This window comes from Rhizobium hidalgonense, assembly GCF_005862185.2.
GTDB lineage: Bacteria > Pseudomonadota > Alphaproteobacteria > Rhizobiales > Rhizobiaceae > Rhizobium > Rhizobium hidalgonense.
Genome location: NZ_CP054027.1, coordinates 1,182,702 through 1,238,776, shown reverse-complemented (window position 1 = coordinate 1,238,776; position 56,075 = coordinate 1,182,702). Strand labels below are relative to the sequence as shown.

Sequence of the window (56,075 nt, the reverse complement as noted above, 5' to 3'; positions counted from 1 at the left end):
CGTCTATCTGTTTTTCCTCGGTATCGGCTATCTCGTCACCGGCGAACCGTATTGGTTCGCCTGTCTGGCTGTGTTTCTCTTCGGCCTGGAGCGGCTCTTCATCTGGCTGTTCGTCGACCCGGACTATGGAAAGCGCCGCGATCGTGTGACCCGGCACTCCGGCAAGCTGTCCCCCGATCAGAACAACCCTTCGATATAACCTTGGTCATTCAGGAAAATCCGTTCCGCCGAGGGCGATTTCGGCAGGCCGGGCATTGTCATGATCTCGCCGGTGATGGCGACGACGAAGCCGGCGCCGGCTGAAAGCCGCACCTCCCGCACAGAGACGATATGCCCTTCCGGGGCGCCGCGCAGGTTCGGGTCGGTGGAGAAAGAATATTGCGTCTTCGCCATGCAGACCGGCAGCTTGCCGTAACCTTGCTCCTCCCATGTCTGCAGCTGGTCGCGCACAGCCTTGTCGGCCGTCACCTCGCCGGCATGGTAGATCTTCGAGGCGACGATCTCGATCTTCTCGAACAACGAAATGTCGTCGCCATAGAGCGGCTGGAATTTCGCCTGTCCTGACTCGGCCAGTTCCACCACCTTGTGCGCCAGTTCCTCGATACCGGCCGAACCCAGCGCCCAATGGCGGCAAAGGATCGCCTCGGCGCCGAGCCGCGAGACGAATTCCTTGACGGCCGCGACCTCGGCCTCGGTATCCGAGACGAAATGATTGATCGCCACGACGACCGGCACGCCGAAACGACGGACATTCGCCACATGCCGGCCGAGATTGGCGCAGCCCTTCTTCAGTGCGACGACATCCTCCGTGCCGAGATCCTCCTTTTTCACCCCGCCGTTCATCTTCAGCGCCCTGACGGTCGCGACGATGACCGCCGCGTCCGGCTTCAGTCCGGCCTTGCGGCATTTGATGTCAAAAAATTTCTCGGCGCCGAGATCGGCCCCGAAGCCCGCTTCCGTCACCACATAGTCGCCGAGCTTCAGCGCCGTCTTCGTCGCCGTCACCGAATTGCAGCCATGGGCGATATTGGCGAAGGGCCCGCCATGCACGAAGGCGGGATTGTTCTCCAGCGTCTGCACCAGGTTCGGCTGCATCGCATCTTTGAGCAGCACCGCCATGGCGCCGTCGGCTTTCAGGTCGCGCGCATGCACCGGCGTCCTGTCGAAGCGATAGCCGATGATGATGTCGCCGAGCCGCCGCTCCAGGTCCTTGAGGTCGGTGGCGAGGCAAAGGATCGCCATCACTTCGGAGGCAACTGTGATGTCGAACCCGCCTTGGCGCGGAAAGCCGTTGGCGACGCCGCCGAGCGAGGAGACCATGCTTCTGAGCGCCCGGTCATTCATGTCCATCACCCGCCGCCAGGTGATGCGGCGGATATCGATATTCTCTTCGTTGCCCCAGTAAATGTGATTGTCGATTATCGCCGCCAGCAGATTGTGCGCTGAGGTGATCGCATGGAAATCGCCGGTGAAATGCAGGTTGATGTCTTCCATCGGCACGACCTGTGCATAACCACCGCCGGCCGCTCCGCCCTTGACGCCGAAGCAGGGGCCGAGCGAAGCCTCGCGGATGCAGACGATGGCTTTCTTGCCGATCCGATTCAGCCCGTCACCGAGGCCTACGGTCGTCGTCGTCTTGCCCTCGCCGGCCGGCGTTGGATTGATCGCGGTGACGAGGATCAGCTTGCCGTCCTTCTTGCCCGCTTGCCCGGCGATGAATTCGGCGCTGACCTTTGCCTTGTCGTGACCGTAGGGGACGAGCTGCTCGACCGGAATGCCGAGCTTCGCCCCGATTTCGAAGATCGGCATTTTGGCCGCAGCGCGCGCGATTTCGATATCGGATTTGATCGATGGCATGGATGTTCCCCGTCCCGGCCTTCCGCAGGGCGCGGAGGCGTTGCTCTGTCTTCATCGGGATAGCGAAATATCGGCGGGGTGTGAATAGCGCTGCGCCTTGCGGTCGCCACGCCGGATGTTTATGTGGCGATCAACGATCGCGGTTTTACAGGATGAAGACATGAAAGCACTGGAACTGATCATCGAGCGCATCATCCTGTCGAGCCGCTGGATCCTCGTCGCCTTCTATATCGGCCTGGTCGCGGCACTCGCCGTCTATGCCGTTTCCTTCGGCTACAAGCTCCTGAAGATCGCTTCCGACGTCTTCGCCCTCGACGAGGCGGAGATGATCCTTGCCATGCTTAGCCTGATCGATGCGGCCCTCGTCGCAAGCCTGATCGTCATGGTGATGATCTCGGGTTACGAGAATTTCGTCAGCCGCTTCGATGAGGCCAGTCAAGCCGACAACGAAGTCTCCTTTCTCGGCAAGCTCGATTCAGGCAGCCTGAAGATCAAGGTCGCCTCCTCGATCGTTGCCATCTCCTCCATCCACCTGCTGCAGGTCTTCCTCAACGCCGACAAATACGCGGACGGCAAGATCATGTGGCTGACACTGATGCACCTCGCCTTCGTCGCCTCCGCCGTCATGCTCGGCTTCCTGGAGAAGCTAATGAGCGCGACGTCGAAGAATGATTTGAAGGATAAGGCATAGAGGGACGACCAATTGGTTGTCACGTCGGTGAGTGGGCAGACCGGCTTTTAAGGCGTTCTTTCCGCATCAATTCGAGGCCGCAGCAGCAGGAACGATCGCTCCCTCAATCTTTCTCGGGCATCGAAGACTTTCCTTGGCATCGGGTCCACATAGGCGATCACCGGGTTCATCGCCATAAGGGATGATGCCATTGATGATGCCAAGATCGAGCGCCTGGGAACGAAGTATGGTCTTTCGCTCGATCGATGTCGCGAGCATCATCGTCTCGAATGTCTCGGCACTGGCGCCCATCTCGTCGAAATAGGCGAAGAACTTCGTATATTCAGCCGTGGTGGGCCTGACCAGGCCGATAGTGGAATATCCGATCATCCGGGGCGTTCCGCTCATCAAGACAAGAGTACAGGTCGAAAGGCAGTATCCACCCCCCGCAAAAACCTCGCCCTCGGTCGGTCCGCTTTTGGCGATGCTCGCCTTGCAACGCGGATCCAGCTTTGGACAATTCGGCAATTGGGTTCTGCCGATTGAGGTCTCCAGACCTGCAGCACGGATCATACGCCCCATAGCGAATGCCGCATCCATGTCTCCGCCGTTAGACTGAAGGACGACCGGCAGCTTTCGTTCGCCGAGCGTCTTCAAGAGCGCCTCGAGCCGAGCCGGTGTCTCCGGCGTGATGTCTCCATCGGCAGAAATCCACTGCGTGCATTCCTCCTGGCAATTGCCGTGGTACATCAGGAGAAAGTCCATCGGACCGGTTTTCGGCAGAGTCTCGCTTGTAACCATGGCCGATTTCTGCGGCGGCGCCGTGGATAAAGGCGTCGCCGCCGCCACGGGCGCTTCGGCCACCGGATGGCCGTGACAGACAGCCTCGGCCGCTGCATCCGGCGCGCAGAGCGGCATGCCGGGCCATTCATTGTAGGAAAGCATGTCGGTGATGAGACCTGTCCGAAGCGCCTCTGCGGACGATACGATGTTGATGTTGTCAGGCGTGGCGCTCATCATCAGGCCGATGACATCCTGGCTGACGCCCATTTCCTTCAGATAGGCCGTCAAGGCAGTGCTGGCCCTCTTTCCAAGTTTGGTGGAACTGCTCTGCCCCGCTGACTTGCGTCCAACCTCCTTGCGGGAGATTTCCTTCTTCTTGCCGTTCACGATCTTGTATTCGATGCGGTAGGAGACACGCACCTTGTTATAGATCGTCGTGATCTGGTGGACGCCGATCGCGGCCCATTGTGACGAAACACGCGACGTGCCGCCCGCCAACGCCAATGGACAGGCGGAAAAACAATATCCACCGGCCGAATAAGTGTCGCCGACCGAAGGGCCGTCCTTTGCAATAGCGGCTTCGCAGCGCGTATCCTCAACTGGGCACCCCTTCAGCAGCGTACCGCCCACTGCCGTCTCCAGCCCGGCCTTGCGGATCATCCTGCCCATCGCATAGGCAGCGTCGACGTCACCACCCTCCGAACGGAAAACGACAGGCAATTTACGGCCGCCGATCTTCTTGAGGACTTTTTTCAACTGAGCGGGCGTATCGGATGTTATGCGCCCCTCCGCCGATATCCATTCCGCACAGTTTTCCTCACAGAGGAAACTGCGCACGAGGATGAACTTCATGGGGGGCTGCGCTGCTTGTTTCTGTTCGGCAGCCTGCGCGATTGCCGTTCCCAATGGAAAGGTCAAAAGCAGAAAAACAAGTAATAAGCTGGAACATAAACACTTGATCAAAAAGGAAATTCCAAAGCGCACGATTAAATTGCCCCAACTTTATATGATATTACGCTTAGCAATTGAATTGAACGGCAGCAAGCCGGATTTCCAACTGTTGCCGCGCTCTTGTCTTGTTCGTCCATCACTACATGCGACCGGCTGCCGCAGTGCTTGCGCGTCGACTCCAGCATAAAGCTGGGCGCGAGTTCTCCTCGAACTCTACCCAAAGTGATTCTCTTGCTCGACTGTGCAAGGGCCATCGCTATGCGGCATGGGGGAAGTCAAAGATACCGTAACGCTATATCCGCAAGTCAAAACTCAACTAAAGCGCGATCACCTGTCAATTATTTTACACAATTCGAGTAAATCAGCTGACGCTAAGTCAATTGGGGCTAGCATCCGGCCGGCTTTCTGTGTTTGATAGCGTTAACATTGGGGCAGCCGGAGGCGTACAGATGTCTTATATGACCACCTCTGAAAGACAGTCATTGCTCTCGGCAGAGCTTGCCACTGCTCGAACGCGCAGCCTGTTTGCGCAAGCGCTCGGCCGGGTTTCCGCCGCTTTCGGATTGTCGCATGCGACCCTGATGCACGCTCCGTCCCCGGAAGACCTGCTGTTGAAGCCCCTGCTGATCGAAAGCTCGCTTCCGGCCGCCTACATCAAGGAGTTCGACCGCGCCCACATGATGCGCGGCTGTCCGTTCGGCTTACGGCTAAGGGAGTCCGCCGTCCCGCCGGCCTGGCACCTCAACGACGCCGCCAATGGTCAGGCCTTTCCCGCCGAACTGCGCGCCCTGATGCTGCGCCATGCCATTCCGGCAGGCGTTGCCATGCCGACCATTGCGGCCAATGGCCAGCGCCTGGTCTTCTGGTTCTGCGGCGAGCGCGCCGCACTGAGCCAGAGCGAGGTCAACGAACTGGCCATGATCATCCTGCATGCACTCGATGCATATAATGCAGTCAAACGGAATGAGGAATGCGCGCACAACGCGCTGTCGACCAGAGAACTAGAAGTTGTGCGCTGGACTGCCCAGGGCAAGACTTCGATCGAAATCGGCCAGATCCTGGCGCTCTCGGATCATACGGTGAACGCCTACATGACCAACGCGATCAAAAAGCTCGATTGCGTCAACCGCACCCAGTTGGTAGCCAAGGCAATTCGATTGAAGCTGATCAACTGAGGAATCGGAAGAGAGATGGCACGTCGTGCCGTGATCTGAGGGAATCGTTTCACCGCGTCGACAACCGGCTTGGCGGCTACAAGCTGGTGCGCAGCGTTGGCCGCTTTCGTGACGATGAAAGCGGCGGCGGCATCGTCGGCGTCACCTATGAGTTCGAGAAGCTGCGCGTCGTCGGCTTCGAGGACGATACGAGACCGCGCTGACTCCCGGAAATTTTAGCGGTCGAGCACAGAGCGGATCTCGACGAGGTTCGAGCGCACCCTGAGAATATAGAAGCCCATGGTGGCGAGATGGCTCGGCATGATCCAGCCGTCCTCACGCCCGTTAGAGATGATCGCCGGTTGGATTCGCAGCGCCGCTTGGAACTGCCGCATTGTGCTGCCCCAGACCGCTCCGAGATTGCGCTCCTGCACCACCTGCGAGAAATCCGCCTGCGCCGCGGCAAGGATGGCGTAATAGGCGTAGAGCTGGCCGTAGGCGAACCAGAACCGGTCGTCGGCGCGCGTATCGAACCAGCCGCGATTGTGGTTTTCCGAACGCTCGGCGAGCATGTCGGACGTGCCGCCGAGATCGTTGGCGATGCGGTCGATGAACTGCATCAGGTTATCGGCGCGGCCGTCGAAAATCACGTTACAGGCGGCAAGATCGGTGTTGAACTTGCGCAGACTGCCGATCGCCGAGCGGTAATAGGAGGGCGTTGGCGTTTTCGGCCCGAAGGGATTAAGGCCGAAATACCAGCTGTATTCATCGAACTGCAAGTTGCCGCGCGCGCTTTGCAGATCATTGTTGATACCCGAGGTGCCGCGCACGCGCCCGAGCGTATCGACAAGCTCCGCCGACGTCCGCCGGACCGCCTGATTGATGCCGCGCTGGAACGACGCCTTGTTGTCGAGGAAGGGCGTGTGATCCCAGTCGACGCCGAAGAAGCCCATCTTGTAGAGCAGCATGGAGGAAATCCATGCGTTCTGATTGACATTGAAATCGGTCAGATCGGCCGTGACGTCGACGATGGCCGAGCGCTGGCAAGTCTTGGCAGCCGTAGCGCTGCTGCCCGCGGCGACCGGCACTTCCTGGCCGGCGGCAACCTTGCGTTCGGAGAGCCTGTATTGATCGACGAAGGCGGTGTTGAAATTCGACCAGACCTGCGTCTGCCAGAAGAAATAGCCGTAGAGCACGACGAAGAGCGCCACGAACGCGATAACCGGCAACCGGATCATCCAGCTCCGACGCTGATACCAGCCGTGCGCGGCAAGGAAGGGCCAGAAGGCCCAGGCGAAAAACAGTCGGGCCGAGCGGCCGATCGTCTGGCCGATCAGCCTGAAAAAACCGGCAATCCGGTCAAGCATCGTCGTCTCCTGTCAGGCGAGGCGAACATCGGGACGTCGCCGCCCCGTTGCATCCACATATGCGCTCGGTAGGCCGAGCACAACATGAGCCTCGCGATTTTTACGACTGAAAGCAGCGCGAACCGGCGCCTGGCGGATCAGGACCGCAGGAACGGCAGGCTGAAGCGGAAGGCCCTGCGCGCCGTGTCGATCAGCGGCGCTCCCGATGCCTCCGGCAGCGGTTCGGCATAGGCCGGAAACCTGCCGGTGAATTCCAGATCGGCGCGGTTCTTGCGCCGCTCCAGATCCTGGGCGACCAGCATGCCCTTCTCGAACAGCCTGATCGGCGCGGCGATATCGGGAAAGAATTCCGGCTTGATCCGCATCTTCATGCCCGGCCGGTCGGTATCGACCTGCGCCTGGTAGATGATCAGCCGCTCCTCGACGTCGATCATTAGCTTGCGCAGCAGCACGTTGCAGGCGGCGATCCGGGCGTTCAGCGAATCGACAAAGGCCTGGAACAGGCCGATGAAGCGCTCGCGCCGCTGGCTGTCGTCGCGCATCTCGTGCTCCCCGGCGGAAATCCGCTCGGCCTCCGCCTTCAGCGCCCGCCGCTCAGTCTCCATCTGCTCCCAATGTGCCTTATTGCCGTAGACACCGATACGCCCCTGCGTCGTCAGCGCCTTGGCGTTGAGCTCCTTCATCTTGAGGCGGGCGAGATCGATGGAATCGACCAGCCGGCGCCGTTGCTCGACGATGTCGACGAGACCGCGTTCGGCAGCCCTGTGGCGTTCGATGATCGAAGCGCGCTGGCCGGCGATCAGCCTGGCAAGCGCATCCGATTTGGACAGAAGCTCGAGCAACCGTTCGATGACCGGGGCCTCGCGCACGCGTTCGGTATGCATGCGCCACATCCGCTGGCGCGACGTCCAGCCGGCCATCTTCTCGCGCAGCGTCAGCCCCCGGAAGCTGTCGAGATCGGCGGAAACCTCGGCCGTCAGCCGGTCGAGGGAAAAGACCAACTCGGCCTGCAGGGCGTCGAGTGCGGCAGCCTCGGCGATATACGCCTGGAAGCGAGCATTCTGCTCGAGGAAAACTTCGTCGGCCGACAGTGCTTCATCGCCGCTGAAGGCACTGATCGCCGCCACGCAATAGGCTCCGTCGGCCGCAACCCTCTCGGCAAGGCTGTCTGCAGTTTCGTACTGGCTGTCGAATGGCGGCGGTTTGCGCACCCGGCCTCTCCAGGGAATCTCGTGCTTCTCACGTTAAATCAATTTCAGCAAAAGTGCGAAGCGGTTTTCCGTCCGCGATTGCGTAAAATGGATCAGGTCGCCTGCGGCACCAAAGAAACAGGCGGTAGCGGCCTCCTCAGACCGGCTCGGCGATCCAGGCTCCGTTCATCGCTTCGTCCCAATGCCTGCGGCAGAGCGAGACATATTTCTCATTGCCGCCAACCTCGATCTGCGCGCCTTCGTGCAGCACTTTCCCTTCCGCGTCGAGTCGCACCACCATGGTCGCTTTGCGCCCGCAATGGCAGATCGTGCGCACCTCGCGCATTTCGTCGGCGATCGCCAACAGTTCCTGCGAAGCCGGAAATAATTTGCCCTGGAAATCGGTTCTCAGCCCATAGACCATCACGGGAATGCCGAGCCTGTCGACGACGCGGGCAAGCTGCCAGACATGGACAGGCGTCATGAAATGCGCCTCGTCGACGAAGACACAGGCAATCGGCGCCCCTTCCCCGCTCAGCGTCGAAATCAGCCGGAACAGGTCCTCATGTGGCTCGAAGGGAATGGCGCTCGCCTCCAGCCCGATCCGCGAGCCGATGATGCCGCGGCCGGTGCGCTCGTCGAAAGCGGCGATCAATTGCACCGTGCGCATGCCGCGCTCCTGGTAATTGTAGGAGGCCTGCAGCAGCATCGTCGACTTGCCGGCGTTCATCGTCGAGTAGTTGAAATAGAGTTTTGCCATCCGATCTCTCCTAGATCGGTTTATTGAAAGCTCACAACGGCAAAGGAAAGCCCCTGAAGGCGATAATCACAGGAATCCCAGCCCGACAATCGCGGGCGGCCTGAAAACAGGGTGCCGCAAAAAATCCGCCGACGTCGCAATCGCATGGGTCGATACGACGCAAACGCACTGAGGTCGCTTGTCAAACTCGGCTATTGGTGGTTGGCTTGGGAACTTAAAGACTGGGAGTCTAAAATGAAAACAACAAGCACGTTCAAACTCGTCACTGCAACTGCCGTCGCCGCCCTCTCCGTTGCGACCGCCGCCTTCGCCGCCGACCCCGACAGCTGCTCCACCGTCCATTTTTCCGATGTCGGCTGGACTGACATTACCGCCACCACCGCCACCGCATCCGTCGTCCTGAAGAGCATCGGCTATCAGACCGACGTCAAGGTTCTCTCGGTGCCGGTCACCTACACCTCGCTGAAGAACAAGGACATCGACATCTTCCTCGGCAACTGGATGCCGACGCAGGAAAAGGACGTCCGCCCATATATTGAGGACAAGTCGGTCGAATCCTTCGGCCCCAACCTGGTCGGCGCCAAGTATACGCTCGCCACCAACGCCAAGGGCGCCGAACTCGGGATCAAGGACTTCAAGGACATCGCCGCCCACAAGGACGATCTCGACGGCAAGATCTACGGCATCGAGCCGGGCAATGACGGCAACCGTCTCGTCATGGACCTGATCGAAAAGAACACCTTCGGCCTGAAGGAAATGGAAGTCGTCGAATCCTCAGAACAGGGCATGCTCGCTCAGGTCGCCCGCGCTGAGAAAGCCGGCAAGCCGGTTGTCTTCCTCGGCTGGGAACCGCACCCGATGAACACCAATTTCAAGCTGACCTACCTCACAGGTGGTGACGATGTCTTCGGTCCTGACTTCGGCGGCGCCAAAGTCTATACCAACGTTCGCGCTGGTTATCTCGACGAATGCCCGAATGTCGGCATGATGCTGAAGAACCTGAAGTTCTCCCTCGAGATGGAAAACCAGATCATGGGCAAGATCCTCGACGACGGCAAGGAGCCGGAAGCTGCCGCGACCGAATGGCTGAAGGCGAACCCTTCTGCGCTCGAGCCCTGGCTCGCCGGCGTCAAGACCCGCGACGGCAAGGGCGACGCGCTGGCGGCCTCCAAGACCGGCTTCGGCCTTTGATGGTCTGAACGGGGCGGCTCGCCGCCCCGTTTCATTTTTGTCCGATTGTTGATTTTTTCTGGATAGGCGCTCCCTTGAATTGGATCACCGAATTTAAAATTCCCATCGGCTCCTGGGCCAAAGCCTTCGTGGACTGGCTCACCTCGAACGGCGCGTGGTTCTTCGACCAGCTCGCCTCGCTGCTGTCGCACGTGATTGACGGGCTGCTCTTCGTGCTGCAGAAGCCTCACCCGCTGATCGTCATCGCCGCCATCGCCGCCATCGCCTTCTGGCTGCGCCGATCGATCGCGATCACCCTCTTCACCTGTCTGGGGCTGCTGCTCATCGTCAACCAGGGCTACTGGAAGGAAACGACGGAGACGCTCGCTCTCGTGCTCGCCTCCACTTTCGTCAGCATGGTGATCGGCATTCCGCTCGGGATTGCAGCGGCCCGCCGCGCCTGGGTCTATGCCGCCATGCGCCCGGCGCTCGATCTCATGCAGACCATCCCGACATTCGTCTATTTGATCCCGGCGCTGATCCTGTTCGGCCTCGGCATGGTGCCGGGCCTGATCGCAACCGTCATCTTCGCGATCCCTGCCCCCATCCGGCTGACGCGCCTCGGCATCATCTCGACGCCGCCATCCCTCGTCGAGGCCGCCGTGGCCTTCGGCGCTAGGCCGATGCAGGTGCTGCGCAAGGTCGAGCTTCCCTTTGCCATGCCACAGATTATGGCGGGCCTCACCCAGACCATCATGCTGTCGCTGTCGATGGTGGTCATCGCCGCCCTCGTCGGCGCCGACGGTCTCGGCGTGCCTGTCGTGCGCGCACTGAACACCGTCAATGTCGCGAAAGGCTTCGAAGCCGGTCTTTGTATCGTCATTCTGGCGATCATCCTCGACCGCATGTTCCGCACGGCGGGTGAAGGAGACGGTGCATGACCGCGGTAAGCTTCAAGGACGTCAGCATTATCTTCGGCAACAAGCCCGAAACCGCGCTTGCCATGGCCGACCAGGGCAAAACGCGCGACGAGATCGGTGCTGCGACCGGCCTGGTGCTCGGCGTCGCCAATGCCTCGCTGACGATCGAGGAGGGCGAGATCCTCGTGCTGATGGGGCTTTCCGGCTCCGGCAAGTCGACGCTGCTGCGCGCCGTCAACGCGCTCGCTCCTGTCGTGCGCGGCGATGTCGCGGTCTCGACCTCCACCGGGCCCGTCAACCCTTATAAATGCAATGCCAGGGCGCTGCGCGACCTGCGCACCCACACCGTCTCCATGGTGTTCCAGCAGTTCGCCCTGCTGCCGTGGCGCACCGTCGCCGAGAATGTCGGCTTCGGCCTCGAGCTCGCCGGCATGCCGGAGGCCGAACGCAAGGTGCGCATCGGCGAGCAGCTCGAACTCGTCAACCTGACGAAATGGGCCGACCGCAAGGTCAACGAACTCTCAGGCGGCATGCAGCAGCGCGTCGGGCTTGCCCGCGCCTTTGCCACCGGCGCCCCGATCCTGTTGATGGACGAGCCGTTCTCGGCACTCGATCCGTTGATCCGCACCCGCCTGCAGGACGAGCTCCTGGAATTCCAGCGGCGGCTGAAGAAGACCATCCTCTTCGTCAGCCACGATCTCGACGAAGCCTTCCGTATCGGCAACCGCATTGCCATCATGGAGGGCGGCCGCATCATCCAGTGCGGAACGCCGCATGACATCGTCAAGAATCCTGCCGACCAGTATGTCGCCGATTTCGTGCAGCATCTCAACCCGATCAGCATGCTGACGGCGGCCGACGTGATGCAGCCCGGCCTCGGTCAGACGGCCGCCGGCATGAGCGTCAGCGCCACGGCCCGCGCCGCGACCCCGCTCGTCGATATCCTCGACGTGCTTGCCCGCCAGCCGGGCAGCATCGGCATCGTGGAAAACGGCGCGGTGATCGGCACCATCACGGCCCAGGATATCGTCGCCGGCCTCACCCGCCATCGCCGCAGGCAGGACGCTTGATGTTTTCAATCCGCTTTGTCACAAAGCGGATATGAAGGATCAGCCCTCGCCCATACGTGAAACCGACGACGATGCCCGCAAACTCGCCCGCGTGCTTCTGCGCTCCGCGCGGCACGCGGCGATTGCTGTTCTCGACCCCGAGACCGGCTTTCCCTTCGCCAGCCGCGTGCTCGTCGCCACCGATATTGACGGCACCCCCGTCATTCTCGTTTCGAAGCTCTCTGCCCATACCAAAGCGCTCGCCGGAGACGCGCGCGCCTCGCTCCTGACCGGCGAGCCCGGCAAGGGCGATCCGCTCGCCCACCCTCGCCTGACGACCCAATGCCTGGCAGAACCCGTCGAGCGTGGCAGCGCCGTCCACGAGCGTATCCGCACGCGTTTTCTCGCTCGCCACACCAAGGCAAAGCTTTATATCGACTTTCCCGATTTCCTCTTCTTCCGTCTCAAACCGGAGCAGGCCAGCCTCAATGGCGGCTTCGGCCGCGCCTACCAGCTCGATGGGAGCGATCTCATCATTCAGTCGGCAGCCAATGAGGAGATCGCCGCCCGCGCGGCAGAAACAGTGCGAGATTTAGTAGAACGCCACCCTGATGTGGCCGAGGCCCTCGCTACCCGATTAAACGCGCCGGAATCGGCTTCCTGGCGCATTTGTGGTATCGATTCCTCAGGTTTTGACCTCGTTTCCGGCGATTTTCTGCTGCGATACGAATTCGAAACCCTCGCCGGGGATGCCGATCACATTTGTTCAAACATATCTAAAATAGCATACTCGATACCTTAAATTTAGGTATATACAATCTTCGACCCTAGTTGCTAGTTTCTGAGCGTGGGGAAAAATCGCGATTGACGGCCTGTGCCAGCACGCATGATGTACGTTTCGCATTAGGAAGATGATAATATGGAAACCACTAATTTGGCCGATCACACCAATGTGGCGGCAGCGTTATTGTCGGCAATGGCAAACCCCAAGAGATTGCTGATCCTGTGCAGCCTGGTGAAGGGTGAAGTGGCCGTCGGCGTACTTGCAACGCAGGTCGGCCTCAGCCAGTCCGCACTCTCTCAGCACCTGTCGAAACTGCGGGCGCAGAAGCTGGTGAAGACCCGGCGTGACGCACAGACCATTTACTATTCCAGCACCTCCGAGCCGGTGATGAAGATCCTGGCAACGCTCGAAGACATTTACTTGGTGGCGAACAGGAACAGATCCGCCGCTTGATGATAGCGCTGACATGAATGTCGGCCGATGCCACGCCGCAAGGGGATGTTCCCGGAGGCGCGGCAACGAAATTTCAGCACCTGAACCTTATGGCACGACCGGCAAACCTTGTGATTGCCGGTCGTGCCCTTTTTGCTGGACCTGCCGGTCCCGGAATTTCCCCCAGGCTTCCTGTCGCGAGCGGCACCCCCGGGCGTTTTACCGTTGACGCTTCGAGCAGCCCTGATAATTTGACCAGGCAGTCAAAATATGGGCGTGAAGCCCCGGGAACCGGCCATCAGAGGCCAGGAGAACAGCATGTCCAACCGCCTCAACGCACCGAACGATCTTCGCGCCTTCTGGATGCCGTTCACGGCAAATCGCCAGTTCAAGAAGGAGCCACGCTTGTTCGTCGGCGCCAAGGACATGTACTACACGACCCATGACGGCCGTCAGGTGCTGGACGGCACGGCAGGCCTCTGGTGCGTCAATGCGGGCCATTGCCGCCCGAAGATCACCGAGGCGATCCGCGAGCAGGCCGGCGAGCTCGACTATGCGCCGGCCTTCCAGCTCGGCCATCCCAAAGCCTTCGAACTGGCGAACCGCCTGGTCGACATCGCCCCGGAAGGCCTGAACCACGTCCTCTACACCAATTCCGGATCCGAATCCGTCGAGACGGCGCTCAAGGTGGCGCTCGCCTATCACCGCGTGAAGGGCAATGGTTCACGCTTCCGCCTGATCGGCCGCGAGCGCGGCTATCACGGCGTCAATTTCGGCGGCATCTCCGTCGGCGGCATCGTCACCAACCGCAAGATGTTCGGCACGCTTTTGACTGGCGTCGACCACATGCCGCACACCCACCAGCCCGGCAAGAACAATTTTACCCGCGGCGAGCCGGAACACGGCGGCGACATCGCCTCCGAACTGGAGCGGATCGTCACCCTGCATGACGCTTCCACCGTCGCCGCCGTCATCGTCGAGCCGGTGGCCGGCTCCACCGGCGTGTTGATCCCGCCAAAAGGCTACCTGCAGAAACTGCGCGAGATCTGCACCAAGCACGGCATCCTGCTGATCTTCGACGAGGTCATCACCGGTTTCGGCCGCCTCGGCGCTCCCTTCGCCGCGCAATATTACGACGTCAAGCCCGACATGATCACCGCCGCCAAGGGACTGACCAACGGCGTCATTCCGATGGGCGCCGTCTTCGTCACCTCCGAGATCCATGATGCCTTCATGAACGGCCCGGAGCACATGATCGAGTTCTTCCACGGCTACACCTATTCCGGCAATCCGATCGCCTCCGCCGCAGCGCTTGCCACGCTCGACACCTACAAGGAAGAAGGGCTGCTGACACGCGCCGCCGAGCTTTCCGACTACTGGGCCGACGCGCTGCATTCGCTGAAAGACTGCCCCAATGTCATCGACATCAGGAACACCGGCCTGATCGGCGCGATCGAGCTCGATCCGATCGCCGGCGAGCCCACCAAGCGCGCCTTCACCGCCTTCCTGAAAGCCTATGAAAGCGGTCTGTTGATCCGCACCACCGGCGATATCATCGCGCTCTCCCCGCCGCTGATCATCGAGAAGCACCATATCGACGAACTCTTCGGCAAGCTACGCACCATCCTGCAGAACAACATCTGAGAGATCTCACGCTTTTCGCATCATGGCCTGCGGCGGGTGCAAGCCCACGCAGGCTTTTTGCCGCCGTGACGGGTTGACCTCAGGTCACCGAGGCGACGGAAAGGCAGAGGGCGAATTTTTTCAGGAGCCGGCGATCGAAGTGCCCTTCATTCCCGAGCATCCATTTCAGTGCGTCGCTCGCGCTCCAAGCCGCCTTGTATGACCGCACCGAGGTGATGGCGTCATAGACATCGCAGATTGTCGCAATTCGCGTGTAGAGGCTCACCTCTTTGCCGGACAGCCTGCGCGGGTAGCCCTTGCCGTCGATGCGCTCATGGTGATTGAGGCAGACATCGAGAATGATCTCCGACATGCCCTCCTGCCGCGACAGGAAAGCGTGCCCCTTCTCCGGATGGCCGCGGATCAAGCTGATCTCGTCCTGTTCCAGAGGCCCGGCCTTGTTGAGCACCTCAAGCGGAATTTCAAGCTTGCCGACATCATGCAGCAACCCCGCGGTACCGAGCATTTGGACCGTATGCTCGTCGAGTGCGAGATGGCGGCTGAACAGGATCATCAGCGCGCTCACCGAAATGGAATGGAGGAAGGTCACTTCGTCTTTTGATTTCAAACGCGTGACGTTCAGGAAAACCGAGGGATGTTCCTCCATCGACTTGGAGACGGATGAAATCACCGGCGCCACATGCGCGACACTGATTGCATCGCCATTCCGCAGCCTCGCGAAAGCCTCTTCCAGCACCTGCACGGATTTCTGGACGGTTTCGCGCGCGGCCTGGATATCGATCTCGATGTCGCGGGCCGGCAAGCCGTTGGTATCGAGCCCCTTGCTGGTGTTGATGACGACCCTGGCAGTGCCGCATTTGCGAATTTTCGCGGCATCGATCTCGCGCCGCAGAGAAAATCTGCGCTTGGACAAAAGCGGATCCTGCCACAGGCCCTCAACGGCCTCCACAAACATTCCGATACACACTTGGCTGGCGTCGATACGCTTGAGCATCCAGTCTCTGTTTCCCGATGTCTTTATCTAATTATTTGTAAGAGTCTCTTTTTCAATGCTGCGGTATTTTGGGTATCGGGGATACTACCGCCACGGGCCAAACTAACGGTTAATGGGAAAGATAAAGAACCATTACAGAGGTGGTTTCGTCTGGGCGGAGGCGCCGCCCTCTGCAACTTCCTTATGGGAAATCGCCGAAAAACGAAGAAAATGATCGCCTTCGAACGCGTTTCCGCCCGGATCGATCCGATTTCCCTTCCGTTTTGTTATGAACTTGCGCAAACCCGCCAAAATTCTTAGAAATCTCGCCATGAGCCTTCCCGAGTCAAATATGGCCGGCAGGCTCACGGATCGCGCCCTTGTCGATCGTCCTTGGCACGGCTCAAAGGGCCGTTGAATGATCGGAAAAACCGGCGCGACACCTCATCGCGGGTCGAAGGACCCCACCCAAGGAGACAGATAATGACCCTCAAGACACTGACGGCGACGCTCGTTGCGTCGCTTGCCTTCGCGCCGCTTGCCCATGCCGATATCACCATCGGCCTGATTGCGCCGCTGACCGGCCCCGTCGCCGCCTATGGCGACCAGGTGAAGAACGGCGCTCAGACCGCCGTCGACGAGATCAACAAGAAGGGCGGCATTCTCGGCGAGAAAGTGGTTCTCGAACTGGCCGACGATGCCGGCGAACCGAAGCAGGGCGTTTCCGCTGCCAACAAGGTTGTCGGCGACGGCATCCGCTTCGTCGTCGGCCCGGTGACCTCGGGTGTTGCCATTCCGGTTTCGGACGTGCTGGCAGAAAATGGCGTGCTGATGGTCACCCCGACCGCGACAGCGCCTGACCTTACCAAGCGCGGTCTCACCAACGTGCTGCGCACCTGCGGCCGCGACGACCAGCAGGCCGAAGTTGCCGCCAAATACGTGCTGAAGAATTTCAAGGATAAGCGCATCGCCATCGTCAACGACAAGGGCGCCTACGGCAAGGGTCTCGCCGACGCCTTCAAGGCGACGCTGAACGCCGGCGGCGTCACCGAAGTCGTCAATGACGCGATCACGCCCGGCGACAAGGATTTCAGCGCGCTAACCACCCGCGTCAAATCAGAGAAGGTCGATGTGGTCTATTTCGGCGGCTACCACCCGGAAGGCGGTCTGCTCGCCCGCCAGCTGCATGACCTCGCCGCCAACGCGACGATCATCGGCGGCGACGGCCTCTCCAACACCGAATTCTGGGCGATCGGCACGGATGCGGCGGCAGGCACGCTGTTCACCAATGCCTCCGACGCCACCAAGAACCCGGATTCCAAGGCCGCCGCCGATGCGCTCGCTGCCAAGAACATCCCGGCAGAAGCCTTCACGCTCAACGCTTATGCCGCCGTCGAAGTGCTGAAAGCCGGCATTGAGAAGGCCGGCAGCGCCGAGGATGCGGAAGCCGTCGCGGCCGCACTGAAAGACGGCAAGGAAATCCAGACCGCCATCGGCAAGGTCACCTACGGCGAAACCGGCGACCTGACTTCGCAGAGCTTCTCGCTCTACAAGTGGGAAGGCGGTAAGATCGTCGCTGCCGAATAAGCGCGACGCTGAGACACGATCGGGCGCCATCGGCGCCCGATTTCGTTGGCGGGCATCGCATGTCGGCGCAGATCGGTTATAACGTTGGAATCGTCCAATGTGAGCAATGCCATGACCGCAAGTCTCGAACGTCTGATCGACCAGGGCGTCGGCCGCGAGCCGGCCGATATCGTGCTGAAGGGCGGCAGCTTCTTCGATCTCGTCACCGGCGAAATCGTCCGCTCCGATATCGCCATCGGCGCCGATCGCATCGTCGGCACCTCAGGCGATTATGAGGGCGAGACCGAGATCGATATCGCCGGCAGGATCGTCGTTCCGGGCTTCATCGACACGCATCTGCACATCGAATCCTCGCTGGTGACGCCGCATGAATTTGATCGCTGCGTCCTGCCCTATGGTGTCACCACCGCGATCTGCGATCCGCACGAGATCGCCAATGTGCTCGGCGCCGCCGGTATCGAATTCTTTCTCCAATCTGCGCTCGAGACGATCATGGACATCCGTGTCCAGCTCTCCTCCTGTGTCCCGGCTACTCATCTCGAAACATCAGGCGCCGACCTGCCGATCGAGAGCCTCCTGCCCTTCCGCCATCATCCGAAAGTCATCGGCCTTGCCGAGTTCATGAATTTCCCCGGTGTGATCCATAAGGATCCCGTCTGCATGGCCAAGCTCGACGCCTTCCAGGGCGGCCATATCGACGGCCATGCGCCGCTGCTTTCCGGCAACGACCTGAACGGCTACCTCGCAGCCGGCATCCGCACCGAGCACGAGTGCACGACTGCTAGGGAAGCGCTGGAAAAGATCCGCAAGGGCATGCATATCCTGGTGCGCGAAGGCTCGGTCTCCAAGGACCTCGCGGCGCTGATCCCCATCATCACCGAGCGGCTTTCTCCCTATCTCGCGCTCTGCACCGACGACCGCAATCCGCTCGATATCGCCGAACAGGGCCATCTCGATCACATGATCCGCACGGCGATCGCCGCGGGTGTCGAGCCCTTGGCGATCTACCGCGCCGCTTCGATCTCGGCCGCCCGCGCCTTCGGTCTGCGGGACCGTGGCCTGGTGGCGCCCGGCTGGCGCGCCGATCTCGTGGTTCTCGACAGCCTGGAAAGCTGCCGCGCCGAAATGGTCTTCTCAGCCGGCCGCCGCGTCACCGACGCGCTCTTTTCCAAGCGCAGGCCGGTTGCCCCGATCGGCCTCGACAGCGTCAAGGCCCGGACGGTCAATGCCGCCCATTTCGGCGTACCGGCCAGAGAGGGTGAAACATCGGTCATCGGCGTCATGCCGGGCAAGATCATCACCGAGCATCGCCGCTACCGCCTGCCGGTCAGGGGCAACGAGACATCAGTCGATCTTGCCAACGACATCATCAAGGTCGCCGTCATCGAGCGCCATGGCAAGAATGGCAACCACGCCAACGGCTTCGTCCAGGGTTTCGGCCTGAAGAAGGGTGCCATCGCCTCCACCGTCGGCCATGACAGCCACAATATCTGCGTCGTCGGCGTCGACGAGGACGACATGGCGCACGCCGCAAACCGCCTCGGCGAGATCAAGGGCGGCTTCGTCGTGGTGGAGGACGGCAAGGTCACCGGCGAAATCGCCCTGCCCATCGCCGGCCTGATGAGCCTCGAACCCTACGAGACAGTCCGCGATACGCTGCATCATCTGCGCAAGGCCGCCTTCGCACTCGGCGCCACGCTGGAAGAACCCTTCCTCCAGCTCGCCTTCCTGCCGCTGCCGGTCATCCCGCACCTGAAGATATCCGATCGCGGCATGGTCGATGTGGACAAGTTCGCGCTGATCGGGTGATGAGCCCTCGCAGAATGAGCGGCAGGTCGAGGCTTCGACACCTATCGCCATCCTTCCGGCAATTCATCGCCTTCGACCGGCTCCGCATCGGATACTTTGTCGAGCAGCTTCGCTAGACCGTCGCCACTGGCGCCGCCTGCCGAAACCCGTGCACAAAACCCATCCAGCGCCGCAAGCTTCACCGACCCTGAGCCCGCCACCGCCTCAAACCCGGGAATGGCGAACGCCTCCCCGAGCGCCATGCCGTCAGGCAGGCGGAATTCGGCCGGTTTGCGTGTCAGGTTGAAAACGAAGAGCAGCCTTTCGCCGCCCTTTTCGCGCGTGAAGGCCAATAGATCCTGGTTGGTGCCGATGAAGGTCATCTCGCCATCGATCAGCGCCGGGTGCTGCTTTCGGAATGCGAGCGTCTTGCGGTAGTGATTGAGCACCGAGCTGTCACTCCCCTCCTGCGTATCCACGGAAAGTGCTGCCTGCTCGTAAGGCACTGGCAGCCAGCTCTTCTCGGCCGAGGTGAAGCCCGCATGCGCCTTGCCCGCCTCCCAGGGCATCGGCGTGCGGCATCCGTCGCGGCCTTTGAAGGCTGGCCAGAAGCGGATGCCGTAGGGATCACGCAGATCTTCGAAGGCAAGCTCGGCCTCCGGCAGCCCGAGTTCTTCGCCCTGATAGAGGCAGATCGAGCCGCGCAGCGCCGAAAGCACCGAGATCGCCAGCTTGGCGATGACGGGCCGCTCTTCCGCCGTCAGCGCGAAGCGGCTGACGTGGCGCATGACATCGTGATTGGAAAAAGCCCAGCAGACCCAGCCGTCGGTCACCGCCTTTTGGAAAGCCTCGACGCAGCCGCGAATATGCTCGGCGGTGAAATCGGGCCCAAGCAGGTCGAACGTGTAGCACATATGCAGCTTGTCGCCGCCGCTCGTATAGGCGGCCACCGTCTTCAGCGAACGCGCCCCGTCGCCGACCTCGCCAACTGTCGTGCGATCCTCGTACTGGTCGAGCAGCCCCCGGAAGCGTTTGAGGAAATCGACGTTTTCCGGCTGCGTCTTGTCATAGAGGTGATTCTGCATGCCGTAGGGGTTGCTGTCGGGCGCATCGAGGCCGGCATCATTCTCATCGGGCTCGTGCGGCGGATTGCTTCTGAGCTGCTTGTCGCAGAAATAATAGTTGACCGTATCCAGCCGGAAGCCGTCGACGCCGCGGTCGAGCCAGAACTTCACGGTCTCCAGCACTGCATCCTGCACCGCCTTGCTGTGGAAATTGAGGTCGGGCTGTGAGGTGAGGAAATTGTGCTGGTAATATTGCCGGCGCACGCCGTCCCACTCCCAGCCGGGCCCGCCGAAGATCGACAACCAGTTGTTTGGCGCCGTACCATCCGGCTTCGGGTCGGCCCAGACATACCAGTCCGCCCTAGGATTGGTCCGACTCGTCCGGCTTTCGACGAACCAGGGATGCCGGTCCGACGTATGCGAGATGACCTGGTCGATGACGACCTTGAGGCCGAGCCTGTGCGCCTCGGCCATCATCTCGTCGAAATCATCAAGCGTGCCAAAGATCGGATCGACGTCGCAGTAATCGGAAACGTCGTAACCCATGTCGGCCATCGGCGACTTGAAGAAGGGCGAGAGCCAGATCGCGTCGACACCGAGGCTGGCAATATGCGGCAGCCGGCGGGTGATCCCCTTGAGGTCGCCGAGACCGTCGCTGTTGGTGTCCTGAAACGAGCGCGGATAGACCTGATAGATCACCGCGCCGCGCCACCAATCCGCATTCCCGCCCGTCTGCAATACCATCGGCTACGTCTCCTGCTTGTTTGTGCTCGCCACACTAAAGCGGACGAAACAAAAGACAACCACATCAAGCCGTTATGAGAGTGCTGCCGATGTCGCGGCATGCCGTCGCGATCCGACAAGGGGGAGACGTATATAGGCTTGTCCACAACCCGTCTCCAGCTTCCGGATTTGGGGTTGCAACGCGATTCCTTTGCGATAAGGTGCGCACTGACCTGCACGTAAGAGGTCAAATGTCGGGAACAGATGTCTAATAAGGGCGCAAAGCCTAGAAAGGTGAACCCACGATGAACCAGTTCACGAAAAAATTTCTCGCCTCCGCAATGTTTGGCACATTGCTGGCGTTTTCAGCGCATGCGGCCACACTCAATATTCACAATGGTGGCGACCCGCAGTCGCTCGATCCCCAGAAGCTGTCGGGCGACTGGGAAAACCGCATCGCCGGCGATATCTTCGAAGGCCTCGTCACCGAGGACGCCAAGGACAATCCGGTCCCCGGCCAGGCCGAAAGCTGGACGATTTCGCCGGATGGCAAGGTCTACACCTTCAAGCTTCGCGACGGCATCAAGTGGTCCGATGGCCAGCCGGTAACGGCAGGAGACTTCGTCTTCGCCTTCCAGCGCCTCGTCGACCCGAAGAACGCCGCCGACTATGCCTATCTGCAGTTCACCATCAAGAATGCCGAAAAGATCAACAAGGGTGAGATCACCGATCTCAACCAGCTCGGCGTCAAGGCGATCGACGACAAGACGCTGGAGATCACCCTCGAAAATCCGACCCCCTATTTCCTCAATGCACTGATGCATTACACCGCCTATCCGCTGCCCAAACATGTCGTCGAGGCGAAGGGACAGGATTGGGTCAAGATCGGCAATATCGTCACCAACGGCCCCTATAAGCCGGTCGAATGGGTGCCGGGCTCGCATGTCACGACTGTTAAGAACGACCAGTGGTACGACACCAAGGACCTGAAGATCGACGGCGCCAAATTCTTCGTGCTCGAGGACCAGGAAGCCGCGCTGAAACGCTACCGCGCCGGCGAATTCGACATCCTGACCGACTTCCCGACCGACCAGTACGAGTGGATGAAGAAGAACTTGCCTGGCCAGGCGCATGTGGCGCCCTTCTCCGGCCTCTACTACTACGTCATCAATTCGACCAAGCCGCCCTTCGCCGACAAGCGCGTGCGCCAGGCTCTCTCCATGGCGATCAACCGCGAAGTCATCGGCCCGCAGATTCTCGGCACCGGCGAACTGCCGGCCTACTCCTGGGTTCCGCCGGGCACGGCAAACTACGGCGAGCCGGCCTATGTCTCCTGGAAAGATCTTCCCTATAAGGACAAGGTCGAAGAGGCCAAGAAGCTGCTGAAGGAAGCCGGTTTCGGTCCGGATCATCCGCTGACTGCCGAGCTCAAATATAACACCAACGACAACCATAAACGCATCGCCGTGGCGATCGCCTCCATGTGGAAGCCGCTCGGCGTCAATGTCGAACTCGTCAATGCCGAGACCAAAGTGCACTATGATCAGTTGCAGCGCGGCGAAGTACAGATCGGCCGCGCCGGCTGGCTCGCCGATTACAACGATCCGGATAATTTCCTGAACCTCCTGGTGACAGGCGTTCAGATGAACTACGGCCGCTGGTCTAATCCCGAGTACGACAAGCTGATCAAGGACGGAAACGCCGAGACGGATCTCACCAAGCGCGCTGCAATGTTCAAGAAGGCCGAGCAGCTTGCGTTGGATGATTCTGCCGCCCTACCGATCTACTACTATGTTTCGAAGAACGTCGTTTCGCCGAAGATTGAAGGCTTCGTCGATAATATTCAGGACATCCACCGCACTCGCTGGCTGTCGATGAAAGAGTAAGGGAAGACGGTCCTTCCCGCACATTGCGGGAAGGACCGGCCCACGACCATGATCAAATACGCTCTCCGTCGTCTGCTATCGACGATCCCGGTTCTGTGGATCGCCGTCACAGCCTGTTTTTTCGTTTTGCGCCTTGCCCCCGGCGGCCCGTTCGATGGCGAAAGGCCATTGCCGCCGGTGATCCTGAAAAACCTTGCCGTCCACTACAACCTCGATAAGCCGCTGATCCAGCAGTACCTGATCTATGTCGGCGACCTGCTGCGAGGCGATCTCGGCCCCTCCTTCGCCAGTGAGGACTTTACCGTCGCCCAGCAGATTATGATCGGTCTGCCTTACACTTTCACCATCGGCACCGCTGCCTTCCTGATTGCCATCATCGTCGGCGTCGCCGTCGGCTGTCTTGGGGCGCTCTACCAGAACAAGGCCCCGGATTACATTCTGGGCGCCCTTATCCTGGTCGGCGTCGTGCTGCCGAACTTCCTGATCGCGCCGATCCTGCAGCTTATCTTCGGCATCCACCTCGCCTGGTTTCCGGTCGGCGGCTGGGGTGACGGTTCAATCAAATACCTAATCCTGCCGATCGTCGTGCTGGCCCTGCCGCATGCCGGTCGCATCTCGCGCATAACCCGCGGCTCGATGATCGAGGTGATGAACCAGAACTTCATCCGCACCGCCAAGGCCAAGGGCATCGGCCCGCGCCTGACGGTGATGCGCCATGCGCTGAAGCCCGCCCTGATGCCTGTCGTCTCCTATCTCGGACCGGCGGCAAGTTACCTTCTCACCGGCTCGCTTGTTGTCGAAAGCATCTTCGGATTGCCCGGCATCGGTCGCTATTTCGTCAACGCAGCGCTGAACCGCGATTACGGCATGGTTCTGGGCACAGTCATCTTCTACATGGTGCTGATCGTGTTCCTGAACCTTCTGGTCGACATCGCCTATGCCTGGCTGGACCCGAAAGTGAGAAACCGATGATCCTCAATCCCGCAAAACGCGAGCTGCTGGCCCAGGAGCTTCTGGAGGCGGAGGGCCTGGCACCCGAAGGCCGTTCGCTCACCAAGGATGCGCTGCGCCGTCTCGGTCGCAACAAGGCGGCCGTCCTGTCGACCGTCGTTCTGGCGCTCTTGATCCTCGCAGCCTTCCTCGGCCCCTGGTTCATTCCCTTCAATTATGAGGATCCGGATTGGGCCGCCTTCCGCATCCCGCCGTCGATCGAGACCGGCCATTATTTCGGCACCGACCCGAACGGGCGCGATCTTCTCGCCCGCGTGCTCTACGGTACCCGCGTCTCGCTCGCCGTGGCGCTGACGGCCACCGTCGTCTCCGTCGTCATCGGCGTGCTCTACGGCGCAATCTCGGGCTATATCGGCGGCAGGCTGGATGCGATCATGATGCGCTTCGTCGACATCATGTATGCGCTTCCCTATATCCTTTTCGTCATCCTGCTGATGGTCATTTTCGGCCGCAACGTCTATCTGCTCTTTGCCGCGATCGGTGCGCTGGAGTGGCTGACCATGGCCCGCATCGTGCGCGGCCAGACGCTATCGATCAAACATCGCGAATTCATCGAGGCGGCCCGTGCTTCCGGCCAGCGGCCGTTCAAGATCATCGTCAAGCACATCATTCCGAACCTCGTCGGACCGGTGGTCATTTTCGCGGCGCTGACAGTCCCCGAAATCATCGCCACCGAAAGCTTCCTGTCCTATCTCGGCTTCGGTGTGCAGGAACCGCTGACCTCGCTCGGCACGCTGATCGCCGAGGGAACCGATGCCATGGAAAGCATGCCGTGGCTCTTGATCTTCCCCGCCAGCTTCCTCGTGGCGCTGCTACTGAGCCTGCTCTTCATCGGCGACGGCCTGCGCGACGCGTTCGACCCGAAGGATCGATAGAATGCCCCAAGAAAAAGACATCCTTCTCGAACTCAAGGACTATTCGATCACCTTCCAAACGCCTGACGGAGAGGTGAAGGCGGTCTCGAACATGAACCTCACCGTACGGCGCGGCGAACGCATCGCAATCGTCGGTGAGTCCGGCTCCGGCAAGAGCCAGACCTTCCTCGGCATTATGGGCCTGCTTGCCAAGAACGGCAAAACGACGGGGCAGGCGCAGCTTGAGGGCAAGGACGTGCTGACGCTGAAACCGCGTGAGCTCGATCAGATTCGCGGCAAGGACATGGCCATGGTCTTCCAGGACCCGATGACAGCCTTGAATCCGTCGCTGAAGATTTCCCGGCAACTGACAGAACAGCTGGAGGTTCACCGCGGCCTGACGGCGCGCGCCGCCTCCGACGCCGCCCTCGACATGCTGAAACGCGTCGGCATCCCCGACCCGACGCGGCGCTTCCACCTCTATCCGCATGAACTCTCCGGCGGCATGCGCCAGCGCATCGTTATCGCCATGGCGCTGCTGACCAAGCCGAAGTTGCTGATTGCTGACGAGCCGACGACGGCGCTCGACGTCACCATCCAGGCGCAGATCCTCGATCTCTTCAACGACCTGACGGCGGAGATGAACACGGCGCTGATCATGATCACTCACGATCTCGGTGTCGTCGCCGGTCTCGCCGACCGCGTCGCCGTCATGTATGCCGGCCGTATCGTCGAGGAAGCGCCGGTCGACGAACTCTTCGACAATCCGGCCCACCCTTATACGGCGGCGCTGCACGCCTCGATTCCGCGGCCGGACCAGGACGTCGACGACCTCGTCGTCATCCCCGGGCGCCCGCCGAACCTGCAGCATCTGCCGAAGGGCTGCAATTTCTCACCGCGCTGTTCGCAGGTCCAGGATGATTGCATCGACCGTCCGCCACCGCTGGAAATCCTGGCCCCGCGCCACTGCGCCGCCTGTTATCACCCCTTCCCGCGCCGTGAGGAGTTGCTGAACCATGGCTGACCGATCGCTTCTGAGGGTCGAGAACCTGACGACCCAGTTCGAATTGCCGGCGAAGGGCTTGTTCAAGCCGCCGGTCTTCCTCACCGCCGTCAACAATGTCAGCTTCGACCTCGCCGAAGGCCGCACGCTCGGCGTCGTCGGCGAATCCGGCTGTGGCAAATCGACGCTCGGCCGCTCCATCCTGCGGCTGCTGAAATCGCAGAAGGGCCGGATCCTCTGGCAGGGCCGCAATCTTCTCGACCTCTCGGAGGAGGAAATGCGCGCCGCCCGCCGCGACATGCAGATCATCTTCCAGGATCCGATCGCCTCGCTCGACCCGCGCATGACAGTCGGCGACATCATCGCCGAACCGCTCACCGTTTTCGAGCCGAAGCTTTCGAAGGCCGGGCGCACCGAACGTGTCCGCGAGATCATGACCGCCGTCGGCCTGGTACCGGAGATGATCAACCGCTATCCGCACGAATTCTCCGGCGGCCAGGCGCAACGCATCGGCATCGCCCGCGCCGTCGTCACCAAACCGAAGCTCATCATCTGCGACGAGCCGGTTTCGGCTCTCGACGTTTCGATCCAGGGCCAGGTGATCACACTTCTGCGCAAGCTGCGCAAGGAATTCGGCCTGACGCTGATCTTCATCAGCCACGACCTTTCGGTCGTGCGGCTGATCTCGGACGATGTGCTGGTGCTCTATCTCGGCCGCGTGGTGGAAGCAGGCGACTGCGCCACCGTCTTCGATCATCCGGCACACCCCTATACACAGGCGCTGTTTTCCGCCGCCCCGATCCCGGACCCGAAGCTCGCGCGCCTGCGCACCCGCATCCGCCTGCAGGGCGATCCGCCCTCGCCGCTCAACCCGCCGAAAGGCTGCGTCTTCTCTCCCCGCTGCTGGAAGGCGACCGATATCTGTCGCACCGAAATGCCGCCGACCGAGGAAGTCCGCCTCGGGCAGAAGGCCGCCTGCTATCATATGGACAGGCCGTGAAACGCTGCAAAAGCGGACTTATTTTGGGATTAAAATCCCCTGATAAGGAAGATTTATAGGGGCGCGTGTTATCTCGTTCCCGCCCGATCATGGGCTTGGGGAACGCATATATGAAATCGAAATTATCCGGATTGATCGCAGTTGCGACTGCGATCATCGCTGCCTCCGCCGTTTCGGTGCATGCCGAAGATCTGAAATTCAAGCTCACCAACGGCACGAATTCGGTGCTGGAACGCTTCTACAGCGCGCCGACCGGCGTCGACAACTGGGAAGAAGACGTCTTCGGCGACGACGTTCTCAATCCGGGCGAAAGCATCGACATCACCATTGCCGATGGCCGCACCGTCTGCAAATACGATATGCGCTTCGAGTTCGAGGAAGGCTCAAACCTCGCCACCACCGAAGATACGCAGGATCTTTGCCAGATGGGCAGCTATACCATCCACGAATGAGCATCCCTCTCCTGCGCCCGCCTTCGCCTAATGCATGTCGCCCGGAAGTGTACAGCGGTTCCGGGATAACGACATGCATAGAAGCAAAGAGCTAAAGCGCGTGGCATGAATCAATTTCGATGCGGGGCGCTTTAGTTCGCAAAGGCGGGCTTTTCGTGTGCCGCGAGATCAACGCTTGTCACTCCGCCCGGCTCCGCGTATCAGCGATGAAGAGCAATGCCGGGAGGACAAGGTGAGCAGACGGTTTCTATCGATCGGTGAATGCATGGTGGAGCTGTCGCAGGCGGGTGACGGCCTGCTGCGCAAGGGCTTTGCCGGCGATACTTTCAACACCGCCTGGTATGCCCGCGCCTGCCTTGGCCCCGACTGGTCGGTCGATTATTTCACAGCGCTCGGCGACGACGCCATGTCGGATGAAATGGTGGCCTTCATCGACAAGGCAGGCATCGGCACCAGCCTCATCCGCCGCATCAAGGGCAAGACGCCCGGCCTTTACATGATCAATCTGAAGAATGGCGAGCGCTCCTTCAGTTACTGGCGCGACAATTCGGCCGCCCGCAGCCTCGCCGCCGATCCCGACGGCCTGCGTGAGGCGGTGGAGAGCGTTGATGTCGTCTATTTCTCCGGCATCACCCTTGCCATTCTGCCGCAAGAGGATGCCACGACGCTGCTCGCCGAAATCCGCCGCGCCAAAGCCGCCGGCAAGCTCGTAGTGTTCGACCCGAACATCCGTCCCCGCCTCTGGTCGAGTTATGACATCATGCACGCAACGATCAGCGAGGGCGCCCGCTCCTCAGTGATCGTCATGCCGAGCTTCGATGACGAAGCCGCCCATTTCGGTGACGATTCCATCGAAGCGACGGTCCACCGCTATCGCGCGCTGGGCGCTGTCCATATCGTGGTCAAGAATGGCGCCGACGGCGTCAGGCTGAATTTCGCCGGCGAGGAGAGTTTCGTTCCGGCCCAGAAGGTCGAGCAAGTGGTCGATACCACCAGCGCCGGCGACAGTTTCAACGGCGCCTTCCTCGCACACTATCTGGATACAGCGGATGAAACCGCAGCCGCCCGCTTCGCCGCAGGCGTGGCAGCCCGCGTCGTCAGTGAACACGGCGCATTGGTGGCAAAGGAAAAGCTGGGATTGGACGGAGGCTGAGCCCCGCGAGATCCCGAACGAACGCCACGCGAGCGGCCACTCGGCATTCCGACCCCGTTAAAGGCAAAAATCAGGACTTCGTCGGCCGATCGGAATCGCGAACCGCCTCGTCATGATACCAGCAGCTGTCGAGCGCATCGCACACCTCAGCGGCCTCGCGTTCCATGAGCCGCGCGCGTTCGAACCGATTGGCGGCCCGCGTCGGCTTGACGGGGAACTGATAGATCGTTGCGGATTCACGATGGAAACCGGTGGGCATGAGATCGCCTCCATTCAGTTCGGCGCATCGACATTCAAGAACTCGACCATAGCATGATGCACATAGTTTATGCAAATTGCACAATATATATGCACATTAATATTATGATTGATCAATATGCTGACTCCGCCTTGGGCGTCCGCCTATTTGTTCAACACTTCATCATTTCACGCTAACGCCGAATTTTTCATCTGGTTCCGCGGCGGAAATCCGCTTACCTCCGGACGATAAGGGCTGAAGCCGCCCCAAAACGCTGTTTGGGCAAAAGAAAAAAATGGATCTAGGCGGCCCGGTCTGCGATTTTTTTGGGCTGGAGGCCAAACTGGCACGCTACATGCTTTAATAGGTGCATCCCCTGGCGGTCGGATGCGCTTGCGCGCCCAGCTCGTCTCCGGGTTTGCTCACCTTCGTCGCATTGAGAGAGTCACGATGACAAAATATAAGCTCGAGTATATTTGGCTCGATGGGTACACTCCGGTACCGAACCTGCGTGGCAAGACGCAGATCAAGGAATTCGACGTATTCCCGACGCTGGAACAGCTTCCGCTCTGGGGCTTCGACGGTTCGTCGACCATGCAGGCCGAAGGCCGCAGCTCCGATTGCGTGCTGAAGCCGGTCGCCATCTATCCCGACCCGGCCCGCACCAACGGCGCGCTTGTCATGTGCGAAGTCATGATGCCCGATGGCGTCACGCCGCATGCATCGAATGCCCGCGCCACCATCCTCGACGACGAAGACGCCTGGTTCGGCTTCGAGCAGGAATATTTCTTCTACCAGAACGGCCGTCCGCTCGGCTTCCCCGAGCAGGGCTACCCCGCTCCGCAGGGCCCTTACTACACCGGCGTCGGCTATTCTAATGTCGGCGACGTCGCGCGCGAAATCGTTGAAGAGCATCTTGACCTCTGCCTCGCTGCCGGCATCAACCACGAAGGCATCAACGCCGAAGTGGCCAAGGGCCAGTGGGAGTTCCAGATTTTCGGCAAGGGCTCCAAGAAGGCCGCCGACCAGATCTGGATGGCACGCTACCTGCTGCAGCGCCTGACCGAAAAATACGGCATCGACATCGAGTATCACTGCAAGCCGCTCGGCGACACCGACTGGAACGGTTCGGGCATGCACTGCAACTTCTCGACCAAGTACATGCGCGAAGTCGGCGGCAAGGCCTATTTCGAAGCGCTGATGGCGCAGTTCGAAAAGAACCTCATGGACCACATCAGCGTCTATGGTCCTGACAACGACAAGCGTCTGACCGGCAAGCACGAAACGGCACCGTGGAACAAGTTCTCCTACGGCGTTGCCGACCGTGGCGCCTCCATCCGCGTCCCGCATTCCTTCGTCAAGAACGACTACAAGGGCTATCTGGAAGATCGCCGCCCGAACTCGCAGGGCTGCCCCTACCAGATCGCTTCGCAGGTTCTGAAGACGATCTCGGAAGTTCCGCTCGCTGGTTCCGCTTCCGCCGCCGCCTAACCTCCCAAGCGGCGCCGGTCCCCGACCGGCGCCGTCATTCTTTCTGCCATTCCGATCGGGCCGCTGACATATTCGCGGCGATCGAGCTGTTAAAAGCCTGAAAATTCTGGCAAGCGGCTGTAATATTTCCATCATGGTCATGCCTCAAAATAGGCAAGCGGGAATCGCCCTTCCGGAACCCCGCTTTGGGGTTGAGCGTTGGCATATCGATGCAACGCGGATGGAATCGTAAGATGCTACAACGTCCGGCAAACACTTACAGCGGCGAGAGCTGGGCCAGTGCCGCCTCCGCCGGTAAACTGCCGGAACGGCTGGTAATCGTCACCGACGCCTGGCACCCACAAGTCAATGGCGTGGTGCGTTCGATCGAAAACACCAATCGCCAACTGGCGAAGATGGGCGTCGAGGTGTCGATGGTGACGCCGGAGCGCTTCAACAGTATCCCCTGCCCCACCTATCCCGAGATCCGCCTGACGATCGCCGGTTATCGCCGTATCGCCCGCGAGATCGAAAAGCATAATCCTTCCTATGTGCATATCGCCACGGAAGGGCCGCTCGGGCTGACCGCCCGCCGCTGGTGCCTGAAGAACCGTATGCCGTTTTCGACGAGCTACCACACGCGGTTCCCGGAATATGTTGCCGCCCGCCTACCGATCCCGAAGAGCTGGCTCTATTCTTTCGTCCGCTGGTTCCACAATGGCGGCGCCGGCTGCATGGTGGCGACACCGAGCCTTGCGCGTGAGCTGTCGGAAAAGGGCATCCGCAATCTCATGCCCTGGAGCCGCGGCATCGACGCCACGCAGTTCCGCCCGATGGCGCTCGAAGAAAAACCCTTCGGCCTGCAGCGCCCGATCTTCATGACCGTCGGCCGCGTGGCGCTGGAAAAGAACCTGCCGGCCTTCCTCGATCTCGATCTGCCGGGCTCGAAGGTTGTCGTCGGCGACGGCCCGGCGCGTGCCGAGCTCGAAAAGCAATATCCTCAAGTCTTCTTCGCCGGCGTGAAGTTCGGCGAGGAGCTGGCACAGGCCTATGCCCAGGCCGACGTCTTCGTCTTTCCCTCGCTCACCGACACTTTCGGCAACACCATCCTCGAAGCACTGGCATCGGGCGTGCCGGTCGCCGCCTATCCGGTGACCGGCCCGCTCGACATCATCGGCGAAGACAGCGAGGTCGGTGCGCTCGACATGGACCTGCGCGCCGCCTGCCTCGCCGCCCTCTCCGCTTCGCGGCAGAAGGCGCATGCGCTCGCCATGCAATATTCCTGGGAAGCGGCGACGCTGCAGTTCATCAACAACATCCGCGCCGCAAACGGCGTCATCACGCCGAAATGGAAGAAGGCCTGGCAGTTTGCCAAGTCGCTTCCAAGAAGCAGAAAGCCCGGCGAAACCGCCGGGCCTCTCCCATCCGGAGATTGATCGACCTTATTTGTGCAGGGTGCTGCGAAGCGTGTCGCTGGCGACTGCAATTGCACTGCGCGCGGCCGGCGTTGCGGCAATCGCATTCAGTAGCAGGAAGTCGTGGATCATACCGTTGTAGCGGATCGAAGTGACCTTGACACCGGCCTGGCTGAGTTTGCGGCCATAGGCTTCGCCCTCATCGCGCAGCACGTCGTTTTCATCGGTGATGATAAGGGCCGGCGGCAAGCCGTTCAGCTGCTCGAGCGTTGCCTGCAGCGGCGAAGCCGTCGGCTCCTTGCGCTTGGCCTCATCAGGCAGGTAGGCGTTCCAGAACCATTTCATTGCTTCCTTGGTCAGCCACGGGCCGTTGGCGAACTGGTTATAGGAACCATTGTCGAAATTGGCGTCGGCAACAGGGTAGAACAGCACCTGCTGATCGATCGCAGGACCGTCGCGCTCTTTGGCAAGCAGCGTCACCACCGCCGCCATATTGCCGCCGACGCTGTCGCCTGCGACTGCGAGCCTCGACGCGTCGACCTTGAACTCCTTGGCATGCTCGGCGACATATTTGGTGGCAGCATAGGCCTGCTCAATGGCAATGGGATAACGTGCTTCCGGCGAGCGCTCGTAATCGACGAAGACGATGGCTGCATCGGCGCCATTGGCGATCTCGCGCACCAGCCAGTCATGCGTTTCGGCATCGCCGAGCACCCAGCCGCCGCCATGGAAATAGAGAATGACCGGCAGTGTGCCCTTGGCATGTTCCAGGCGGTCGATGCGCAGCTTGATGCTGCCTGTCGGACCCGCCTTGATGACCTTGTCCTCTTCCCGCGCTGCGAGTTTCTTGACCTCGCCCGTCTGGGCGCCCGCAGGATCAGCTGAAGCTCGACGATTTCATCTGCTTCGCCGTCTATACGGCAAGCCATGCCTTGAACCGCGTTTACAAGCCGCTTCTCGACGCGCTGGGCCTCACCTATCCGCAATATCTGGCCATGGTCGCACTCTGGCAGCGGAATGACCTGACCGTCGGCGGGCTCGGCGAAAGACTCTTCTTGGAATCGAGCACATTGACCCCGCTGCTCAAACGACTGGAATGCGCCGGCTAGATCAGGCGCGAACGCGGCCGCGAGGGCGAACGTGTCGTCGTGCTCCATCTGACGGAGGCAGGCAAGCGCCTCAAGGAAAAAGCTACCGGCATCCCCGGCTGCATCGCCGCCGCCAGCGGCCGCGAAGCGATGGACCTCACTGGGCTACAGGCCGAGATCGTGGCGCTCGCGAGGCGCTGAATAGAAGCGTAGCTTAAGCGCTAGACGAGCGGGATAGCACCGTCGTGCCTGGGACGCCCCTCTGTCCGGCAGGACACAGGGGGTGCCAAGCGTAGCGACGCCAGCCAGCGCCCCAAACCCTACGTCCGCCTCTTCTTACCTTCGAACGGATTGTCGGCTGAACGGAAATGAATCCGGATCGGCACGCTCGGCATGTCGAAATCCGCACGCAACCCGTTGATCAGATAGCGTGTATAGGATTCCGGCAGCGCGTCGGAGCGGGTGCAGGAGATCATGAAGGCCGGCGGGCGGGCCTTGACCTGTGTCATGTATTTCAGCTTGATCCGGCGGCCGGAAACGGCCGGTGGCGGATGCTGGATCTGCTGCGTCTCCAGCCAGCGGTTCAGCCGCGCCGTCGAGATGCGCTTGTTCCAGACCCTGTCGGTGTCGATGATCGACTGCATCAGCTTGTCGAGGCCCCAGCCGGTCTGGCCCGAGATCGGCACTGCGCGAATGCCGCGCGCCTGCGGCAGCAGCCGGTCGGTCTTTTCGCGAAGATCCGCAAGAACCGCCTGCCGGTCTTCGATCATATCCCACTTGTTGAAGGCAAGCACCGCCGCGCGCCCCTCGCGCAGCACGAGATCGACGATCTGCAGATCTTGCTTCTCAAAAGGGATCGTCGCGTCGAAGACGATGACGACGGTTTCGGCAAAACGGATGGCGCGCAGCGCATCGGCGACGGAAAGCTTCTCCAGCTTCTCCGTGACCCGCGCCTTGCGGCGCATGCCTGCGGTATCGAACATCTTGATGGTGCGGCCACGCCAGTCCCATTCGACCGAGATGGAATCGCGAGTGATACCCGCCTCCGGCCCGGTCAAAAGCCGGTCCTCGCCGAGGAAGCGGTTGATCAGTGTCGACTTGCCGGCATTCGGCCGGCCAACGATCGCCACCCTGAGCGGCTTGGTCTCGTCATAGGCAGGCTCTTCGTCCTCATCGCCGCCCTCGCTGTCGGACACGTCGACGTTGGTGACGGCGACATCCTCCTTGGCGGGATAGGCCCGATCCTCACCGATCGCCGCGACGATCGCGTCGCGCAGGTCGATCATACCCTGTCCGTGTTCAGCCGAAATCGGCGTCGGCTCGCCGAGGCCGAGCGTATAGGCGTCGTAGAAGCCGCTGTCGGAGCCGCGCGCTTCGGATTTGTTGGCGACGAGCACCACGGGCTTGCCGCGCCGGCGCAGCATTTCGGCGAGCGCCGTATCGACGGGCGTCAATCCGCTTTTGGCATCGACGACAAAAAGCGACAGGTCGGCCTCGTCGATCGCCGCTTCCGTCTGCGCCCGCATCCGGCCCTGCAAGCTCTCGGCGTCGGCCTCTTCGAGGCCGGCGGTGTCGATGATGGTAAAGGTCAGACCCATCAGCCGGGCATCGCCCGGCCGGCGGTCGCGGGTCACGCCCGGCGTGTCGTCGACGAGCGCCAGCTTCTTACCCACCAGGCGATTGAAAAGCGTCGACTTGCCGACATTCGGACGACCGACGATCGCGACCGTGAAACTCATTCTTTTTCCTTAAAACTCAGCCCTGCGCGGCGGGTGCCTTGCCGGATGCGGTAATGAGATCAAGCATCATATGGGCGCGATTGGAAACGTTGCGCGGGCTGTCGGTATCGTCGACGATCGACTGGAACCATTGCCGCGCCTGCGCCATGTTGCCGGCCTTATAGGAAGCAAGGCCGAGCGCTTCGCGCGCCGAATGGCGGAAAGCATTGCCGGGCACTGCCATTTCCTCGATCGCGGCCGAAACCTGCTCGTAGGAGCCGTTTTCGATCAGCAGCCAGCCGGCCCGCATTTTGGCGGCATCGCGCACGGCGGCCGGAACGCCGTTGTCCTTACCGATCTCGTTGAAAGCGGCGACCGCCGCAGCAGCGTCGCCCTTCTGTGCCTGGACGGTTGCGGCCCGCATCCGCGCCAGCACCGGATAGGCGCCATGGCCTTCCTTCTCGAGCTTGTCGAGGGCGGCCAGCGCCTCGTCGTTCTTGTTCTCGTCGGCAAGCTTCATCGCCGCCAGGAACTGATCGCCGGCGCCGGACGAGCGGTTGTCGTCCCAATATTCGTAGAGAACCTTGCCGGCCGTGCCGACGACGATCAGGATGGCGACGACGATGATATAGCGGCCGAAGCGGCGCCAGACGCCCTTCATCTGGTCGGACCGCAGTTCCTCATTGACTTCACGGATGAAGCTGTCGTCGTTGAATGCCATTCTCGTCTCCGGCCGCGGAAATACCCATACGTTGTGCAAGACGCACATTGTCGGGCCTTCTACCCCATTTTCCCGCCGTTGTAAGGGGGATATGAAAGATTCGTTACATGACGAGCGGCGAAACGCCGATCAGCCATTCGTGCAGCTTCCAGATGATCAGCGCCCAGACGACGATGCCGATGACGATCGCATAGAGATCATATTTGGCCGCGACGAACGGCCGGAGCACGATCTCGCCCGCCCGCTGCCGTCTTTTCAGCGAAATGCGCACGATGACGCCCCAGGCGAGGAAGGCGGCAAACAACAGCACCGACGACGTCTCGCCATTGGCGAGCAGATGCGCCAGCGCCCAGATTTTCACCGACAGCACCATCGGATGTTTGGTCTTGGTCGCGATATGCCCCGCCGGCAGCAGCGAGGCGACGAGACAGATCATCGCGATCAGCATCAGCGTGATCGCGATATGCGCCGTCCAGACCGGAGGACTGTAGAGCATGCCGGTCACCTGCCGGGCCTGCCCGAAGCCGTAGATCAAAAGGATCAGCGTGAGGATGCTCGCGATCGAATAGGCCGCCCGCCAGCCCTTCTCGCCGAGGCTGGCGATCATCGAACGGCGAAAACCGGGGGCCACCACCCGCACCAGATGCACCCCGAGGAAAAGTATGATGCCGACGATAAGCAAAGTCATTGGTGCGTCCCTTCCGTGCCGTTTTAAATGACTTATCGGCTGGCGGGAAAAAATGCCAGCAAGACCGCAGCTTCGCCGCAATTCTATCGGAGGGAAACCGCGAACAAATTGTCGCGGTGTCCATGTCTCGTTCTCTCCTCTCCACCTGTCTGGCGGCCTCGTTCCTTCTTCCCGTCATGGCAGAGGCGGCCGACCGGCCGAAACAGCTGGTCATCATCTCCTTCGACGGCGCCCACGACAACGCGCTCTGGCTGAAGAGCCGCGAGATGGCAGCAAAGAACGGCGCCCACTTCACCTATTTCCTCTCCTGCACCTTCCTGATGAACGAGACGGCGAAGAAGGCCTATCAGGCGCCGCACCAGAAACGCGGAAAATCCAATGTCGGCTTCGCCCAGAGCGACGACGAAATTCGCGAACGCCTCGGCAATATCTGGCACGCCCATCTCGAGGGCCATGACATATCGAGCCATGCCTGCGGCCATTTCGACGGCCGTGACTGGAGCGCCGCCGACTGGTCGGCCGAATACGCGACCTTCCACGCAACATTGAAAAACGCCTGGAAGAGCGTCGGCCTCGACGAGCCGGCCGGCTGGCAGGATCTGGTCGATCACGGCATCAAGGGCTTTCGCGCCCCCTACCTCTCCGCAACCGCGGGCGCCGACATGATCGCCGCCGAAAAGAAGGCGGGCTTCCGCTACGATGCGAGCCTCGTCACCAAAGGCCCGGCCATGCCGGCCGAGGAAGACGGCATCATCCGCTTCGGCCTGCCGCTGATCCCAGAGGGCCCGAACGAAAAGCCGATCATCGGCATGGATTACAATCTCTTCGTCCGCCATTCCAAGGGTGAAGAAGACAGCGCAGACAGCGCTGCCTTCGAGCAGCGCGCCTATTCAGCCTTCAAAGAGGCTTTCGACAAGCAACATGCCGGCAACCGCATCCCCCTCCAGCTCGGCTTCCATTTCGTCGAGATGAACGGCGGCGCCTACTGGCGCGCCCTTGACCGGCTGGTCACGGACGTCTGCCACCGGTCAGATGTAGCTTGCGTGAGCTATTCCGAAGCGATCCCGATGATCGAAGCACGCAGGAAACTGCAGCAGACATCGGGCCTATAATAGGCTTTTGGAATGAGTTGTGGTGCCGGCGTCGAATCCTTCGCCTGCGCACCCCATCCAGACAGGCCTATCCATCAACCATCAGCGTGTACGGCGCCCGCCTCACGCTCTAGGTAACGCTGATCGATCTCCGGCAGCGGCTCGTCATCGATTGCCGCCTCGAAGGCCTTGAGGCGTTTGTGGATAGAAAGGAGCTCGATGATCGTTGTCCAGGAATTGACGAGATACTGGAACGAGTTGCTGACCTGGCCGAACGCCGTCGAGATTTGCTGGAAGATACCGTAGGTGATCGTGCCCGCCACGATTGTCGGCACCAGCATGAAAACCACGAAGAGCGCGTCGGCCTGGATGTAGAAATAGCGGGCGACATTGAAATACATGTAATGGAAATACATGCGGTAGTAGTTGCGGCGAACGTTGCCGAAGAGCTCGCGGACGGTCAGCGGCTGAGCCCTCTCCGCGTGGTCCTCGCCATAAACGAGTTCCTTGCGATAAGCCGCCTCGACGCGCTGATTGCGGAAGTTCAGCCCCGGCAGCTTGACGCCGGCGATCGCGAGCAACAGCGTGCCGAATGCCGACCAGAAGAGCGCCAGCCAAAAGAGCGAATTCGCCACCGGCCCGATAAAGGGCAGTTCCGTCACATAATGCGACAGCGTCAACAGGATCGGAAGGAACACGACCAGCGTCATCACCGAGTTGATGAGGCTGATGCCAAGACCTTCGAGCGTGCTTGAAAAGCGCATCGTATCTTCTTGAACGCGCTGCGAAGCGCCTTCGATATGGCGCAACTTTTCCCACTTCGACATGTAGAAGTTGTTCATCGCCGTGCGCCAACGGAAGATGTAATGGCTGGTGAAGAAGTCAGTCATGATCGACACGAACATGCTGAGGAACGCGATCTGACAGAAGATCCACATCAGGCTGTAGAAATTGTCAACGGTTATGCCCGGCTGCTTCGATAATGCGTTCTGCAGAAGATCGCCGAACGGGCGGCGCCAGTTGTTGATCACCACACTGATCTGGACGCCGAAATAGGTCACAAAGATGATCAGCGCAGACCCCCAGACCGACCACAGCTTCCAGGGATGATGCAGGGCCTTCAGATGCCAGGCGCCGCAGAAAATCACGGCTGAAAGGAAGAAATAGCTGTAGAACCAGACGTTTTCCGGCAGCAGGAAGAACGAAAGATCGATCGGTTGCTGCTCTTCCGGAACAGGTCCGTAGCCGAGTGATACACCGAGATGAGCGGCGAAGAGATACCAGCCGGCGATGGAAATCAGGGTCCAAACGACGAGCGAAGTAAAGAACGCCTTTGGCTGCGGAAAAAAGGAATGAAACACGGGGAGCTATGCTTTCCTGAACTGTGAGTCTCGGGAGTGTCATGGAACACTGATTTTGCCGGAAACTAAGGCAGTTCGAAGGAAGCAGCAATGGGTTCGGCCGATTGTTACGGAGATGTAACGGGTTAAGCGATTTTCTTGATCACCGGCATCACCAGCGCAGCGCAGACGATAAGGGCGGCTGCGGCGATCACGGTCGGGACGGTGAAACTGCCCGAGCGTTCGGCGATCCAGCCGGCAACGATCGGCCCGACGATCTGGCCGGCACCGAAGGCGGCCGTCATCATCGCCAGGATCCGCCGCGGGCTCTCCGGGGAAAGCTTGCGGCCGATCTGCAGCCCGTAAGCGGTGATCGCCAGGAATGTCGCTCCGAACAGCGCGCCGCCGATCAGCGGTGCCACAGAGGGCGGCAGCATCACGGTCGCCAGCACGCCAGCGGCCTCGATCAGCAGTGCTGCGACATAGACGCCGCCAAGCCCGATCGGCCTGACCAGCGGCTTCCAGGCAAACAGCGCCACCGCCGCCGTCAGGCCGGCGATGAACCAGCAGAGGAACTCGACGAAAGCTCCGGTTGCCGACAGGCGGGCGATGGTGACGAGAAAGGTCGCGGTGATGACGTAGCCGAAGCCGAACACGCCGTAGGACAGCGTGATCAGAACCATCGGCCGGCTCCAGACGAGGGCCGGCTCCTTTCCGGCTTGCGCCGATTGGGCCGGCGCCAAGGGCAGGAGCCACCAGACGAATACGAGGCTTGCCGCACAATAAAGCGCCCCGCCGATCCAGTCGGCGCGCCAGCCGTCCGGCCCGTCGTGAAAGTTAAGACCGATCAGCAGCACCATCACCGAGGACAACGCGATGCCCGCCCCAGGCCCGCCGAAATGCGCCGCCTGCACATGGTCGTTGCCGGCGGCAGCCCCGTGGCTCAGCACGATCGACGAGGTGAACACCATTGCAAAGGCGCTGGCGAGGCCGGCGAGGAAGCGGATAACGGCAAAGACTGCGACGGAGTCCGTGGCGGCCATAGCGGCGAGCAGGATTGCGGTGGCCAGCAGTGCCAGCAGCGCCACCAGCCGCTCGCGCCCCGCCGCCCAGCCATAGGCGGCAAGCACGGCGCCGACGAGATAACCGACGAAATTCGCCGAGGCGATAAAGCCAGCGTCCGCCGCCGAAAGCGGCACGCCGCTCATCATACCGGGCAGGATCGGCGTGTAGGAGAAACGCCCGAAACCCATGGCCGCCGCCATCGCAACGGCGCCGGCAGCAGCGGTGGCAACGAGGTTCGGCGGGGAGCGCGGCGGACGGGAAAGCATGCAGCGCTTATCGCGCCGCAATCGCTGCACCGCAAACGAGTATTTCTGATCGATCCATCAATTTCGTAAAAGGGCAAATTCCTCGCCCCCCGAAAAGCGAAGACGGCATGTCGGAACGCCGGGTGAAGAGGACGATGGCCGCCAAGCTCAATGAGTTAAAGAGCACGCTCACCACGACCTCCCTCATTCCTGTGCTCGTCACAGGAATCCAGTGCGCCCAAGTCCTGGGCGCGGGAGACTCTCCCCCTAAGGTATTGCTTCATTCACCGCGCAGACGCGCGGTGGCTGGATTCCTGTGACGAGCACAGGAATGAGGGAGCAGAAGTGAGCGCTCCCGGCAAAACGCCACTTCCAACCCTACGCCCGGCCATCCGGCAAGGTCAAAATCACCGGACCATTCCGCGTCGCGACCACCGTATGTTCATATTGCACGGTCGGTGCCTGCGGATCGGCATAGAGCGTCCACGCATCGTCGCCGCCTTCGGCCCATGTCGCACCGAGCGACAGGAAGGGCTCGACCGTGAAGACGAGACCGTCTGTCATCACGCGTTTTTCCGAAGGGTCCGGCCAGGTCGAAAGCTCGGCCGGCTCCTCGTGCAGCGAGCGGCCGACGCCGTGGCTCGCCAGATTGGCGACGAGCGTATAGCGGTTCTTCTGCGCAAAGGCGCCGACGGCGGTGCCGATCTTTGCCAGCGGCTCACCTGATTTCACCTGGTTGAGCCCGACCCAGAGCGCCCGTTTGCCGTCGCGGCAGAGCTTGTCGATCTTCGGCTTGACCGGCGGCATCGCAAAGGAGGCGCCGGTATCGGCGAAAAAGCCGTCCTTCTCCGCCGAAACGTCGATATTGATGAGATCGCCGGCGCGGATGACACGGGGACCGGGAATGCCGTGGGCGATTTCCTCGTTGATGCTGATGCAGGTCGCACCCGGAAACTGGTAGCAGAACTCCGGCGCCGAGCGCGCGCCTGAATCCTCTAGCACCTTGCGGCCGATCCGATCGAGTTCCAGCGTCGTCATGCCGGGCTCCATCGCCGCCGCCATCACCTGGATGGCGTTGGCGCAGATGCGGCCGATTTCCTTGAGCTTTGCCAGTTCGTCGTCATTTGCGATAACCATTCGTCTCTTCCGGCCTTGCACCGGCCGCCGCGGCCGCCTCAAGCCGTGGCTTTCGCCCCTTCGCCCTTTTCAGTCAATGCCTTTCTGACGATCGGCGCCACTTTCGTGCCGTACAGTTCGATGCCGCGCATGATCTGGTCATGCGGCATCAGGCCGATCGCCATTTGCAGCAGGAATCGGTCGTTTTTGAAAAGCGCGTGCTGTGCGATGATCTTTTCGGCCACCACCTCGGGATCGCCAACGAAGAGCGCCCCGTTCGGTCCGCGCGACATGTCGAAATGGGCCCGGCTGGTCGGACCCCAGCCGCGCTCGCGGCCGATGCGGTTCATTACTTCGGCCTGCGGCCCGTAAAACTGCTCGGCGGCAGCCGCCGTCGTTTCGGCAATGAAGCCGTGGACATTGATGCTCGTCTTCAGCTTCGCCTGGTCCTGCCCTGCCCGGCGCGCTGCCTCGCGGTAGAGATCGAACAGCGGCGCGAATCGACGCGGCTCGCCCCCGATGATCGCCAGCGCCACCGGCAGGCCGAGCGCACCGGCGCGCGCCACCGACTGCGGCGTGCCGCCGACGGCAACCCACAAAGGCAGCGGATCCTGCAGCGGCCTGGGATAGACGCCGCGCCCGTTGATCGGTGCACGCATCTCACCCTTCCACTCCACGACTTCACCATCGCGCAGCGCCAGCAGCAGATCGAGCTTCTCCTCGAAAAGCTGGTCGTAATCTTCGAGATTGTAGCCGAACAGCGGGAAGGACTCGATGAACGAGCCACGCCCCGCCATGATTTCGGCCCGGCCGTTGGAAATCAGGTCGAGCGTCGAAAACTGCTGGAAAACGCGCACCGGATCGTCGGAGGACAGCACGGTAACGGCGCTGGTCAGCCGGATGTTTTTCGTCTTGACGGCCGCCGCCGCCAGCGCGACGGCCGGCGCCGACGCCGCATAGTCCGGCCGATGATGTTCGCCGAGCCCGAAGACGTCGAGTCCCACCTGATCGGCAAGCTCGATCTCCTCGATCAGATGCTTCAGCCGCTCGGCCCCTTCCGCTCCCTTGCTACGGGAAGGGTTGGGATTGACATCGGCGAATGTGTAAAGGCCCAATTCCATCGTCGGCATCCTGTTGAACTCAGCCCGGAGATAAGGATGGCGGGGATGGAGCGCAAATACAAATTCTGGAACGGAACGTTCGAGAATTTCGATAGGCGTCCGTATGTGTTTGAGTGGCCGATGCTCGTGTCAGTTGGCTGATCGAACGCGTGTTACAGAGTCTTTGCGCCGTAGACACGGCGCTGCTGGATTCCTGTGACAAGCACAGGAATGAGGGTGCGAGGGGTAAGCACCCTGCCACTCATACCTCCTATCGTTCAAAGTATTGTCGTCGGATTCTGGATTGGGTAGGCTATCGTTGTTGAACTCCACGAACGCTAAGAACTCCCTCATTCCTGTGCTCGTCACAGGAATCCAGCAGTCGCGCGTCTGCGCGACAAGAGACTCATCCCTCACAGACCCAAGAGATGAAACGAAATATCCTCCCACTCAGGATTTTCCCTTTCGATCAAATTGAGCTTCCACTGCCGCGGCCATTTCTTGATGGTCTTCTCACGGGTGATCGCGGTGATTAGCAAATCATGCTCCTCAAACCAAACCAGCGTCTTGACGCCATACTTCGACGTAAACCCCGGCGTCAGTTCATTCTGATGCTCGTATAGCCGGCCAGCAAGGTCGCGTGTCACGCCGGTATAGAGCGTGCCATTGCGTCCGGATACGAGGATGTAGACGTAGCCTTCATCTCAGAAGATTGGCATTAGGATAAGTCCTGCGTCGACAGACACCAACGAACCCGAAACCACCAATTCGAATCTGAATTCAACGACTTCCAACCACCGGCGGAATTATCTTCCAAGCCGCCTCAGACCTTACCTGAAGCCAGCACTTCCGCCAACTGATCCGCCGCCTTGCCCCATCCTTCGTGGAAGCCCATCTTCTCATGCGCTTCCTTGTCTTCGGCACGCCAGTGCAGCGCCTTGGCCGTATATTTCGTGCGGCCGTTGCCGAGATCTTCGAGCAGGATGACCCCGGTGAAGAAGGGTTTTTCGGCAGGCACCCAGGCGCTGCTATAGGCGTCGGTAAAGACGATCTTCTCGTTCTCGATAACCTCCAGATAGACGCCACGGTTCGGATACTGATTACCCTCGGGATCCTGCATGACGACGACGCTGGATCCGCCAGGGCGGACGTCGAGCGTTGCTTCCGCCACACTCCAGGGACGCGGCACGAACCACTGCTTCAGCAGGTCAGGATCGGTCCATGCCTTGTAGATCTTTTCGCGCGGTGCGTCGAATTCACGAACGAGGACGAGTTCATGTTGTGTGCTGGCGGTCATTGCGACATCTCTCCGTTTCAATAAACCTGTTTGCTGTCAGGCTGTTACAAGGACGTGTCGAAGCTCGCCGTTCCGACAGCGCATCGATTTTTTATTTGGCGATCGTCGTCTCTTCCTGCAGCTTATCGATCTGCCGGCGGATATGGGCGGCTTCCGCTGCCGAATGGGCAAGCGCGATGGCGCGGTCGAAGGCTTCGCGTGCCTGACGGGTCAAACCAAGCTGCTTCAGCAGCCCGCCCCGCAAGCCGTGATAGTAGAAATAGCCGCCGAGCTTCTCACCGAGCGGATCGATGAGATCGAGCGCCTCTTGCGGCCCGTGCAGCTTGGAAACCACGACCGCGCGATTGAGCGTCACGACGGGAGACGGCTGAAAACGCTCCAGCGCGCGGTAGAGCAGATCGATTTCCACCCAGTCGGTGTCTGCGGCGCGTTTTGCCCGAGAATGGATGGCGGCAATCGCCGCCTGAAGCTGATACGGGCCGGGCCGGCGGTGTCGCAGCGCCTTGTCGAGAAGCGCCAAGGCCTCATTGATGAAGGGTCGGTTCCACAGCGAGCGGTCCTGATCTTCGAGCAGCACGATCTCGTCTTCGGCGCTGAAGCGCGCCGGCCGGCGCGAGATCTGCAGAAGCATCAGAGCAAGCAGCCCCATCAACTCCGGTTCGGATGGAAAGATCCCCAGCATCAGCCGTACCAGCCGGATCGCCTCGTCGCTGAAGGCAGCCGCCTCATGCCTGGGATCGGCCTGGCTGTAGCCCTCGTTGAAGATCAGATAGATCATCGTGCTGACGATCGACAGACGTTCGGCCCTTTCCTCTGGGCTCGGCGTTTCGAAAGGCACGCCTGCCTTGGCAACGCGCGCCTTGGCCCGGGTGATGCGCTGCTCCATGGCGCTTTCGGAGACCAGGAAGGCGCGGGCGATCTGCGGCACTGACAGGCCAGAAACGATGCGCAGCGCCAGCGCAATCTGCTGGGTCGCCGGCAGATCGGGATGACAGCAGATGAAGAGAAGCCGCAGGATATCGTCGCGATAGTGGGAATCGTCCAGCCGGTCGGCAATGTTGCTTTCAGCGTCCTCGGTGTCGGAAATCTGATCCTCGTCCGGCAGGGCCTGGATCTTCGCCCGCTTGCGCACCGCATCGATACCACTGTTGCGGCCGACGAAGATCAGCCAGGCGGTCGGATCGCGCGGCGGCCCTTTTTCCGGCCAGGTCCGGATCGCCCTCAGGCACGCTTCCTGAAACGCCTCTTCCGCAATATCGAGATTGCGAAAATAGCGCAGCAGCGCACCGAGCGCCTTCGGCCGGGCAGAGGCAAGTGCGAGGTCGATCCAGGCGATGTCTGTCATGACGCGATCTCTCCCGGCCTGAAGGTGTAGAACGGCCGAATTTCGTAAGAGGTGGAACCCGGATTGACCGCGGAAAGCTGCTTGGAGAAGGCGATTGCCTCATCCAGTGTTTCGAAATCAACCGTATAGAAGCCGAGAAGCGCCTCTTTCGTTTCCGCAAACGGACCGTCGACAACGAAGGCCTCGTCCCTGCCCTTGCGCACGGTTGCTGCGGCCGTCGTCGGCATCAGCCGGCCGGTCGGGCCGAGCTTGCCGGCAGCGGCGAGCGGCTCGATCACGGCATGGAGGTTCCCCATGACGGCAGCCTCTTCCTCCTCGGTCCAGGCGAAGACGGTTTCCTCATTGGCGTAGCAAAGGATTGCGTAAAGCATCGGTGGCTCCTCTTTCCGAATGACGAAGGAGTAACCGTTTGGCCGACAGGCCGCATCAAAAAATTAAATCAGTAAGTCTGATGAATGCAGCGCGTTTACCTATCCACAAGGGCTCTGCAATCGCCGCCATTGAGTTGCCCAATTTGGTCCAGAGAGCTGTGCGCGCTTTCCATCACCTTTCCATTCGAGAGCCCCATGAACAAATCTCCGAGACTTCTCGTTGCGCTTGCCACACTCGTGTTGTCGACGCAGGCTGCCCATGCCGCCTCCGCCCCGGAAAACTTCCTCTATATGGGCTCCGGCGACCTCGTGGCCGCAAAGGCGAAGCTCGCCCGGCCCGATATCGGTGGCGTGCAGGTCGTCTATAACTGGAAGAGCCTGGAAACGGCGAAGGAGCATTATGATTTTTCGGCAATCGAACAGGACCTTGCCATCGCTAAAAGCCTGAACAAGAAGATGTTCATCCAAGTGCAGGACCGCTTTTTCGACTTGAAGGCGCGCAACATTCCGGACTACATGCTGACCGAACCGGAATATGACGGCGGCCTGACCCCGCAATTCGACAATCCCGGCGAGAACGAGCCTGTGGGTTCCGGCTGGGTCGCCCAGCAGTGGAACCCAGCCGTTCGCGAACGGTACCAGGCGCTCCTGAAGGCACTTGCCGAAAAGTTCGACGGGCAGGTCTACGGCATAAACCTGCCGGAAACCTCCATCGACCTCGATCCCAAGCATGAACCGAAGGGTTTTTCGTGCGATGCCTATTTCTCGGCCGAGTTGGAAAACCTTGCCTTCGCCCGCAAGGCCTTCGAAAAGTCGTTGGTCGTGCAATATGTGAACTTCTGGCCCTGCGAATGGGAGAACGACCATAATTACATGGGCCGCCTCTTCGATTACGCCGAAAGGAACAATGTTGGCCTTGGCGGCCCTGATATCGTGCCGAACCGCAAGGCGCAGATGAAGAACTCCTACCCCTACTTCAACAAGTACAAGGGCAGGCTTTCCTATGTCGGCCTCGCCGTGCAGGAGCCAACGCTGACCTACAAGAACCCGACGACCAAGAAGCCCTTCACCAAGGAGGAATTCACCGCCTTCGCCCAGGACTATCTCGGCGCAAACGTGATCTTCTGGAGCACGGAAACGCCCTGGCTGAAGAAGTGATGGGAACAGGCAGGCGGCAGCAAAACCGCCTCCCCGAAGCTTAACCTCAGATATCCCTCAAAGTTCGCTGAGTGTCCGCTTCACCGCATTCTTCCAGCCGCGAAGCTTAGCAGCTCGGGTCTTCTCGTCCATCGAGGGCTCGAAGCGCCGATCACGCTTCCAGGTCGCCGAGAACTTCTCCCTGTCCGGCCACACCCCAGCCCTGCTGCCGGCAAGCCAGGCCGCTCCAAGCGCCGTCGTCTCAAGGATCACGGGACGGTCGACCGGCGCCTCCAACAAGTCGGCGAGCCGCTGCATCGTCCAGTCGGAGGCAACCATGCCGCCATCGACGCGCAGCACGGTGTCGTCGGTGCCGTTCTTCCAGTCCTTCTGCATGGCATCGAGCAGGTCGCGGGTCTGGTAGCAGACGGCTTCCAGCGCCGCCCTGGAAAGTTCCGCCGGGCCGCTGTTGCGTGTCAGCCCGAAGATCGCGCCGCGCGCCTTGGCATCCCAGTGCGGTGCGCCGAGGCCGGTGAAGGCGGGCACGAGATAGACCTCCTGCGTCGGATCGGCCCTCTCGGCAAGCGCACTGGTCTCGGCGGCGCTGCCGATGACGCCGAGCCCGTCCCGCAGCCATTGTACCGCCGCGCCGGCGATGAAGATCGAACCCTCCAGCGCATAGGTCGTCTCGCCGTTCAGGCGATAGGCGATGGTGGTCAGCAGCCGGTTTTTCGACCGCACCATATCAACGCCGGTATTCAGCAGCGCGAAACAGCCGGTGCCGTAGGTCGATTTCAGCATGCCCGGTGCAAAACACGCCTGGCCGATGGTCGCCGCCTGCTGGTCGCCGGCAACACCGAGGATCGGGATCGCGGCGCCGAAAATCTCTGGATCGACCGTGCCGAAATCGGCGGCGCAATCCTTGACCTCCGGCAGCATGGCGGCAGGCACCCTCAGAATATCGAGCAGGTCATCGTCCCAGGCATTGTCGGAGATATTGTACATCAGCGTGCGCGAGGCGTTGGTGGCGTCGGTGACGAAACTCTTGCCGCCTGTCAGCCGCCAGATGAGGAAAGTGTCGATCGTGCCGAAGCAGAGATCCCCCCTGGCGGCGCGTGCCCTGGCACCCTTCACGTTGGCGAGCATCCAGGAAAGCTTCGTGCCGGAAAAATAGGGATCGAGTAGCAGGCCGGTCTTCTTGGTGAACAGCCGTTCGAGATCCTGCCGTTTCAGATTATCGCAATAGCTTGCGGTGCGCCGGTCCTGCCAAACAATGGCATTCTGGATCGGCCGGCCGGTCTCGCGCTCCCAGACGACGACCGTCTCGCGCTGGTTGGTGATGCCGAGTGCTGCAACATCCCTGGCCGTGATTCCGGCATCGCGCAGCGCCATCTGGACCGTCGAGACGACCGAATCCCAGATTTCCTCGGGATCATGCTCGACCCAGCCGGAGCGCGGATAGATCTGGGTGAATTCCTTCTGGCCCTTACCGGCGACATGCATGTCGCCATCGAAAACGATTGCCCGTGTCGACGTCGTCCCCTGATCGATCGCCAGAACATATCCGCTCATAAAATCCCTCCTCAAGCATACCGATTATCGTGACAAATCAATAGGACACGGATGCAGGCGAGAAAAGCGAATAAAGCGGAATTGCCAGCCTGGCGCCTTTGGGCATAACCTCGCCAACAACGTTGCAACGCAGCATCGCGATCTCAGGAGAGAACAGCATGAGCAGAACAGTCGTCGTCACCGGTTCCACCAGCGGCATCGGCCTTGCGATTGCCACGGCCTTTGCCGAAACCGGCGACAACGTCGTCATCAACGGCTTCGGGAATGCCGATGAAATCAAGGCGATCGTCGAGCGGCTTGAATCAGTGTCGAAAGGCCGGACGATCTATCATCCGGCCGACATGACCAAACCCGCAGAGATCGCCGACCTGATCGAAACGGCAGCAAAGAGCTTCGGCACCGTCGATGTCCTGGTCAACAATGCCGGTATCCAGCATGTCGAGAAGATCGAGGATTTCCCGATCGAGAAATGGGACAAGATCATCGCGATCAATCTTTCCAGTTCCTTTCATACCATGCGCGCTACAATCCCGCTGATGAAGGCTAGGAAAAACGGCCGCATCATCAACATCGCCTCAGCCCACGGCCTCGTCGCCTCCCCGTTCAAATCCGCCTATGTCGCGGCAAAACATGGTATATTAGGACTGACGAAGACGGCAGCGCTGGAACTTGCCGAATTCGGCGTGACCGTGAACGCCATCTGCCCCGGCTATGTGCTGACTCCGCTCGTCGAAAAGCAGATACCCGACACCGCCAGGGCCCGCGGCATGACCGAGGAGCAGGTGAAGAGCGAGGTCATCCTCAAGGCGCAGCCGACCCGTGAATTCGTCAAGGCCGAGGAGATTGGCGCGCTGTCGCTTTATCTTGCCAGCGATGCCGCCCGCCAGGTGACCGGAACGCACATCTCGATTGACGGTGGCTGGACGGCGGCCTAACCATTTGGAAAAAACAACCGGGAATATCATGAAAGACAGCATCCGTTTCATCCTGAATGGCGAGGACATCGCGCTCACCGATGTCGGGCCGACCGAGACGCTTCTCGATTTTCTGCGGTTGAAGCGACGGCTCACGGGCACGAAAGAAGGATGTGCAGAAGGCGATTGCGGCGCTTGCACTGTGCTCGTCGGCCGACTTGCCGATGGCAAGCTTTCCTATGAATCCGTCAATGCCTGCATCCGTTTCATCGGTTCGCTGCACGCCACCCATGTGGTGACGGTCGAGCACTTGGCCGGCCGGAACGGAGCGCTGCACCCGGTGCAACAGGCGCTGGTCGATTGTCATGGTTCGCAATGCGGCTTCTGCACCCCGGGCTTCGTCATGTCGCTCTATGGCCTGTGGTTGACGATGGAAAAGCCCGGCCGCCGCGAAATCGAAAAGGCGCTGCAAGGCAATCTCTGTCGCTGCACCGGATACGAGCCCATCGTCAAAGCCGCCGAGCAGGTCAGCCTGACGCGGCCGAGCGCGCTCTTCGACCCGCTGGAGCGGACACGTTCGGAAATCGTCGCCCGGCTTTGGGCGATGCAGGCGAGCGGCACCATCAGGATCGGAAAGGACGAGGACCGGCTGATCGTGCCGGCTTCGGTCCAGGCTCTGACGGAAATCCTCTCGCAGGAGCCCGACGCGACCGTCGTCGCTGGCGCGACCGATGTCGGCCTCTGGGTGACGAAGCAGATGCGGCGGCTGAGCCCCGTCGTCTTCATCAATCACCTGAGCGAATTGCAGTCAATCACCGAAAGCGAGGACGGCATCACCATCGGCGCCGGCGTCAGCTATACCGGCGCCTTTGCGGCGATCTCGAAAAAGATCCCGGCGCTTGGCCGGCTGATCGACCGCATCGGCGGCGAACAGGTGCGCAACATGGGCACCATCGGCGGCAATATCACCAATGGCTCGCCGATCGGCGATAGCCCGCCGCCGCTGATCGCGCTCGGCGCGACGCTGACGCTGCGCTCCCTGGCAGGCCAGCGCAAAATGCCGATCGAGGATTTCTTCATCGCCTACGGCAAGCAAGATCGGAAGCCCGGCGAATTCGTCGAAAGTGTCTTCGTGCCCTATCCCAAGGCAACAAGCCGCTTTGCCGCCTACAAGATCACCAAGCGCCGCGACGAGGATATCACCGCCGTGCTCGGCGCCTTCCTGCTGACGCTCGACGACGCCGAGACGATCACCGACATCCGCATCGCCTTCGGCGGCATGGCGGCAACGCCGAAACGCGCCCGCACGGTGGAAGCCGAACTTCTCGGCAAACCCTGGACGGAAGCCACCGTCGAAGCCGCCCGTCCCGCCTTCGACACCGATTTCCAACCGCTCACCGACTGGCGCGCCACGGCGGAATATCGCCAGCTGACGGCAATGAATTTGCTGACGCGGTTCTACCTGGAAACGGTCGGCGCGCCGGCGGAGCTGAAGCGGTTCGAGGAGGTGGCGTGATGGATACACTAATCAGCACGCCCGGAATGCAGGCTTTGATGGCAACAGTCGCGGTCTCCTCCCCTCCCTCATTCCTGTGCTTGTCACAGGAATCCAGTGCGCCCAAGTCCTTGGGCGCGGGAAACTTTTTCTTAAGGTCAGTTGAGTCATTCCCCGCGCCGACGCGCGGTGGCTGGATTCCTGTGACAAGCACAGGAATGAGGGAGTGCGGAGTAGCCGCATACCATCACTCCTTCGGCGGAGGCCTGATCTGATGGACAAATCCACCTTCGAAGACCGCAAGGTCGTCATATCAGGCCCGATGCACGGTTCGCTGCGCCATGACTCGGCGCATAAACACGTCACCGGAACTGCCGATTATATCGACGATATTCCCGAACCCGCCGGCCTGCTACACGGCGCGCTCGGCCTTTCCGACCGGGCCCATGCCGAAATCGCCGGCATCGATCTTTCCGCGGTCGCCGCCTATCCCGGCGTCGTCTGGGTCTTCACCGGCAAGGACGTGCCCGGCATCAACGACACCAGTTCCAACGGCAGCCATGACGAGCCACTGCTCGCCGAAACTTTGGTTCAGTTCCACGGCCAGCCCATCTTTGCCGTCATCGCTGAAACGCGTGACGCGGCGCGCCGCGCCGCACGGCTCGCCAAGATCGACTATCGAGACCTGCCGCATTGGAGCGATATCGACGGCGCACTCGCCAATGGCGGCCCTCTCGTCATCGCTCCGATGACGCTCCATCGCGGCGAGCCGGAAACGGAAATGCCGAATGCCGCCATGCGGCTCAAAGGTCAGATACGCATCGGCGGCCAGGAGCATTTCTACCTCGAAGGCCATATCGCCGTGGCAATCCCCGGCGAGGACGACGAGGTCATCGTCTGGTCCTCGACGCAGCATCCGAGCGAAATCCAGCACATCGTCGGCCACGTGCTCGATATCCCGTCCAACGCCGTCACCGTCAACGTGCGCCGCATGGGCGGCGGCTTCGGCGGCAAGGAGACGCAAGGCAATCAGTTCGCAGCCCTTGCCGCAATCGCCGCCAAGAAGCTCGGCCGCGCCATCAAGTTCCGTCCGGATCGCGACGAGGATATGAGCGCCACCGGCAAGCGCCACGATTTCCTCGTCGATTACGAGGTCGGTTTCGATGCCGAAGGCCGCATCCACGCGGTCGACGCCACTTATGCGGCGCGCTGTGGCTTCTCGTCGGATCTCTCCGGACCGGTCACCGACCGTGCCCTCTTCCATGCCGATTCCAGCTATTTCTACCCGCATGTGCAGTTGCAGTCGAAACCGCTGAAAACCCACACCGTCTCCAACACCGCCTTCCGCGGCTTCGGCGGGCCGCAGGGCATGCTCGGCGCCGAACGCGTCATCGAGGAAATCGCCTATGCCCTCGGCAAAGACCCGCTCGATATTCGCAAGCTGAATTTCTACGGCCAGCCGGGTTCCGGGCGCACGCTAACGCCCTACCACCAGGAGGTAGAGGACAACATCATCGCCCGCGTCGTCGAGGAGCTCGAGGAGACCGCCGAATACCGGGCGCGACGCAATGCCATCATCGGCTTCAACCGCGACAGCCGCTACATCAGAAAGGGCATCGCGCTCACGCCGGTCAAATTCGGCATCTCCTTCACCATGACCGCCTTCAACCAGGCCGGCGCCCTCGTCCATATCTATCAGGACGGTTCCATCCACCTGAACCATGGCGGCACCGAAATGGGCCAGGGCCTCTATACCAAGGTGGCGCAGGTGCTGGCCGACAGCTTCCAGGTCGATATCTCTCGGGTGAAGATCACCGCGACAACGACGGCCAAGGTGCCGAACACCTCGGCCACCGCCGCCTCATCCGGTTCCGATCTCAACGGCATGGCCGCTTATGACGCTGCTCGGCAGATCAAGGAACGGCTCACGGCCTTTGCCGCCGAGAAATGGGATGTGGCGCCCTCCGAGGTCGTGTTCCTGCCGAACCGCGTGCGCGTCGGCGAAATCGAGATCCCCTTCCCGGATTTCATCAAGCAGGCCTATTTCGCCCGGGTCCAGCTCTCGGCCGCCGGCTTCTACAAGACGCCGAAGATCCACTGGGATCGCAAGGCCGGCCGCGGCACGCCCTTCTATTATTTCGCCTATGGCGCTGCCTGCACCGAGGTTTCGATCGACACGCTGACCGGCGAATATCTGGTCGACCGCACCGACATTCTCCACGATGTCGGTCGCTCGCTGAACCCGGCAATCGACCTCGGCCAGGTCGAAGGCGCCTTCGTCCAGGGCATGGGCTGGCTGACGACTGAAGAGCTCTGGTGGGACGACAAGGGCCGGCTGCGCACTCACGCGCCCTCGACCTACAAGATCCCGCTCGCCTCCGACCGCCCGAAGATCTTCAACGTGCGCCTCGCCGAATGGTCGGAGAACACCGAGGCCACCATCGGCCGCTCGAAGGCCGTCGGCGAACCCCCCTTCATGCTGGCGATCTCGGTGCTGGAAGCGCTGTCGATGGCGGTGGCCAGCGTCGCCGACTATAAGGTCTGCCCGAGGCTCGATGCGCCGGCGACGCCGGAACGGGTGCTGATGGCGGTGGAGCGGATGAAGCGGGTGTAGGATGCGTCCGGCTGATTTGTTGTTTGAAAGGACAGAGGGGGGTGCCACAGCCGCACACCCATCGGCCGTCCTCCCATGACCGAGCTCCCCACCTTTCTCGCCACCCACCCCGACAGCATCCTCGTCGACATTACCGGCACACAAGGGTCCACCCCGCGTGAGGCCGGAACCTTCATGCTTGTCTCGCAAACCACGCTATGGGGCACGATCGGCGGCGGGCAGTTCGAGTTCATGGCCATCCGCAATGCCCGGGAGATGCTTGCGGGAACCGGCGGCGCGACAACCATGGATATCCCGCTCGGCCCCGAGATCGGCCAGTGCTGCGGCGGGCGGACGCAGATTAGGTTCCGGCGGCTGACGCAGCCATTGAAAAACGAACTCGAAGCAAAGCTTGCTGGCGAGATCGAGCGTTTGCCCGAAGTGCTTCTCTTCGGCGCCGGCCATGTCGGCCGGGCCCTGGCGGCGGCCCTCGCGCCGCTCCCGCTGTCGGTGACAGTCGTTGAAACGAGGCAGGAGGAACTGACCAATCTGCCGGTGCAGACGACGACCAGGCTCGTGCCGATGCCGGAAGCACTGGTGAAGGATATTCCGGCCGGCGGCGCGGTCGTTATCCTCACCCACGACCATGCGCTGGATTTTCTTATCGCCCGCGAGGCGCTTGAAAGAACCGATCTTGCCTATACCGGCATGATCGGCTCGGCGACCAAGCGCGCCACCTTCACAAACTGGCTTTCCCGTGAAGGCGGCGGCGAAGGTAGCTGGCTGGAGCGCCTGACGTTGCCGATCGGCGGCGCAGCCGTCAGGGACAAACGCCCTGAAGTGATCGCCGCCATGACCGCCGCCGAGATCCTGACGGCGCTTGCTGCCTACCGCATGCGCTCGTCCTCGTAATACGGATCGCGCCCATCGAGAAAACCGAGGTCGCGCTTGACACGGTCCGGCATGACGGAAAGATCGAGCCGAGGCAGACGGCAGACACGGCCGGCGCTGCCGACCAGCCAGCTGGCAACCCGCCGGAAAGCACTGGTGCTCTGCTGCGGCCGGTTCTCTTCGATCGTAGAGCAATCCATGACATCACCTCGATAGATTGATGGTATGAGTTGCAGTTTGCTGCCAAAAATGCTGCAATTCCAATCGAACGACCGTCTGCCTGCATCAAGAGAACTTATCCATGAAACTCTCGAAACAGTTTCCGCTGAATGCGCTGCGCGTCTTCGAGGCCGCCGCCCGGCTCGGCAGTTTCACCAAGGCGGGTGACGAGCTGGGCATGACGCAGACGGCCGTCAGTTACCAGATCAAACTGCTGGAGGAGAATGTCGGCGAGCCGCTCTTCCTGCGCCGCCCCCGCCAGATCGAGTTGACGGACACCGGCGAGCGGCTGGCGCCGAAGGTAACCGAGGCCTTCGCCATGTTGCACGACGCGATGGCGACGGCGCGCGATAGCGTCGAGGGCACGCTCGCCATCAGCTCGACCCACACCTTCGCCTCGAAATGGCTGGCGCCGCGGCTCGGCTCCTTCCATTTGAAGCATCCGGCGATCGCGGTGCGCTTTCAGGCGACCTCCGACATCATCGACTTCTCCCGCGAGCAGATCGATGTCGGCATCCGTTGGGGTGACGGCAACTGGCCGGGGCTGACCCTGCACCGGCTGATGGGGTTGGAGTTCACTCCAATGCTCAGCCCGAAGCTGGCGGAGTCGGCCGGCGGCATCAAGGAGCCGCGCGACCTCTTGAAGTTCGATCTCTTCGATGCCGGCGACATCTGGTGGAAACAATGGTTCGAGGCAGCCGGCGTCACCGAGACGGATCTCGATCGCCGCCCGCGTAATCAGCTGGGCTCGCAGGCGGTGGAAGCCGATGCGGCGATGTCAGGACATGGCGTCGCCATCCTCAACCCGGCCTTCTATGCGGCCGAGATCGCGCTCGGCCGTCTCTACCAGCCCTTCGAGCTGACCCGCAGCGACGGCAAGGCTTACTGGCTTGCCTATCCCGAAAATCGCCGCAACGTGCCGAAGATCAAGGCCTTCCGCAACTGGATCCTCGAAGAGATGAAGGCGGCCGAAAACTGAAGCACTTGATGCATGTGGATGGCCCTCAATACCCCATCTCAGGCGCATAGAAACAGCGCGGCGTATCCTCGTTCGGGAACAGACAAAGATGATAGTCGTTGTCGCCGGATTGCATCGCTTTCGTCATCGGCAGCAGGAAGACATGAGCATGCGTGACCAGCCGGTGATCGCCCGGCAGCAGGGTTACGCGATATCCGCCCGGCGTCACCGCCACGCTTTTCGAAGGGATCATCTGGCAGTCGCCGTTATGACTGTCGCCATTGCAACAATAGGGGTCATAACTCCATCCCGAGGGTGCGTCGTGGGCCGTCGCCAGCGACGCATATGCAATCATCACACACGTCAGAATGCTGCGCATGGGCATCTTCTCCGTTGATGAATGCGCCGCCGATGATCTAACTGTTCTTATTTATTCCGGCGGCCTTAAACATAACTGTCATCGAGTCTTGATCGTTTCAAGATCCGCTACATTAGCAGATCGAGTATAAGGCGGGGATAATGCACAGCATTCTCGGCAGCTTTTAGGCACGGGACAGTAGATCGGCGATCCGGACGCGATCGGCAGCTTCGGCAAACCCGGCCGAAATCGTCAACGGAGTGCCGAAGATTTCGACGAGCCCGTTGCCGAGAATGAGACCCTCGCCGTCCCGGCAGGCGAGAATCGGATTTGCCGTCGTCTCGCTGTAGCGCAGCAGCGCAGGGAGATAACCGGGATCGTCGTTCAGATGCGGAAAGAACTCGAAGGGCACCAGATCGAGAGCCACGCCATCCCGCACCGCATCGGGCGAACCGCCGGAAAACAGCGCATCTGCAGCGATCGTCGGCGTCATCAAAATCGCCCCGGCGCTGGTTCCCACGAGGATGCCGTCATCCAATGCCCATCTGCGAAGTTTCTCCAGCATGCCGCTTTGACGCAGCCGCCGCAGGAAATCGCCGGTGTGGCCGCCGGTCAGATGAATGGCGTCACAGGAAAACAGCCGGCTGATCTCCGCGTCGCCGGAAAGCGCGTCGAGATCGACGAAGAGATCGAGGGAAAGCCCGTATCGGGCGTAATACTGCCGTTTCTCGTCGAAAAACTCCCGCTGCGGCTCCGGGCCGGAGGCGATATAGCCGATGCGGTTACCACGCGAGCGGGTGAGCGCGGCAAGCCGCCGGTCCATCGGCGCGTTTTCGGCGATGAGCTGATCGCTGTAGAGCGCGGTGATCATTCCATTGCTCCTTTGATCGCACCAAACGTTGCCCCGTGAGTGCAGTCCTCAATCTCCTCTTCCCTCTCCGCCAAAATTTTCGCAATGTCACGAGTCGGAGGAAGATAGGGGAACTCGATGTACGAATATGCCATAGCATGGGAATGGCTGGCCTTCGCGGCGCGCTGGTTCCATGTCGTCACCGCGATCGCCTGGATCGGATCGTCCTTCTATTTCATCGCGCTCGATCTCGGATTGGTCAAACGCCCTCATCTGCCGCCCGGCGCCTATGGCGAGGAATGGCAGGTCCACGGCGGCGGCTTCTATCATATCCAGAAATATCTCGTGGCGCCCGCGCAAATGCCCGAGCACCTGACCTGGTTCAAATATGAGAGCTATTTCACCTGGATTTCCGGGTTTCTGATGCTCTGCATCGTCTATTACGGCGGCGCTGATCTCTTCCTGATCGATCGGCATGTGCTCGATATCAGTCCGCCGGTCGCCATCGCGATCTCGTTGGCATCTTTGGCGTTTGGCTGGCTCGTCTACGACCTG

51 protein-coding genes and 3 pseudogenes (2 of these 54 cut by a window edge) are annotated in these 56,075 nt (G+C 61.0%); 30 read left to right on the top strand and 24 right to left on the bottom strand.

All coding sequences use genetic code 11. The features are described from left to right. Window positions 1-199 carry the 3' portion of a hypothetical protein gene (locus FFM81_RS05770; RefSeq protein WP_003565578.1) on the top strand. The gene continues 26 nt to the left of window position 1, outside the view, so the window shows 199 of its 225 coding nt (coding positions 27-225); the start codon falls outside the window, past its left edge; it ends in the stop codon at window positions 197-199. On the opposite strand, the gene FFM81_RS05765 is transcribed toward FFM81_RS05770, so the two are convergent. Next, complete coding sequence (locus tag FFM81_RS05765) at window positions 178-1,857, bottom strand: formate--tetrahydrofolate ligase (RefSeq protein ID WP_003565579.1); 1,680 nt, start codon at window positions 1,855-1,857, stop codon at window positions 178-180. The two genes, FFM81_RS05770 and FFM81_RS05765, sit on opposite strands and share 22 nt — an antisense overlap. A 160-nt stretch (window positions 1,858-2,017) precedes the next feature. Here FFM81_RS05765 and FFM81_RS05760 point away from each other — a divergent pair, with 160 nt between their 5' ends. Beyond that, complete coding sequence (locus FFM81_RS05760; protein WP_003565580.1) at window positions 2,018-2,548, top strand: TIGR00645 family protein; 531 nt, start codon at window positions 2,018-2,020, stop codon at window positions 2,546-2,548. A 66-nt stretch (window positions 2,549-2,614) separates the two neighbouring features. On the opposite strand, the gene FFM81_RS05755 is transcribed toward FFM81_RS05760, so the two are convergent. Further along, window positions 2,615-4,294, bottom strand: a complete 1,680-nt coding sequence (locus FFM81_RS05755; protein WP_025416765.1) for a COG3904 family protein — start codon at window positions 4,292-4,294, stop codon at window positions 2,615-2,617. 416 nt (window positions 4,295-4,710) lie between these two features. Between FFM81_RS05755 and FFM81_RS05750 the strand changes: the two genes are divergently transcribed. After that, the gene (locus FFM81_RS05750; protein WP_003565582.1) at window positions 4,711-5,436 is read left to right on the top strand and encodes a helix-turn-helix transcriptional regulator; all 726 of its coding nucleotides are present in this window, start codon (window positions 4,711-4,713) and stop codon (window positions 5,434-5,436) included. A 50-nt stretch (window positions 5,437-5,486) separates the two neighbouring features. Further along, window positions 5,487-5,639 (top strand): annotated as a pseudogene (locus tag FFM81_RS05745) (PAS domain-containing protein); the annotation flags it as partial. Between the two features lie 12 nt (window positions 5,640-5,651). On the opposite strand, the gene FFM81_RS05740 reads toward FFM81_RS05745, so the two are convergent. The 3 genes from FFM81_RS05740 to FFM81_RS05730 form a co-directional block, all read right to left on the bottom strand. Next, the gene (locus FFM81_RS05740; protein WP_003565583.1) at window positions 5,652-6,782 is read right to left on the bottom strand and encodes a DUF2333 family protein; all 1,131 of its coding nucleotides are present in this window, start codon (window positions 6,780-6,782) and stop codon (window positions 5,652-5,654) included. 137 nt (window positions 6,783-6,919) lie between these two features. Beyond that, on the bottom strand, window positions 6,920-7,993 hold the full coding sequence (locus tag FFM81_RS05735; protein WP_025416766.1) for a hypothetical protein: 1,074 nt from the start codon (window positions 7,991-7,993) through the stop codon (window positions 6,920-6,922). Window positions 7,994-8,129: 136 nt separating this feature from the next. Beyond that, the gene (locus tag FFM81_RS05730) at window positions 8,130-8,732 is read right to left on the bottom strand and encodes a thymidine kinase (protein ID WP_003565585.1); all 603 of its coding nucleotides are present in this window, start codon (window positions 8,730-8,732) and stop codon (window positions 8,130-8,132) included. Window positions 8,733-8,966: 234 nt separating this feature from the next. On the opposite strand from FFM81_RS05730, the gene FFM81_RS05725 reads away from it, so the two are divergent. From FFM81_RS05725 to aptA, 6 genes are all read left to right on the top strand, one after another. After that, on the top strand, window positions 8,967-9,923 hold the full coding sequence (locus tag FFM81_RS05725; RefSeq protein ID WP_003565586.1) for a choline ABC transporter substrate-binding protein: 957 nt from the start codon (window positions 8,967-8,969) through the stop codon (window positions 9,921-9,923). Between the two features lie 74 nt (window positions 9,924-9,997). Continuing rightward, complete coding sequence (gene choW, locus FFM81_RS05720) at window positions 9,998-10,843, top strand: choline ABC transporter permease subunit (RefSeq protein WP_025416767.1); 846 nt, start codon at window positions 9,998-10,000, stop codon at window positions 10,841-10,843. Then, window positions 10,840-11,892, top strand: coding sequence for a choline ABC transporter ATP-binding protein (gene choV / locus FFM81_RS05715; RefSeq protein WP_003565588.1), 1,053 nt, complete (start codon window positions 10,840-10,842; stop codon window positions 11,890-11,892). Before choW ends, choV begins: the two co-directional genes overlap by 4 nt. Before the next feature lie 31 nt (window positions 11,893-11,923). Further along, entirely contained in the window at window positions 11,924-12,673 is a 750-nt protein-coding gene (locus FFM81_RS05710; protein WP_003565589.1) for a HugZ family pyridoxamine 5'-phosphate oxidase, read from the top strand. A gap of 117 nt (window positions 12,674-12,790) precedes the next feature. Continuing rightward, window positions 12,791-13,108 (top strand): ArsR/SmtB family transcription factor, encoded by a 318-nt coding sequence (locus FFM81_RS05705; protein ID WP_003565590.1) that lies wholly within the window; start codon window positions 12,791-12,793, stop codon window positions 13,106-13,108. Between the two features lie 297 nt (window positions 13,109-13,405). Continuing rightward, window positions 13,406-14,731, top strand: coding sequence for an omega-aminotransferase AptA (aptA, locus tag FFM81_RS05700; protein ID WP_003565592.1), 1,326 nt, complete (start codon window positions 13,406-13,408; stop codon window positions 14,729-14,731). A gap of 79 nt (window positions 14,732-14,810) precedes the next feature. Here aptA and FFM81_RS05695 read toward each other — a convergent pair whose 3' ends face one another. Continuing rightward, the gene (locus tag FFM81_RS05695; protein WP_003565594.1) at window positions 14,811-15,725 is read right to left on the bottom strand and encodes an HD-GYP domain-containing protein; all 915 of its coding nucleotides are present in this window, start codon (window positions 15,723-15,725) and stop codon (window positions 14,811-14,813) included. A gap of 462 nt (window positions 15,726-16,187) precedes the next feature. Between FFM81_RS05695 and FFM81_RS05690 the strand changes: the two genes are divergently transcribed. Beyond that, window positions 16,188-17,291 carry a branched-chain amino acid ABC transporter substrate-binding protein gene (locus FFM81_RS05690; RefSeq protein ID WP_003565596.1) on the top strand — a complete coding sequence of 368 codons (1,104 nt, stop codon included), beginning with the start codon at window positions 16,188-16,190 and terminating at the stop codon, window positions 17,289-17,291. Between the two features lie 111 nt (window positions 17,292-17,402). Further along, window positions 17,403-19,100, top strand: a complete 1,698-nt coding sequence (gene ade / locus FFM81_RS05685) for an adenine deaminase (protein WP_025416769.1) — start codon at window positions 17,403-17,405, stop codon at window positions 19,098-19,100. A gap of 41 nt (window positions 19,101-19,141) precedes the next feature. Here the strand turns inward: ade and bglA are convergent, their stop codons facing one another. Further along, the gene (gene bglA / locus FFM81_RS05680; RefSeq protein WP_138384955.1) at window positions 19,142-20,887 is read right to left on the bottom strand and encodes a beta-galactosidase BglA; all 1,746 of its coding nucleotides are present in this window, start codon (window positions 20,885-20,887) and stop codon (window positions 19,142-19,144) included. A 284-nt stretch (window positions 20,888-21,171) separates the two neighbouring features. On the opposite strand from bglA, the gene FFM81_RS05675 reads away from it, so the two are divergent. The 7 genes from FFM81_RS05675 (at window position 21,172) to FFM81_RS05645 (ending at window position 28,225) form a co-directional block, all read left to right on the top strand. Next, complete coding sequence (locus tag FFM81_RS05675) at window positions 21,172-22,752, top strand: peptide ABC transporter substrate-binding protein (RefSeq protein WP_003565603.1); 1,581 nt, start codon at window positions 21,172-21,174, stop codon at window positions 22,750-22,752. A 48-nt stretch (window positions 22,753-22,800) separates the two neighbouring features. After that, window positions 22,801-23,724, top strand: coding sequence for an ABC transporter permease subunit (locus tag FFM81_RS05670; RefSeq protein WP_003565604.1), 924 nt, complete (start codon window positions 22,801-22,803; stop codon window positions 23,722-23,724). After that, the gene (locus FFM81_RS05665; RefSeq protein ID WP_003565606.1) at window positions 23,721-24,638 is read left to right on the top strand and encodes an ABC transporter permease; all 918 of its coding nucleotides are present in this window, start codon (window positions 23,721-23,723) and stop codon (window positions 24,636-24,638) included. The genes FFM81_RS05670 and FFM81_RS05665 overlap by 4 nt, the downstream gene beginning before the upstream one ends. A gap of 1 nt (window position 24,639) precedes the next feature. After that, complete coding sequence (locus FFM81_RS05660; RefSeq protein WP_003565608.1) at window positions 24,640-25,641, top strand: ABC transporter ATP-binding protein; 1,002 nt, start codon at window positions 24,640-24,642, stop codon at window positions 25,639-25,641. Then, complete coding sequence (locus FFM81_RS05655; protein WP_003565610.1) at window positions 25,634-26,620, top strand: ABC transporter ATP-binding protein; 987 nt, start codon at window positions 25,634-25,636, stop codon at window positions 26,618-26,620. The genes FFM81_RS05660 and FFM81_RS05655 overlap by 8 nt, the downstream gene beginning before the upstream one ends. A 110-nt stretch (window positions 26,621-26,730) precedes the next feature. Next, window positions 26,731-27,072, top strand: coding sequence for a hypothetical protein (locus FFM81_RS05650; RefSeq protein ID WP_138384954.1), 342 nt, complete (start codon window positions 26,731-26,733; stop codon window positions 27,070-27,072). Between the two features lie 232 nt (window positions 27,073-27,304). Beyond that, complete coding sequence (locus tag FFM81_RS05645; RefSeq protein ID WP_003565614.1) at window positions 27,305-28,225, top strand: sugar kinase; 921 nt, start codon at window positions 27,305-27,307, stop codon at window positions 28,223-28,225. A 70-nt stretch (window positions 28,226-28,295) separates the two neighbouring features. Here the strand turns inward: FFM81_RS05645 and gstI are convergent, their stop codons facing one another. Then, on the bottom strand, window positions 28,296-28,484 hold the full coding sequence (gene gstI, locus FFM81_RS05640) for a glutamine synthetase translation inhibitor GstI (protein WP_003565616.1): 189 nt from the start codon (window positions 28,482-28,484) through the stop codon (window positions 28,296-28,298). A gap of 429 nt (window positions 28,485-28,913) precedes the next feature. On the opposite strand from gstI, the gene FFM81_RS05635 reads away from it, so the two are divergent. Together FFM81_RS05635 and FFM81_RS05630 are read left to right on the top strand one after the other, a co-directional pair. Continuing rightward, the gene (locus tag FFM81_RS05635; protein ID WP_003565618.1) at window positions 28,914-29,954 is read left to right on the top strand and encodes a glutamine synthetase beta-grasp domain-containing protein; all 1,041 of its coding nucleotides are present in this window, start codon (window positions 28,914-28,916) and stop codon (window positions 29,952-29,954) included. Window positions 29,955-30,187: 233 nt separating this feature from the next. Further along, complete coding sequence (locus tag FFM81_RS05630) at window positions 30,188-31,369, top strand: glycosyltransferase family 4 protein (RefSeq protein WP_003565620.1); 1,182 nt, start codon at window positions 30,188-30,190, stop codon at window positions 31,367-31,369. Window positions 31,370-31,375: 6 nt separating this feature from the next. Here FFM81_RS05630 and FFM81_RS05625 read toward each other — a convergent pair. Beyond that, window positions 31,376-32,221, bottom strand: a pseudogene (locus tag FFM81_RS05625) (alpha/beta hydrolase); the annotation flags it as partial. 8 nt (window positions 32,222-32,229) lie between these two features. On the opposite strand from FFM81_RS05625, the pseudogene FFM81_RS05620 reads away from it, so the two are divergent. Next, a pseudogene (locus tag FFM81_RS05620) lies at window positions 32,230-32,654 on the top strand (MarR family winged helix-turn-helix transcriptional regulator). 102 nt (window positions 32,655-32,756) lie between these two features. Here the strand turns inward: FFM81_RS05620 and der are convergent. The 3 genes from der to FFM81_RS05605 all read right to left on the bottom strand — a co-directional run bounded on the left by der (window position 32,757) and on the right by FFM81_RS05605 (window position 35,563). Continuing rightward, complete coding sequence (der, locus tag FFM81_RS05615; RefSeq protein WP_003565622.1) at window positions 32,757-34,175, bottom strand: ribosome biogenesis GTPase Der; 1,419 nt, start codon at window positions 34,173-34,175, stop codon at window positions 32,757-32,759. Window positions 34,176-34,191: 16 nt separating this feature from the next. Continuing rightward, window positions 34,192-34,875 (bottom strand): tetratricopeptide repeat protein, encoded by a 684-nt coding sequence (locus tag FFM81_RS05610; protein ID WP_003565623.1) that lies wholly within the window; start codon window positions 34,873-34,875, stop codon window positions 34,192-34,194. A 103-nt stretch (window positions 34,876-34,978) separates the two neighbouring features. Then, on the bottom strand, window positions 34,979-35,563 hold the full coding sequence (locus FFM81_RS05605) for an NnrU family protein (RefSeq protein WP_003565625.1): 585 nt from the start codon (window positions 35,561-35,563) through the stop codon (window positions 34,979-34,981). 122 nt (window positions 35,564-35,685) lie between these two features. Here FFM81_RS05605 and FFM81_RS05600 point away from each other — a divergent pair, with 122 nt between their 5' ends. Next, entirely contained in the window at window positions 35,686-36,675 is a 990-nt protein-coding gene (locus tag FFM81_RS05600; RefSeq protein WP_025416777.1) for a polysaccharide deacetylase family protein, read from the top strand. 74 nt (window positions 36,676-36,749) lie between these two features. Here the strand turns inward: FFM81_RS05600 and sbmA are convergent, their stop codons facing one another. The 8 genes from sbmA to FFM81_RS05560 form a co-directional block, all read right to left on the bottom strand. Beyond that, window positions 36,750-38,015: a peptide antibiotic transporter SbmA gene (gene sbmA, locus FFM81_RS05595; protein WP_138384953.1), complete on the bottom strand. Its 1,266-nt coding sequence runs from the start codon at window positions 38,013-38,015 to the stop codon at window positions 36,750-36,752. A gap of 125 nt (window positions 38,016-38,140) precedes the next feature. After that, window positions 38,141-39,325 carry a YbfB/YjiJ family MFS transporter gene (locus FFM81_RS05590; RefSeq protein ID WP_138384952.1) on the bottom strand — a complete coding sequence of 395 codons (1,185 nt, stop codon included), beginning with the start codon at window positions 39,323-39,325 and terminating at the stop codon, window positions 38,141-38,143. Window positions 39,326-39,682: 357 nt separating this feature from the next. After that, complete coding sequence (gene map / locus FFM81_RS05585; protein WP_003565636.1) at window positions 39,683-40,441, bottom strand: type I methionyl aminopeptidase; 759 nt, start codon at window positions 40,439-40,441, stop codon at window positions 39,683-39,685. A 38-nt stretch (window positions 40,442-40,479) separates the two neighbouring features. Continuing rightward, window positions 40,480-41,541 (bottom strand): LLM class flavin-dependent oxidoreductase, encoded by a 1,062-nt coding sequence (locus FFM81_RS05580; RefSeq protein WP_003565639.1) that lies wholly within the window; start codon window positions 41,539-41,541, stop codon window positions 40,480-40,482. A 392-nt stretch (window positions 41,542-41,933) separates the two neighbouring features. Beyond that, window positions 41,934-42,167 carry a GIY-YIG nuclease family protein gene (locus FFM81_RS05575; RefSeq protein WP_025416782.1) on the bottom strand — a complete coding sequence of 78 codons (234 nt, stop codon included), beginning with the start codon at window positions 42,165-42,167 and terminating at the stop codon, window positions 41,934-41,936. 176 nt (window positions 42,168-42,343) lie between these two features. Continuing rightward, window positions 42,344-42,817 (bottom strand): SRPBCC family protein, encoded by a 474-nt coding sequence (locus FFM81_RS05570; RefSeq protein ID WP_138384951.1) that lies wholly within the window; start codon window positions 42,815-42,817, stop codon window positions 42,344-42,346. Window positions 42,818-42,908: 91 nt separating this feature from the next. Continuing rightward, window positions 42,909-44,162 carry an RNA polymerase sigma factor gene (locus tag FFM81_RS05565; protein WP_025416783.1) on the bottom strand — a complete coding sequence of 418 codons (1,254 nt, stop codon included), beginning with the start codon at window positions 44,160-44,162 and terminating at the stop codon, window positions 42,909-42,911. Then, window positions 44,159-44,533, bottom strand: coding sequence for a YciI family protein (locus FFM81_RS05560; protein WP_003565644.1), 375 nt, complete (start codon window positions 44,531-44,533; stop codon window positions 44,159-44,161). Before FFM81_RS05560 ends, FFM81_RS05565 begins: the two co-directional genes overlap by 4 nt. A 195-nt stretch (window positions 44,534-44,728) precedes the next feature. Between FFM81_RS05560 and FFM81_RS05555 the strand changes: the two genes are divergently transcribed. Continuing rightward, on the top strand, window positions 44,729-45,691 hold the full coding sequence (locus FFM81_RS05555; protein WP_025416784.1) for a hypothetical protein: 963 nt from the start codon (window positions 44,729-44,731) through the stop codon (window positions 45,689-45,691). Between the two features lie 57 nt (window positions 45,692-45,748). Here FFM81_RS05555 and glpK read toward each other — a convergent pair whose 3' ends face one another. Next, the gene (gene glpK / locus FFM81_RS05550; RefSeq protein ID WP_003565649.1) at window positions 45,749-47,242 is read right to left on the bottom strand and encodes a glycerol kinase GlpK; all 1,494 of its coding nucleotides are present in this window, start codon (window positions 47,240-47,242) and stop codon (window positions 45,749-45,751) included. Between the two features lie 158 nt (window positions 47,243-47,400). Here glpK and FFM81_RS05545 point away from each other — a divergent pair, with 158 nt between their 5' ends. From FFM81_RS05545 to xdhC, 4 genes are all read left to right on the top strand, one after another. Next, window positions 47,401-48,177, top strand: coding sequence for a 3-hydroxybutyrate dehydrogenase (locus FFM81_RS05545; protein ID WP_003565651.1), 777 nt, complete (start codon window positions 47,401-47,403; stop codon window positions 48,175-48,177). Window positions 48,178-48,205: 28 nt separating this feature from the next. Beyond that, on the top strand, window positions 48,206-49,672 hold the full coding sequence (xdhA, locus tag FFM81_RS05540; protein WP_138384950.1) for a xanthine dehydrogenase small subunit: 1,467 nt from the start codon (window positions 48,206-48,208) through the stop codon (window positions 49,670-49,672). A 253-nt stretch (window positions 49,673-49,925) separates the two neighbouring features. Next, complete coding sequence (gene xdhB / locus FFM81_RS05535; RefSeq protein WP_003565656.1) at window positions 49,926-52,265, top strand: xanthine dehydrogenase molybdopterin binding subunit; 2,340 nt, start codon at window positions 49,926-49,928, stop codon at window positions 52,263-52,265. 75 nt (window positions 52,266-52,340) lie between these two features. Beyond that, complete coding sequence (xdhC, locus tag FFM81_RS05530; RefSeq protein ID WP_097537197.1) at window positions 52,341-53,156, top strand: xanthine dehydrogenase accessory protein XdhC; 816 nt, start codon at window positions 52,341-52,343, stop codon at window positions 53,154-53,156. Here the strand turns inward: xdhC and FFM81_RS05525 are convergent. Continuing rightward, window positions 53,132-53,335: a hypothetical protein gene (locus FFM81_RS05525; protein ID WP_003565660.1), complete on the bottom strand. Its 204-nt coding sequence runs from the start codon at window positions 53,333-53,335 to the stop codon at window positions 53,132-53,134. The two genes, xdhC and FFM81_RS05525, sit on opposite strands and share 25 nt — an antisense overlap. Before the next feature lie 101 nt (window positions 53,336-53,436). Here FFM81_RS05525 and FFM81_RS05520 point away from each other — a divergent pair, with 101 nt between their 5' ends. Further along, window positions 53,437-54,333, top strand: coding sequence for a LysR substrate-binding domain-containing protein (locus FFM81_RS05520; protein WP_003565662.1), 897 nt, complete (start codon window positions 53,437-53,439; stop codon window positions 54,331-54,333). A gap of 25 nt (window positions 54,334-54,358) precedes the next feature. On the opposite strand, the gene FFM81_RS05515 is transcribed toward FFM81_RS05520, so the two are convergent. Continuing rightward, window positions 54,359-54,691 (bottom strand): hypothetical protein, encoded by a 333-nt coding sequence (locus FFM81_RS05515; RefSeq protein ID WP_003565666.1) that lies wholly within the window; start codon window positions 54,689-54,691, stop codon window positions 54,359-54,361. Window positions 54,692-54,854: 163 nt separating this feature from the next. Next, window positions 54,855-55,541, bottom strand: coding sequence for a Type 1 glutamine amidotransferase-like domain-containing protein (locus tag FFM81_RS05510; RefSeq protein WP_025416787.1), 687 nt, complete (start codon window positions 55,539-55,541; stop codon window positions 54,855-54,857). A 117-nt stretch (window positions 55,542-55,658) separates the two neighbouring features. Here FFM81_RS05510 and FFM81_RS05505 point away from each other — a divergent pair, with 117 nt between their 5' ends. After that, on the top strand, window positions 55,659-56,075 hold the start of the coding sequence (locus FFM81_RS05505) for a urate hydroxylase PuuD (RefSeq protein ID WP_003565670.1). The gene runs 822 nt beyond the window's last position; the window shows 417 of its 1,239 coding nt (coding positions 1-417); the start codon lies at window positions 55,659-55,661; its stop codon lies beyond the right edge, outside the window.

What these genes read in the sequence shown, in the direction of transcription:
- map (WP_003565636.1), bottom strand. Translation starts at nt 40,441, where the DNA reads ATGGTTATCGCAAATGACGACGAACTGGCAAAGCTCAAGGAAATCGGC.
- FFM81_RS05610 (WP_003565623.1), bottom strand. Translation starts at nt 34,875, where the DNA reads ATGGCATTCAACGACGACAGCTTCATCCGTGAAGTCAATGAGGAACTG.
- FFM81_RS05725 (WP_003565586.1), top strand. Translation starts at nt 8,967, where the DNA reads ATGAAAACAACAAGCACGTTCAAACTCGTCACTGCAACTGCCGTCGCC.
- FFM81_RS05600 (WP_025416777.1), top strand. Translation starts at nt 35,686, where the DNA reads ATGTCTCGTTCTCTCCTCTCCACCTGTCTGGCGGCCTCGTTCCTTCTT.
- FFM81_RS05760 (WP_003565580.1), top strand. Translation starts at nt 2,018, where the DNA reads ATGAAAGCACTGGAACTGATCATCGAGCGCATCATCCTGTCGAGCCGC.
- aptA (WP_003565592.1), top strand. Translation starts at nt 13,406, where the DNA reads ATGTCCAACCGCCTCAACGCACCGAACGATCTTCGCGCCTTCTGGATG.
- xdhB (WP_003565656.1), top strand. Translation starts at nt 49,926, where the DNA reads ATGGACAAATCCACCTTCGAAGACCGCAAGGTCGTCATATCAGGCCCG.
- FFM81_RS05740 (WP_003565583.1), bottom strand. Translation starts at nt 6,782, where the DNA reads ATGCTTGACCGGATTGCCGGTTTTTTCAGGCTGATCGGCCAGACGATC.
- xdhA (WP_138384950.1), top strand. Translation starts at nt 48,206, where the DNA reads ATGAAAGACAGCATCCGTTTCATCCTGAATGGCGAGGACATCGCGCTC.
- FFM81_RS05605 (WP_003565625.1), bottom strand. Translation starts at nt 35,563, where the DNA reads ATGACTTTGCTTATCGTCGGCATCATACTTTTCCTCGGGGTGCATCTG.
- FFM81_RS05580 (WP_003565639.1), bottom strand. Translation starts at nt 41,541, where the DNA reads ATGGAATTGGGCCTTTACACATTCGCCGATGTCAATCCCAACCCTTCC.
- FFM81_RS05555 (WP_025416784.1), top strand. Translation starts at nt 44,729, where the DNA reads ATGAACAAATCTCCGAGACTTCTCGTTGCGCTTGCCACACTCGTGTTG.
- FFM81_RS05705 (WP_003565590.1), top strand. Translation starts at nt 12,791, where the DNA reads ATGGAAACCACTAATTTGGCCGATCACACCAATGTGGCGGCAGCGTTA.
- FFM81_RS05695 (WP_003565594.1), bottom strand. Translation starts at nt 15,725, where the DNA reads ATGCTCAAGCGTATCGACGCCAGCCAAGTGTGTATCGGAATGTTTGTG.
- FFM81_RS05765 (WP_003565579.1), bottom strand. Translation starts at nt 1,857, where the DNA reads ATGCCATCGATCAAATCCGATATCGAAATCGCGCGCGCTGCGGCCAAA.
- der (WP_003565622.1), bottom strand. Translation starts at nt 34,175, where the DNA reads ATGAGTTTCACGGTCGCGATCGTCGGTCGTCCGAATGTCGGCAAGTCG.
- FFM81_RS05730 (WP_003565585.1), bottom strand. Translation starts at nt 8,732, where the DNA reads ATGGCAAAACTCTATTTCAACTACTCGACGATGAACGCCGGCAAGTCG.
- glpK (WP_003565649.1), bottom strand. Translation starts at nt 47,242, where the DNA reads ATGAGCGGATATGTTCTGGCGATCGATCAGGGGACGACGTCGACACGG.
- FFM81_RS05665 (WP_003565606.1), top strand. Translation starts at nt 23,721, where the DNA reads ATGATCCTCAATCCCGCAAAACGCGAGCTGCTGGCCCAGGAGCTTCTG.
- FFM81_RS05630 (WP_003565620.1), top strand. Translation starts at nt 30,188, where the DNA reads ATGCTACAACGTCCGGCAAACACTTACAGCGGCGAGAGCTGGGCCAGT.
- FFM81_RS05510 (WP_025416787.1), bottom strand. Translation starts at nt 55,541, where the DNA reads ATGATCACCGCGCTCTACAGCGATCAGCTCATCGCCGAAAACGCGCCG.
- xdhC (WP_097537197.1), top strand. Translation starts at nt 52,341, where the DNA reads ATGACCGAGCTCCCCACCTTTCTCGCCACCCACCCCGACAGCATCCTC.
- ade (WP_025416769.1), top strand. Translation starts at nt 17,403, where the DNA reads ATGACCGCAAGTCTCGAACGTCTGATCGACCAGGGCGTCGGCCGCGAG.
- FFM81_RS05520 (WP_003565662.1), top strand. Translation starts at nt 53,437, where the DNA reads ATGAAACTCTCGAAACAGTTTCCGCTGAATGCGCTGCGCGTCTTCGAG.
- FFM81_RS05650 (WP_138384954.1), top strand. Translation starts at nt 26,731, where the DNA reads ATGAAATCGAAATTATCCGGATTGATCGCAGTTGCGACTGCGATCATC.
- FFM81_RS05545 (WP_003565651.1), top strand. Translation starts at nt 47,401, where the DNA reads ATGAGCAGAACAGTCGTCGTCACCGGTTCCACCAGCGGCATCGGCCTT.
- FFM81_RS05750 (WP_003565582.1), top strand. Translation starts at nt 4,711, where the DNA reads ATGTCTTATATGACCACCTCTGAAAGACAGTCATTGCTCTCGGCAGAG.
- FFM81_RS05560 (WP_003565644.1), bottom strand. Translation starts at nt 44,533, where the DNA reads ATGCTTTACGCAATCCTTTGCTACGCCAATGAGGAAACCGTCTTCGCC.
- FFM81_RS05690 (WP_003565596.1), top strand. Translation starts at nt 16,188, where the DNA reads ATGACCCTCAAGACACTGACGGCGACGCTCGTTGCGTCGCTTGCCTTC.
- FFM81_RS05710 (WP_003565589.1), top strand. Translation starts at nt 11,924, where the DNA reads ATGAAGGATCAGCCCTCGCCCATACGTGAAACCGACGACGATGCCCGC.
- FFM81_RS05515 (WP_003565666.1), bottom strand. Translation starts at nt 54,691, where the DNA reads ATGCGCAGCATTCTGACGTGTGTGATGATTGCATATGCGTCGCTGGCG.
- FFM81_RS05565 (WP_025416783.1), bottom strand. Translation starts at nt 44,162, where the DNA reads ATGACAGACATCGCCTGGATCGACCTCGCACTTGCCTCTGCCCGGCCG.
- FFM81_RS05655 (WP_003565610.1), top strand. Translation starts at nt 25,634, where the DNA reads ATGGCTGACCGATCGCTTCTGAGGGTCGAGAACCTGACGACCCAGTTC.
- FFM81_RS05670 (WP_003565604.1), top strand. Translation starts at nt 22,801, where the DNA reads ATGATCAAATACGCTCTCCGTCGTCTGCTATCGACGATCCCGGTTCTG.
- FFM81_RS05660 (WP_003565608.1), top strand. Translation starts at nt 24,640, where the DNA reads ATGCCCCAAGAAAAAGACATCCTTCTCGAACTCAAGGACTATTCGATC.
- FFM81_RS05525 (WP_003565660.1), bottom strand. Translation starts at nt 53,335, where the DNA reads ATGGATTGCTCTACGATCGAAGAGAACCGGCCGCAGCAGAGCACCAGT.
- bglA (WP_138384955.1), bottom strand. Translation starts at nt 20,887, where the DNA reads ATGGTATTGCAGACGGGCGGGAATGCGGATTGGTGGCGCGGCGCGGTG.
- gstI (WP_003565616.1), bottom strand. Translation starts at nt 28,484, where the DNA reads ATGCCCACCGGTTTCCATCGTGAATCCGCAACGATCTATCAGTTCCCC.
- choV (WP_003565588.1), top strand. Translation starts at nt 10,840, where the DNA reads ATGACCGCGGTAAGCTTCAAGGACGTCAGCATTATCTTCGGCAACAAG.
- FFM81_RS05570 (WP_138384951.1), bottom strand. Translation starts at nt 42,817, where the DNA reads ATGACCGCCAGCACACAACATGAACTCGTCCTCGTTCGTGAATTCGAC.
- FFM81_RS05675 (WP_003565603.1), top strand. Translation starts at nt 21,172, where the DNA reads ATGAACCAGTTCACGAAAAAATTTCTCGCCTCCGCAATGTTTGGCACA.
- FFM81_RS05590 (WP_138384952.1), bottom strand. Translation starts at nt 39,325, where the DNA reads ATGCTTTCCCGTCCGCCGCGCTCCCCGCCGAACCTCGTTGCCACCGCT.
- FFM81_RS05635 (WP_003565618.1), top strand. Translation starts at nt 28,914, where the DNA reads ATGACAAAATATAAGCTCGAGTATATTTGGCTCGATGGGTACACTCCG.